The 57,671-nt window shown below is 35.6% G+C and carries 46 protein-coding genes (2 of these 46 only partly in view); 12 read left to right on the top strand and 34 right to left on the bottom strand.

What is annotated here, in order from left to right:
• From IP023_RS05840 to IP023_RS05875, 8 genes are all read right to left on the bottom strand, one after another.
• A protein-coding gene (locus IP023_RS05840; RefSeq protein ID WP_241789500.1) for a cytochrome c oxidase subunit I crosses the window boundary here: on the bottom strand, positions 1–264 show its beginning. 1,521 nt of this gene lie to the left of the window's left edge; 264 of the gene's 1,785 nt are visible here — the first part of the coding sequence; the start codon lies at positions 262–264; the stop codon falls past the left edge of the window.
• Between the two features lie 116 nt (positions 265–380).
• Positions 381–1,685, bottom strand: coding sequence for a cytochrome c oxidase subunit II (locus tag IP023_RS05845; protein ID WP_241789324.1), 1,305 nt, complete (start codon positions 1,683–1,685; stop codon positions 381–383).
• A 35-nt stretch (positions 1,686–1,720) separates the two neighbouring features.
• A complete protein-coding gene (locus tag IP023_RS05850) occupies positions 1,721–2,947 on the bottom strand; it encodes a quinol:cytochrome C oxidoreductase (RefSeq protein WP_241789325.1) in 1,227 nt (408 codons plus the stop codon).
• Positions 2,948–2,966: 19 nt separating this feature from the next.
• A complete protein-coding gene (locus tag IP023_RS05855; RefSeq protein ID WP_241789501.1) occupies positions 2,967–3,611 on the bottom strand; it encodes a c-type cytochrome in 645 nt (214 codons plus the stop codon).
• Positions 3,595–4,131, bottom strand: a complete 537-nt coding sequence (locus tag IP023_RS05860) for a DUF3341 domain-containing protein (RefSeq protein WP_241789326.1) — start codon at positions 4,129–4,131, stop codon at positions 3,595–3,597. Before IP023_RS05860 ends, IP023_RS05855 begins: the two co-directional genes overlap by 17 nt.
• Positions 4,132–4,136: 5 nt before the next feature.
• Positions 4,137–5,618, bottom strand: coding sequence for an NrfD/PsrC family molybdoenzyme membrane anchor subunit (gene nrfD / locus IP023_RS05865; protein WP_241789327.1), 1,482 nt, complete (start codon positions 5,616–5,618; stop codon positions 4,137–4,139).
• A gap of 29 nt (positions 5,619–5,647) precedes the next feature.
• On the bottom strand, positions 5,648–8,656 hold the full coding sequence (locus IP023_RS05870) for a TAT-variant-translocated molybdopterin oxidoreductase (protein WP_241789328.1): 3,009 nt from the start codon (positions 8,654–8,656) through the stop codon (positions 5,648–5,650).
• Positions 8,657–8,694: 38 nt separating this feature from the next.
• Positions 8,695–9,972, bottom strand: coding sequence for a cytochrome c3 family protein (locus IP023_RS05875; protein ID WP_241789329.1), 1,278 nt, complete (start codon positions 9,970–9,972; stop codon positions 8,695–8,697).
• Between the two features lie 400 nt (positions 9,973–10,372).
• On the opposite strand from IP023_RS05875, the gene IP023_RS05880 reads away from it, so the two are divergent.
• Positions 10,373–10,747: a methionine-R-sulfoxide reductase gene (locus IP023_RS05880; protein WP_241789330.1), complete on the top strand. Its 375-nt coding sequence runs from the start codon at positions 10,373–10,375 to the stop codon at positions 10,745–10,747.
• A 6-nt stretch (positions 10,748–10,753) separates the two neighbouring features.
• On the opposite strand, the gene IP023_RS05885 is transcribed toward IP023_RS05880, so the two are convergent.
• Entirely contained in the window at positions 10,754–11,740 is a 987-nt protein-coding gene (locus IP023_RS05885; RefSeq protein WP_241789331.1) for a LacI family DNA-binding transcriptional regulator, read from the bottom strand.
• Between the two features lie 241 nt (positions 11,741–11,981).
• On the opposite strand from IP023_RS05885, the gene IP023_RS05890 reads away from it, so the two are divergent.
• A complete protein-coding gene (locus IP023_RS05890) occupies positions 11,982–12,302 on the top strand; it encodes a DUF493 domain-containing protein (RefSeq protein WP_241789332.1) in 321 nt (106 codons plus the stop codon).
• Between the two features lie 266 nt (positions 12,303–12,568).
• Here IP023_RS05890 and IP023_RS05895 read toward each other — a convergent pair whose 3' ends face one another.
• The 7 genes from IP023_RS05895 to IP023_RS05925 all read right to left on the bottom strand — a co-directional run bounded on the left by IP023_RS05895 (position 12,569) and on the right by IP023_RS05925 (position 22,893).
• Positions 12,569–13,480, bottom strand: coding sequence for a sugar phosphate isomerase/epimerase family protein (locus IP023_RS05895; RefSeq protein ID WP_241789333.1), 912 nt, complete (start codon positions 13,478–13,480; stop codon positions 12,569–12,571).
• Positions 13,481–13,484: 4 nt separating this feature from the next.
• On the bottom strand, positions 13,485–14,807 hold the full coding sequence (locus IP023_RS05900; protein WP_241789334.1) for a Gfo/Idh/MocA family protein: 1,323 nt from the start codon (positions 14,805–14,807) through the stop codon (positions 13,485–13,487).
• A gap of 110 nt (positions 14,808–14,917) precedes the next feature.
• Positions 14,918–16,426: a RagB/SusD family nutrient uptake outer membrane protein gene (locus IP023_RS05905; RefSeq protein ID WP_241789335.1), complete on the bottom strand. Its 1,509-nt coding sequence runs from the start codon at positions 16,424–16,426 to the stop codon at positions 14,918–14,920.
• Between the two features lie 14 nt (positions 16,427–16,440).
• Positions 16,441–19,671 carry a SusC/RagA family TonB-linked outer membrane protein gene (locus IP023_RS05910; RefSeq protein ID WP_241789336.1) on the bottom strand — a complete coding sequence of 1,077 codons (3,231 nt, stop codon included), beginning with the start codon at positions 19,669–19,671 and terminating at the stop codon, positions 16,441–16,443.
• Between the two features lie 170 nt (positions 19,672–19,841).
• The gene (locus tag IP023_RS05915; RefSeq protein ID WP_241789337.1) at positions 19,842–20,987 is read right to left on the bottom strand and encodes a FecR family protein; all 1,146 of its coding nucleotides are present in this window, start codon (positions 20,985–20,987) and stop codon (positions 19,842–19,844) included.
• Positions 20,988–21,087: 100 nt separating this feature from the next.
• The gene (locus tag IP023_RS05920) at positions 21,088–21,624 is read right to left on the bottom strand and encodes an RNA polymerase sigma factor (protein ID WP_241789338.1); all 537 of its coding nucleotides are present in this window, start codon (positions 21,622–21,624) and stop codon (positions 21,088–21,090) included.
• A 441-nt stretch (positions 21,625–22,065) separates the two neighbouring features.
• Positions 22,066–22,893, bottom strand: a complete 828-nt coding sequence (locus IP023_RS05925) for a glycogen/starch synthase (RefSeq protein ID WP_241789339.1) — start codon at positions 22,891–22,893, stop codon at positions 22,066–22,068.
• Positions 22,894–23,042: 149 nt separating this feature from the next.
• Here IP023_RS05925 and panC point away from each other — a divergent pair, with 149 nt between their 5' ends.
• The 7 genes from panC to IP023_RS05960 all read left to right on the top strand — a co-directional run bounded on the left by panC (position 23,043) and on the right by IP023_RS05960 (position 28,944).
• Entirely contained in the window at positions 23,043–23,888 is an 846-nt protein-coding gene (gene panC / locus IP023_RS05930; RefSeq protein ID WP_241789340.1) for a pantoate--beta-alanine ligase, read from the top strand.
• Positions 23,889–23,945: 57 nt separating this feature from the next.
• Complete coding sequence (gene panD, locus IP023_RS05935; protein ID WP_241789341.1) at positions 23,946–24,296, top strand: aspartate 1-decarboxylase; 351 nt, start codon at positions 23,946–23,948, stop codon at positions 24,294–24,296.
• Between the two features lie 10 nt (positions 24,297–24,306).
• Positions 24,307–24,672 (top strand): hypothetical protein, encoded by a 366-nt coding sequence (locus tag IP023_RS05940; protein ID WP_241789342.1) that lies wholly within the window; start codon positions 24,307–24,309, stop codon positions 24,670–24,672.
• Between the two features lie 90 nt (positions 24,673–24,762).
• Positions 24,763–27,108: a TonB-dependent receptor gene (locus tag IP023_RS05945; protein WP_241789343.1), complete on the top strand. Its 2,346-nt coding sequence runs from the start codon at positions 24,763–24,765 to the stop codon at positions 27,106–27,108.
• Positions 27,108–27,578, top strand: a complete 471-nt coding sequence (locus IP023_RS05950; protein WP_241789344.1) for a thioredoxin family protein — start codon at positions 27,108–27,110, stop codon at positions 27,576–27,578. The genes IP023_RS05945 and IP023_RS05950 overlap by 1 nt, the downstream gene beginning before the upstream one ends.
• Before the next feature lie 75 nt (positions 27,579–27,653).
• Positions 27,654–28,298 (top strand): FKBP-type peptidyl-prolyl cis-trans isomerase, encoded by a 645-nt coding sequence (locus IP023_RS05955; protein WP_241789345.1) that lies wholly within the window; start codon positions 27,654–27,656, stop codon positions 28,296–28,298.
• A 7-nt stretch (positions 28,299–28,305) separates the two neighbouring features.
• A complete protein-coding gene (locus IP023_RS05960) occupies positions 28,306–28,944 on the top strand; it encodes an FKBP-type peptidyl-prolyl cis-trans isomerase (protein ID WP_241789346.1) in 639 nt (212 codons plus the stop codon).
• Positions 28,945–28,983: 39 nt separating this feature from the next.
• Here IP023_RS05960 and gldB read toward each other — a convergent pair whose 3' ends face one another.
• The 4 genes from gldB to IP023_RS05980 form a co-directional block, all read right to left on the bottom strand.
• A complete protein-coding gene (gene gldB / locus IP023_RS05965) occupies positions 28,984–30,015 on the bottom strand; it encodes a gliding motility lipoprotein GldB (protein ID WP_241789347.1) in 1,032 nt (343 codons plus the stop codon).
• Between the two features lie 166 nt (positions 30,016–30,181).
• Positions 30,182–31,336: a TlpA disulfide reductase family protein gene (locus IP023_RS05970; RefSeq protein WP_241789348.1), complete on the bottom strand. Its 1,155-nt coding sequence runs from the start codon at positions 31,334–31,336 to the stop codon at positions 30,182–30,184.
• 33 nt (positions 31,337–31,369) lie between these two features.
• On the bottom strand, positions 31,370–32,806 hold the full coding sequence (locus IP023_RS05975) for a RagB/SusD family nutrient uptake outer membrane protein (protein WP_241789349.1): 1,437 nt from the start codon (positions 32,804–32,806) through the stop codon (positions 31,370–31,372).
• 11 nt (positions 32,807–32,817) lie between these two features.
• Positions 32,818–36,264: a SusC/RagA family TonB-linked outer membrane protein gene (locus IP023_RS05980; protein WP_241789350.1), complete on the bottom strand. Its 3,447-nt coding sequence runs from the start codon at positions 36,262–36,264 to the stop codon at positions 32,818–32,820.
• A 486-nt stretch (positions 36,265–36,750) separates the two neighbouring features.
• Between IP023_RS05980 and IP023_RS05985 the strand changes: the two genes are divergently transcribed.
• Genes IP023_RS05985 through IP023_RS05995 form a run of 3 tightly spaced genes read left to right on the top strand, consistent with a single transcriptional unit; the run spans position 36,751 to position 39,698 of the window.
• Positions 36,751–37,413 (top strand): outer membrane beta-barrel protein, encoded by a 663-nt coding sequence (locus IP023_RS05985; RefSeq protein WP_241789351.1) that lies wholly within the window; start codon positions 36,751–36,753, stop codon positions 37,411–37,413.
• Between the two features lie 17 nt (positions 37,414–37,430).
• A complete protein-coding gene (locus IP023_RS05990) occupies positions 37,431–39,065 on the top strand; it encodes an NAD+ synthase (protein ID WP_241789352.1) in 1,635 nt (544 codons plus the stop codon).
• Between the two features lie 57 nt (positions 39,066–39,122).
• Positions 39,123–39,698, top strand: coding sequence for a DUF4136 domain-containing protein (locus tag IP023_RS05995; RefSeq protein WP_241789353.1), 576 nt, complete (start codon positions 39,123–39,125; stop codon positions 39,696–39,698).
• Positions 39,699–39,745: 47 nt separating this feature from the next.
• Here IP023_RS05995 and IP023_RS06000 read toward each other — a convergent pair whose 3' ends face one another.
• From IP023_RS06000 to IP023_RS06065, 14 genes are all read right to left on the bottom strand, one after another.
• On the bottom strand, positions 39,746–40,786 hold the full coding sequence (locus IP023_RS06000; protein WP_241789354.1) for a GntR family transcriptional regulator: 1,041 nt from the start codon (positions 40,784–40,786) through the stop codon (positions 39,746–39,748).
• A 67-nt stretch (positions 40,787–40,853) separates the two neighbouring features.
• On the bottom strand, positions 40,854–41,171 hold the full coding sequence (locus tag IP023_RS06005) for an L-rhamnose mutarotase (protein ID WP_241789355.1): 318 nt from the start codon (positions 41,169–41,171) through the stop codon (positions 40,854–40,856).
• A gap of 3 nt (positions 41,172–41,174) precedes the next feature.
• Positions 41,175–44,024: an alpha-L-rhamnosidase gene (locus IP023_RS06010; RefSeq protein ID WP_241789356.1), complete on the bottom strand. Its 2,850-nt coding sequence runs from the start codon at positions 44,022–44,024 to the stop codon at positions 41,175–41,177.
• Positions 44,025–44,026: 2 nt separating this feature from the next.
• The gene (locus tag IP023_RS06015) at positions 44,027–45,763 is read right to left on the bottom strand and encodes an alpha-L-rhamnosidase-related protein (protein WP_241789357.1); all 1,737 of its coding nucleotides are present in this window, start codon (positions 45,761–45,763) and stop codon (positions 44,027–44,029) included.
• Between the two features lie 96 nt (positions 45,764–45,859).
• On the bottom strand, positions 45,860–47,209 hold the full coding sequence (locus IP023_RS06020; protein WP_241789358.1) for an alkaline phosphatase family protein: 1,350 nt from the start codon (positions 47,207–47,209) through the stop codon (positions 45,860–45,862).
• Positions 47,206–48,426, bottom strand: a complete 1,221-nt coding sequence (eboE, locus tag IP023_RS06025) for a metabolite traffic protein EboE (RefSeq protein WP_241789359.1) — start codon at positions 48,424–48,426, stop codon at positions 47,206–47,208. The genes IP023_RS06020 and eboE overlap by 4 nt, the downstream gene beginning before the upstream one ends.
• Entirely contained in the window at positions 48,413–49,594 is a 1,182-nt protein-coding gene (locus tag IP023_RS06030) for a 3-dehydroquinate synthase (protein WP_241789360.1), read from the bottom strand. Before IP023_RS06030 ends, eboE begins: the two co-directional genes overlap by 14 nt.
• Before the next feature lie 14 nt (positions 49,595–49,608).
• Entirely contained in the window at positions 49,609–50,478 is an 870-nt protein-coding gene (eboC, locus tag IP023_RS06035) for a UbiA-like protein EboC (protein WP_241789361.1), read from the bottom strand.
• Positions 50,479–50,491: 13 nt separating this feature from the next.
• Entirely contained in the window at positions 50,492–51,472 is a 981-nt protein-coding gene (locus tag IP023_RS06040) for a TatD family hydrolase (RefSeq protein ID WP_241789362.1), read from the bottom strand.
• Positions 51,457–52,317, bottom strand: a complete 861-nt coding sequence (locus IP023_RS06045; protein ID WP_241789363.1) for an EboA domain-containing protein — start codon at positions 52,315–52,317, stop codon at positions 51,457–51,459. The genes IP023_RS06040 and IP023_RS06045 overlap by 16 nt, the downstream gene beginning before the upstream one ends.
• 1 nt (position 52,318) lies before the next feature.
• The gene (locus tag IP023_RS06050) at positions 52,319–52,684 is read right to left on the bottom strand and encodes a transmembrane 220 family protein (RefSeq protein WP_241789364.1); all 366 of its coding nucleotides are present in this window, start codon (positions 52,682–52,684) and stop codon (positions 52,319–52,321) included.
• A 137-nt stretch (positions 52,685–52,821) separates the two neighbouring features.
• Positions 52,822–53,493 carry a DUF3823 domain-containing protein gene (locus tag IP023_RS06055; protein WP_241789365.1) on the bottom strand — a complete coding sequence of 224 codons (672 nt, stop codon included), beginning with the start codon at positions 53,491–53,493 and terminating at the stop codon, positions 52,822–52,824.
• 15 nt (positions 53,494–53,508) lie between these two features.
• Positions 53,509–55,341, bottom strand: coding sequence for a RagB/SusD family nutrient uptake outer membrane protein (locus IP023_RS06060; RefSeq protein ID WP_241789366.1), 1,833 nt, complete (start codon positions 55,339–55,341; stop codon positions 53,509–53,511).
• Between the two features lie 30 nt (positions 55,342–55,371).
• On the bottom strand, positions 55,372–57,671 hold the 3' portion of the coding sequence (locus IP023_RS06065) for a SusC/RagA family TonB-linked outer membrane protein (protein ID WP_241789367.1). Its footprint extends 868 nt past the window's final position; the window shows 2,300 of its 3,168 coding nt (coding positions 869–3,168); its start codon lies beyond the right edge, outside the window; its stop codon occupies positions 55,372–55,374.

Below are 57,671 nucleotides of genomic sequence, written 5' to 3' on the forward strand. Positions count from 1 at the left end.
AAGTAAATTACTAAAAGTACCTGATAAACCCGCTGTTAAGACGAAGAATACCATCATGGTACCATGAATAGTAACTAAAGACAAAAAGAACTCCGGTTTAATACGACCACCTTCAGCCCATTTACCTAAGAAAACTTCTAAAATTGGAAAATCTGTATCCGGCCAAGCTAATTGGATACGGAACAATAAAGACAATAGCATGGCAAATACTGCCATTATGATACCAGTGATCAAGAATTGCTTCGCAATCATCTTGTGATCCATACTAAATACATATTTAGATAGGAACGTCTCATGGTGGTGACCATGTGCGTCATGATGACTTGCGTCGTGAGATATAACTGTACTTGACATATTTTATTATAAAATTCTTTCTACAATTAATTTAATGAAGCTGTTTTAGGAGCTTCTACTTTATCTTTGGTCGCAAATTCCTTTTGCAAATCCTCTGTAAAATATTTATTTTGGGTAGTTAACCATTCTAAATATTCAGCTTCTGTAACTACAACAACTTTTTTACCCATATTCCAGTGACCACTACCACAGATTTTATTACATAACATTATAAAATCAAAATTAGGATCATTTAAGCGATCACGCATCTCTTCGGTTGTGATAGTCGGCGTAAATTGGAAGTAATTCGTCATCCCCGGTACCGCATTTATTTGTACACGGAAATCAGGAATGTAAAATGAGTGGATAATATCCTTTGAAATAATATGAAAACGTACAGATTTATTTACAGGGATAACAATAAATTCACCTTGTAAATCATCCCAAGAATATTTATCTGAGAAATCTATTCCATTAGGGTTTGTAGGCGTAGTTAATTTATAATTACGTTTACCTAATACGCCGTCAACACCAGGATATCTTACATGCCATGCAAATTGTTCTCCCATTACTTCTATCTGAATAGCAGATTTCTGTAACTCTTCAGGTACATTAGTAATAGATCTCCAAGTAAAGAAACCGAATAATACTAAGACTGTTAATACAATAGCAGGAACGATCGTCCAAATACGCTCGATAGCGTCATTGTGTGGATAGTAATACGCTTGACTTTTAGCTTTAGCACGGTAGATATACGTAAATACTAATAATACGATGTGTGTAAGTATTAATACTGCCGTAGTAATAATCAACGTAATAATAAACATAGTATCGATATCTTTACCATGTTCAGTTGCTGCCTCAGACCAAGCCCATGCACCCCATACAGCATATGAGTAATATACACCTGCAAGGAATACAACTAAGAAAACTAATAATAATATAGCCTGCCAGTTATTATTAGATAATACATTGTATTTACCATTCATTTTACGCGTTAAAACGTATACTGAATGTATTTTTCCAATTACAGCAATAACTGTACAGATTACCAAAAACAACAATACATAGTAAAAGAAGTTTTTGTAAACCTGAGGATCAATAGTACTAACTTCCTCAACTTTAGCTGTATCAGTAGTTACAGTAGTTGCTGCGTCAGCTATTGTCGCGCTAGCAGCTGTATCAGAAACTACAGCCGAAGAATCTACAGCAGCAGTTGTAACAACTGCGACTGTAGTATCTACTACTGTAGAATCACTTTGTGCCGCCATTGAAGGCATAGCAAAAAACAAACTGACTAAGAGTAGTAAACCCGCTATGGATTTAAACCTGTTATTTAATTTTAAATTCATTTCTTATAAAAACGTTTGAACGTAACCTATATTTCTTAAATCTGGTGATGCAAGCTTTCATCTAAGAAAGGATGATTCTTTGGCGCTAAAGCATGCTTAGATAGATTATTTAAAACAAGGAAAGTAAATAAACCAGCAAAGCCTATTGCAGTTCCTATTTCAATAATACCAAAACCTCTATTCGTTTCGACAGTACCTGGCATAATCATGATGTAATAATCTAACCAGTGACCACATAACAATAATATCGCTACGAACAACATTACGTTTTGCTTACGTTTTGCATCTCTATCTACTAATAATAGCAACGGAGATACAAAGTTAATAATAATACTTAACCAAAACCAAGGTTTATATTCTGGTTCCCAACGTTTATAGAAATAAACAGTTTCTTCAGGGATATTTGAATACCAAATCAACATAAACTGAGCAAACCAAACGTAAGTCCAGAAGATTGAAAAACCAAACATCAACTTACCTAAGTCATGTAAATGATTTTCATTAACCCATGCCATGTAACCTGCTTTCTTCAGTAAAACTACCATTACAACGATTACAGCTATACCACTAACCCACATTGCTGCGAAGTTGTACCAGCCAAACATTGTAGAAAACCAGTGAGCTTCTAAAGACATAATGGTATCAAAAGACCATATTGGCGTAGTGAAACCAAAGACTACTAAAAATATAGCCGATAATTTAAAACTTTTTTTGTATGAATTTAAACCACCTTCTAAATCTTCTTTGTAAGATAATTTAGTTAGGATAAAAGCGAAGATGCTATAGCTACCCATAAATAATATCTGGCGAATAAAAAAACCAGGAATATTCAAGAAAGCTTCTTTGCCCGCTATTAGTTTATCATAATGAGGACTATTAGGGTCAAATAATTCTGGATTTGTCCAGTGATGATATAAAGTATGCGAGTAAATACCTCCAGCTGCTATTATTAATAATATAATAGAAGCAATAGGCAATACAGTAGCCATTGCCTGTGGAATGCGTATTAAACCTGCAGACCAGCCCGATTGCGTTACCATTTGAAGTCCAACGAAGAAAGCTCCAGCAGCACACACACAAGTGAAATAATATCCCATCAATAATAGATTGGCAAATGTGCGCATTGTTTCTCCCGTCATAAGGCCATAAGCTATGACTGCAACTCCGGCTACAATAGCAAGCAAGCTAACAATCTTTGCTGTACCAGCAAAGTTATAGCGTTCGCTAAAATTATAATCGTGATGATGATTGTGAGTTCCCATTTATTAAATTGATGTTAGATTATTTCTTTTGTAATTCTTGTACATACATTACTACTTCCCAACGCTCATCATTATTTAATTGCGATGCGTGTGATCCCATAGTGTTTAAACCGTAGAAAATAGTATGATAAATCTTTCCTGCAGATAAGTCCGCCATAGCACCGCCTCTAGAAGAGTTGGCAGCTACTGAACGTAAGTAAGCGGGAGGATTTGGGAAGTTCTCTAATTTACGAGTACCTCTAGAATCTGTTACTTCACGATCTTTGGTAATTGAACCATCACCTTTACCGTCTTTACCGTGACAAACTGCACAATTTACAAGATATAAATGCTCGCCTTTTGCTAAGTTTTCTTTTGTTACTGGTAAAGGATTCACTAATTCAGCTCCTGCTCTTTCATAATCTGCTGGAGTATTAGCATAATCAGCTCCAAACTTATCAAAACCTACCGGCGTAGTATTAGCTGGCGGAGTTTGAGCAGTTGAACCATTTTTAAAATTATTATTCGGCTGATCCGGGTTGTAAGCTATCGCATCGTACATATTAGGAGAAAATTCTAATCCTGTACTACGTGTTTTGCCATCGCCACAAGCAGTAGTCACTGCTGCGAAAGATACAGCTATACATACAGCGCTAAGAAAATTCTTCTTATTCATAACTAACATATTTTCTTTCATTGTATTTAACTTCTACTGCACCTGCCTCTGTTAATAAACTATCAATAAAGGCGTGATCAGTATTCTCTTTAGCATCGATAGCAATAATGAATCTATCATCTGAAGCTCTCAAATCCATCACGCGAGGTGCGCGACCAGGAAATAAGTGATTACGATAAAAGAAAGTTGCTACCATACCCAAAGCACATAATAAAATTGTAACCTCGAATGTAACTGGAACAAAGTTCGGTAGACCAAAAGAAGGTTTACCACCGACATTCATCGGCCAGTCATAAGCCATTGTGTAAAACAATAGACTAAATCCTAATAATGTACCCAAAGCACCAAAACAAAATGCTGCAATAGGTAAACGAGACGGCTGTACTCCTAACTTGGCTTCAATACCGTGAATAGGCATCGGAGTATAACAATCATAAATGCTGACGTTATTTGCTTGTAATTTATCAATCCCATGCATTAAATCATCAGGATCAGCAAAACTACCTAGTATATATTTTGTGTTACCCATTGCTATTATTTTTTATGTAATGCTTTAATATCCTCTTCTGATACTGAATCGTACTTTTCTAATGATTTTCTAAAGTATTCTACCTGATCTTCAGGGAATGCTCCTTCTTGAACCAATTTAGTTTTGTGTTGTAAGCTAGAAGATTTTAATAATAATTTAACCTCCGCAATAGCTATACTTGGTAAGAAACGAATAAACAATAAGAACAAGGTAAAGAACAAACCAATAGACCCTACAAAGATACCTACATCTACCCAAGTAGGATAGAACATTGCCCATGATGAAGGTAAGTAGTCACGGTGTAGTGAAGTAACGATAATTACGAAACGTTCGAACCACATACCAATGTTAACTACAATAGATAATACCCAAGAGATCGTAATACTTGTTCTAATCTTTTTGAACCAGAATAACTGTGGTGAGATAACGTTACATGTCATCATCGCCCAATATGCCCAAGCATAAGGACCAGCAATACGGTTTTCGAAAGCGTACATTTCATATTCAGAACCCGAGTACCAAGCGATAAATAACTCAGTTAAGTAAGCAATACCAACGATAGAACCTGTAGTCATAATGATTTTATTCATTGACTCAATGTGGAACATCGTGATATAATTCTCAAAGTTCAATACTTTACGAAGAATTAACAATAATGTTTGTACCATCGCAAATCCAGAGAAAATCGCACCCGCCACGAAGTACGGAGGGAAGATTGTTGTATGCCATCCAGGGATTACTGAAGTAGCAAAGTCCATAGATACGATAGTGTGTACTGAAAGTACAAGAGGTGTAGAAATACCCGCTAAGATTAAAGATACAATCTCAAAACGTTGCCAAGTTTTTACTGACCCTGACCATCCAAAAGAAAGGACGCCATAGATTTTTTGTTTTAAACCAGTAGCACGGTCACGTACAGAAGCGATATCTGGTAATAAACCACAGTACCAGAATACTAATGATACCGTGAAATAGGTAGAGATCGCGAATGCATCCCATACTAATGGTGAATTGAAGTTTACCCATAAAGATCCAAATTGATTTGGAAGAGGGAAAATCCAATATGCTAACCAAGGACGACCCATGTGAGCTACAACGTATGTAGCGGCACAAATTACGGCGAAGATAGTCATCGCCTCAGCCGAACGGTTGATGGAGTTACGCCAGTTTTGGCGGAAAAGTAATAATACAGCTGAGATTAGCGTTCCGGCGTGACCGATACCTACCCACCATACAAAGTCGGTGATATCCCAAGCCCAACCTACAGTTTTATTTAGACCCCAAGCGCCGATACCCGTCCAGAACGTGTATCCAACACTCACAACCCATAACATAGCTCCACACAAAGCTACGATAAATCCAATCCACCAAGCTTTGTTTGGTTTATTCTCAACCGGTAGTAAGATATCATCCGTAATTTTTGCATACGTAATGTCCTTACCGGTCATTAATGGTTCTCTTAATATTGATTCGTTATGCGATGACATAGTTGTTTTATTTCAGATATAGAATAAAATTATGCTTCAAATGTGTTTCTAACCTTAGTCATGTAACCAATGTTCGGCTGAACGTTGATTTCTTCTAACACATAGTATACACGTTCATTGCGGATAGCTTTAGACACTTCTGATTCAGGATCATTAGCATCACCGAAAATGATAGCATTAGCAGAACAAGCAGCTTGACATGCCATTTGCACATCACCATCTTTCAACTTGCGATCTTCCATTTTCGCTTTCAGCTTACCAGCTTGAATACGTTGAATACACATAGAACATTTTTCCATTACCCCACGAGAACGTGATGTAACATCAGGGTTCAACAATAAATGTGTAAACTCATTATTCAAGTAGTTATCAAAACGTGAATCATTCCAGTAGTTAAACCAGTTGAAACGACGTACTTTATATGGACAGTTGTTTGCACAGTAACGAGTACCGAAACAACGGTTGTAAGCCATATGATTTAGACCTTCTGAAGAGTGAACAGTTGCTAATACTGGACATACAGTCTCACAAGGAGCATGATCACAGTGTTGACACAACATAGGTTGATTAACAACAGTTACATCTTCGAAATCCTTCAAATGCTTGATTTCTTTCTCTTTGGTGTAGTCTTTACCATCTTCGATGATCGTATAGTATCTATCGATACGCAACCAGTGCATCTCACGACGACGACGAACCTCGTCACGGCCAACTACAGGGATATTATTCTCAACATTACAAGCAACAATACAAGAACCACAACCAGTACAAGCGTTCAAATCAATTGCCATAACCCATTTGTGACCTGGCTGATCAAACTTGTTCCAAAGATCATACGTTTTGTGTGAGTCCGCAAAACGGCCAGACTCTGAGTTAGGATCTTTTAAGTATTTAGCGAAAGTAGTCTCACGGATGATGTTACGACCTTCGATAGTATTGTGTGTTTGTGTTTGTGCTAATTCGTAAGTTTCAGACAACTTAGAAACAGTAGCTTTAGAAGCAAATTGTAAAGTACCATTTACTAGCGTAAGGAAAGGGTAAGCATTTTGGCCAACATTATTACCAGCTTTACCTACATTCGTACGACCATAACCCAAAGCTACAGAAACTGTACCCATCGTTTGACCTGGTTGTAATAACACTGGTAATTCGATCGCGTAACCGTTAGCTTCAATTTTAACTTTACTATTTTCACCTAAACCTAATTGCTCTGCAAATATAGGGTTGATTGCAGCGTAGTTATCCCAAGTTACTTTAGAAACAGGATCAGGCAATTCTTGTAAATAAGCGTTATTTGCATAACGACCATCACGCATTACAGTAGACTCGTATAATTTCAATTCTACATCAGCAGTTACTTTTTTAGCATCATTTACGATTGCTGCAGCTACTGCATTAACATCTACATTAGCGCTGTATGCAGAACCTGTATTTGATCCTTTATAGATATAACCTGTTTGTAAAACATCTTTCCAAGTTTTTCCTGTACCAGCTAAGATATTAGCTTCCCAATTTTCCTTAACGAAATCATAGATATCTGTTGCACTGTCACCAGACCATACTAAGAAAGATTTTTCGGGTTGTCTAGTATCAAAAACTGGATTAATCGTAGGTTGTACGATTGTAACCAAACCCTCTTTAGAAGATCCGTCACCCCAAGATTCTAAGTATGTAGGTACTGGAGCGATAGCTTTCGTCAAAATAGCAGTTTCATCATCACGATCAGATAAAGATACTGTAAAATCTATTTTCGCAATAGCCGCTTTAACATCCTCTGCTTTAAAGTAGTTGTATGCAGGGTTACTATTTAAGAAGAAAGCAACACCAACTTGACCCGCTTTAGCGTCAGTTAAGAATTTTTGGAATGCAACATCAGAACCTTGGTATTGTTTAGAGTAATTATCTAAGTCAATAATAGCACCATACGCACCCAATTGTGTATTGATTGCATTTACTAAAGATTGAATATATACATCATTAGCACCTGCTACTACTACTGCAGCACCTTTAGCATTTACTAATTCCTTAGCAACTAAAGCGATAGCAGTTTTTGCTTTTGCATTTATCGTTCCGCCAGCGATAGATTGTCCTGTAATTGCATTGTATAATGAAATTAAAACAGCACCTTCTTCAGATGGTCTGATTGCGATACGTACATCGGCATTAGCTCCAGTTAAAGATAAACCAGATTCAAACTGAATATGACGTGACATTTTACCACCTTTCAATGATTTATAGTCACGATTTTTAGTATAATCTTGTGTTTGCTCCTCACCTTCTAACCATGATCCTAAGAAGTCAGCCGCTACCGAAACTACAACTTGTGCATTTTCGAAGTTGTATGTAGGCACCACAGCTTTACCAAAGCTATTTTTGTTTGCTTCAATAAGACCGCTATAAGAGATAGGGTCTACTTGCACATGATTTGTGGCAGGATATTTCGCCGCAAATCTAGCTATAGATGCTAAAGTTGACGGAGAATTTACAGTTGTAGAAACAATAGTGATTTGTTTTCCTGCTGCTGCTGCTTTATCTAAAGCACCAATTACAGTATTATCTAATTTCGACCATTGTACATCCTTCCCTCCAATTTGAGGATTTTGTAATTTGGACATATCGTATAAATCCAATACAGAAGTAACTGCTACTGCATCTATACCTTGATTTAATCCAACACTATTAGGGTTAGGCTCTACCGAGATAGGGCGACCTTCACGTGTTCTTACTAAAATACTTTGTCCTTTGAATGATGAAGCATAAAAGTTAGGAATACCTGGAGTAATTTCCTCTGGCTTAATCACATAAGGCATAGCTTTGTGAACCGGTGTACGATTACAAGCTGCTAACGTAACAGCTCCCAAACCAAAACCTAAAGCTTTTAAGAAATCACGACGAGGTGTTCTTGTACTTAAACCTGCTTCATTTAATACATCTTCTACAGGAACAGACTCAGCAAACTCACCTTTACTTTTTTCTACAAAAGCAGGGGTTTGATTCAACTCTTCTAAGCCTTTCCAATATTTTTTATTGCTATCCATTTAAGCTGTATATAAGATTGCGTTTTCCTAATTATTTATTAATAGTGACATTTACCACACTCTAATCCACCGATCATCGCAGCTGTCAACTTCTCTCCCTTTTTCAACTTCTCGTGAGCTTCGATCAACTTGTCATAATATTTATTATCCGTGTTAACCTCTCTAGTCTGGTGACACTCAATACACCACTTCATTGTTAATGGTGAATACTGATAAACTTCTTCCATAGTTTCCACTGGACCGTGACAAGTTTGACATTCAATACCCGACACAGAAACGTGTTGAGAGTGATTGAAATACGCAAAATCAGGCAAGTTGTGAATTCTAATCCATTGAATTGGACGCTGATTATCACCATAAGTACGTGTATCTGGATCCCAGTCAACTGCACGATACAATTTCAACAACTCTGGAGATGTTTCGCCATCATAATGATCAGATGCAGTGATTGTATTGTGACAATTCATACACACATTCGCAGAAGGAATAGATGCATTTTTAGATTTAAATGCGCCACCATGACAATACTGACATTCAATTTGATTCACCCCAGCATGAACTTGATGCGAGAATTTAATTGGCTGCACCGGCTGATAACCTTGATGTACACCCACATGCCACATTGTATTCCAACCCAAAACAGCCAAGAAAGCCACAACCATTAAAGCTGTAAAACCTACCAACTTTTTGTTTTTAAGGAATTTTTGAGCAAATTTAACCTTACCCGACTCTTCATAAGCTTCATTACGAACCTGAGCAGCATCGATAGCAGCCTGATTATTCGCAATCACTTTTTCCAACGTCTTCGTAATACGACTTAAGATAAAGATAACACCAATCGCCAAGATCAAGATCGCAGCCATACCGATAATCATAAAGCTATTAGCTTCAGATTTCTCAGCACCGCCTGCAGCACCAGCAGCAGGAGCAGCAGCAGCTTTAGCTTCCTCATCTTTTACATAAGTAATGATACTTTTTATTTGGTCATCTGAAAACTGAGTAAAAGCAGGCATAGCTACTTTATTATACTCTTCAAAAACCCTAATAGCAGTTTCATCACCAGCAGCAATTAATGCACCCGAGTTCTTAATCCACTTAACTAACCATTCTTCCGAATGACGTTCTGACATTCCAGCCAAAGCCGGTCCCGTCATCTTCTTGTCAATCTTGTGACAAGAACTACAGTTCGATTTAAATAACGCAGCCCCTTCTTTCGCATCCTGCGCATTTGATGTCATCGTAACGGCAAATAACAATACCAAGCTTATTGATATTGATTTCGCAAGTCTTCCCAATACGGATGAGATATTTCTCATATTTAGCACTTTATACTATTTATTATTGAATATAAAAATTACTTTAACTACTATTTAGTGACTATACCGTCATTAAACAATGCACAAAAGTATGACTTTATAAGCAATCCCTGACAATTTAATGACGCAAAATATTAATTTAAAACCATTCTAAATAATATCATTTTATCCTTTTTTACACCCTATAGCCAATTAAGCATGGGGATTAAGCAAATTCATCCAGCGAAAAGATTCCTAAAATAACTTTACATTCTTTAAATTATAATTGCCATCATTTTACCGAAAAAAAGTTATCGATATATTTTCAATTTAACTATAAACAGTTATATATATCTTTATGTTTTTAATGACTTACATTATCTTGTTAGCATAAATAGTATCCGACAGCAAAAATCAACGTATGAACAACAATAAATTCAATCAATTAACAGCAGAAGAGCAGTATGTAATACTACACAAAGGGACAGAACCTCCGTTCTCAGGAAGCTTGTTAAACAATAAGAGAAAAGGTATATATATCTGTAAACAATGTGACGCCCCATTGTACAATTCAGATGATAAATTTGAATCACACTGTGGATGGCCTAGTTTTGATGACGAGATACCAAATGCAATTCGCAAACTAATTGATGCAGATGGTAGGCGTATCGAAATCTTGTGTGCGCAATGTGACGGACATTTAGGACACGTTTTTGAAGGTGAAAGATTCACCGCCAAAAATATCCGTCATTGTGTAAACTCCATATCTATGAAATTTAAAGCTATAGAAGAATAGTAATATTTATCTTTTAATAAATTCACACGGTATTACCACTTGTTGAAATCCTTTGCTTTTACCATTGATTTCAGTGACCAAAATTGAAACTATTTCCTCCGATATTCTTTTTACATTTTGTGCTATAGAACTTATCGGAGGATCTACTAATGAAAATACGGCATTGTCATCAAAAGAAACGATATTTCTAATCGGTAGATTGAACTTTTTAATAGCTCTCAAACCGGAAACAGCGAGGTAATTAGTTGAAAATAAAACGGCGTCCAATTTATTATCCAATATAAAATCGCGAATCTCTTCCACAATAGAGTCTTCATCCAAAGCACGGTTTATCTTTTTGATAGAAAAATCCTTACCTGCTTCATCAACAGCTCTCATATATCCCTCTAGACGACCTTTCATTTGGTTTTGGTTTGAATTTATAGTTACAAAACCAACCTTAGTAGCATCACAATCCATAAAAAGAGACTGCGTCCCTAAAAATGTACCTTCGATATTTTCAGAGATCACATAATTGGTTTCCAAATCTTCAATTGTACGATCAAATAAAACAATAGGGACATTATTCTTCAATAAATTTTGAATAACATCTTTTAATCCTTCTGTAGGTGCTATTATAAAACCATCTATTTGTCGATCATAAAACAATTGAATAAGCTCCTTTGCGCGTCCCTCATCGTTATTCATACTACAATATACAACGTGATACCCCGAATTGTAAGCGAGTTTTTCAATTTGATCAGCTATAGAGGAAAAGAAAGCATTAGAAATATCCTCAACCAATAAACCAATAGTTTTTGACTTACCAGTTCTAAGACTTTTCGCTAACTGATTAGGCTTATAACCAACTTTTTTTACGTAATCTAAAACACGACTAGTCATCGCATCACTAATTCGTTTCTCTTTTGACTTATCATTCAAAATAAAAGATACTGTAGTGACGGAGATTCCTAGATTTTTCGCGATATCACTTATTGACAACCTTTTCTTCATTAAATTTCAGGTAATAACCATTAGATAAAATCTAAACTAACAAAAAAAAGTTGACATCGTGAAAAGGATTAAATAATCATTTTATTTTTGTAATAAAATGATGATAAATATTCGATACTATAGTAAATATACTAGGTGCCAAAAACAGAAAAATATTAAACGTAACAAAACAAGAAACTGCCAAAATGACTTAGGCACACTTATTGATTAAAACCAACATTATACTAAGAAAGGATATACAATGAAAGACTTTAAAAACATCAACATTCAAGATGTTAATGATAATGACAACACTGACTTCTATACTAATTTTAAAGAAAGATTAGCCGACACAGAGCAATTCCCTACATTATATACTTTCAAATTTATTGTCCCTGCATCAGAGAAAAATAAAAAAGATATAGAAGGATTCTTTGAACACCCAAGCACCAAAATAAACATCAAAGACTCAAAAACAGGTAAATATAATTCGCTTACAGTTGAGACATTTGTCAACTCACCTGACGATGTTGTAGAATACTATAAAAAAGTATCTGCTATAGAAAAAGTGATCATGTTATAAAATAGAAAGAGGCAATCTAGAGTAGATTGCCTCTTACTATTTTATTAAAAAAGCGCTGGTTATGCCTACATTTCTTTAGAAGTGATCGCTTGATACAAAGCTGAAAATCCTTCATAGTCTTTGTCAGAGTCTAGTTATAAAACACGTAACTACTGATCCTTCACTATTTGTAAAACACCCTTCTTTAGGTTCTCATCTGCTAATACTACAATAGCAGTATATGTTAGCACACCATTGTAAATATCAGCATAACCGCCAGAAATGCCTTAATATAGTTGGACTATTTTATCCATCTGTATTGCCACTTTTTTGAGATACGCTCTATCACCTCCTCCTAATTCACTGGTCAACCAGCCTCCATTGTACCCCACATTATGTAACGTTTGCATTACTAATTTCCAATCGACATCACCTTCTAATAACTCGACATCAAATCCCTTCCAAAGGCCCTGATCATTCATTTTAGCGCGACTAAACTCTTTAGCATGTAATTTAAAAATATGTTTACCCAATATTTCGATCCATTGCTCAGGCCATCCATACCGTAAAACATTACCAATATCAAAATACCAACCTATCAAAGGATGGTCAATAGCATCTAAAAAAGCTTTTGCTTCTACCGGACTAATAAGGAAGTTATTCCACACATTCTCAATCCCAATCTTAATTCCAGTACGCTCCACATAAGGTATAAGTTTACGCATAGAATCAAGTGCATTATTATAAGCCTGCTGGTAGGACACCTTTTCATTTACTACGCCTGGAACCACCAGGACAGTATCGCCACCGAGTTCTTTGGTCTCCTGCAGTGACTTTGCGACAGATGCTATTGTAAAGTTCCTAACCGCAGAGTCAGGATCAGACAAGGGTTTGGACCAATGATCTTTATTCACTAAACTAGGGATTTCAATCCCACTTTTATTCTTAGCATTTAACAATTCATCAATACTAAAGTCTACAGGACTATTAAATTCAACACCATCAAACCCTAAGTCTTTAACTAACTTGAGCTTATCAAGAAGTGATAAATCTTCTTTAATCATGTAGTAACTTACTCCAATCTTAAGCTTGTTAGCATTTGATGAAACCATTGAAAGTGGAATTGCACTAACGGATGAACTCATGATAGCACTACCAAACAATAATGAAGATGATTTTATAAAACCTTTTCTATCCATAATATTAAATTTTAGTATCTACACCTGGTGTCGAAATTGGCAAACTATATTTCATATCCCATGAAACATTTTCAGGAAATAATACTACGTTAGAAGCTAAAGCATCATCAAGGGTTACCTTTTGCCCCGAATAACCCGCCATTCGCCCTGCTAAAGCGACTAAATTAGACTTAAACATCCAATCTCCATCGTGCTTAGGTTTATTATTGCGGATACCTGCAAATAATTCATCGTGCTCTTGCTGATACATACTTCTAGAGCTATTTTCCTTATATGCATTTTCATTTGTAAACTTAGTATCATCAGCATAGCTCCACGGCTTTTCACCTACTATTGTGTGTGCACCAGTTCTACAGTCTACTATACAACGTCCCTTGTCACCAACAAGTTCAACAGCATAAGATGGCGCTGTATCATTTTGTTGTCTACAGGAGAAGAAACTCTTTTTACCATCACCGTATTCATATACCACTGAAAAATGGTCATAAACATTACCAAACTTAGGATCCTTACGCTTTTGACGACCACCACTTGCTACAGCAGATATAGGTAGCTCATCACCAAGCGCCCATTGCATCATATCCAAGCTGTGTATAGCTTGTTCAATAATATGATCACCAGAGAGCCAATTGTAGTATAACCAATTACGCAATTGATACTCAAAGTCAGACCAATTAGGCTGTCTTTCTTTATACCATAACTCCCCTGTATTATATGAACTTTCAGCAGTTAGTACATCACCAATTTGTCCTTTTATTACTTTATCAAAAGTCTCTCTCTTGGGTTTATGATAACGCCAACAAAATCCAGACACTAAGGATAGATCATTTGCCTTAGCTACATCTGCAGCGGCCATGGCTCTACGCAAACCTGGTGCATCTACAGCAAAAGGTTTTTCACAAAAAATATGCTTACCAGCATTCACTGATGCTTCTAGATGAGCTGGTCGAAATCCTGGAGGCGCAGCTAATAATACCACATCGACATCCAGTGCTAATAATTGTCTATAAGCATCCAAACCCACGAATTTATGCTTATCAGATACCTGAACTTTATCTCCATAAGCTTTACTTAGGCTATCATAGGAATTATTTAATTGATCTGCAAAGGCATCCGCCATTGCATAAAGTATAACGTTGGGATCCGCATTTAGAGCTTCCATTGCTGCAGCTGTCCCACGTCCACCACAACCAATCAGTCCTACTTTTAATGTTTTTGAGTTCAATCTCCAATTCGGTGTAGTAGCACCTACAAAATCATTAATTACAAAACTAGCAGCAGCTGTTATTCCTGCTGTCTTTAAAAACTTTCTTCTTGAAAAACTCATAATTTATTTCTTAATTTATAAATTGATAAACGTAAAAAGTAAGTCACCTATACATGAAAAGGTATCTTTTCTGACATAGTTAATATCACTTACTTTTTGACAACAAATGGTTATGGATTCTGCTCTAATTTACTATTTCTATTAATCTCTGCTTGTGGCACAAAGAAGATAACCCTATTATCCGTAGGTAATATTTCTTGATATACATTAGTAGATGGATTATTAGACAAAGAGTGCGTTCCAGGATAATTACGGACTAAAGAACGGTTATTACGAAATAAGTCGTATGCTCTATGCCCTTCAAAAGCTAACTCCAAAAAACGTTCTTCTAATACTACATCCAAAATAGATTTATTAGATTGCCCCATACTTGCTCTAGTATACAGCTCAGCACCTTTCAAACCCGCTCTTTCACGCAGTTTATTAATATCCATTAACGCATCATCTACATTACCTAGTTTAGCATTGGCTTCAGCACGGATGAGATAAATCTCCGCCAACCGTATATACACTGGGGAGCTAAGGTTGACGACATCTTCTTGGAAAGAATATTTACTAACATAATACATTGGAACTACAGGTGCCAGCTTTAGATTATATTGCAATACGCCATCTATAGTATAAGGATTTATAAAGGAGTTACGTAAATCATGTGGGTGAAGATTCAAAAAATCATAATATTTCTGAGAAGCATATATTTCAGCCCAGCCAGTAACTCCCTGACCTACTGGTTTACCAGAGGCATCAGCACTATTATACATTGAACCAATAGCACTCATGCCACGATCTTCTACTTTTGTGTGTCGTATTCCAAATATAGTTTCTCTATTGTTCTCTGGCACCATTCGAAAATATCCGCTATAATCAGATCCTTGCAAAAGTGTATATCTCGGAGAACTTATTACTAGATCTGCATATTTTATAGCATTGGCATTATCTTCCATATAGAGATACGTACGCGCCAATAAAGCATAAGCTACCTCCTTCGAAGCAAAGGAATTGCTTTTAGATTCGGTCATTAAATCTGCTGCTTTGAGTAGGTCAGAAATAATAAAACTATAAACATCTTTAACAGAGCTTCTTGCTATTGCATCTATTTCCTCATCAGTAAGATCGTCTTTCAAAATAGGAACACCCAAATTAGCACCTTGCCCTTGAGCGTAAGGTCTACCAAAAATACGCACCAAGTTGAAATGCATTAAAGCTCTTAAAAAAAGATTCTCCCCTTTCAATTGCAATAACCCCGGGGAGGCATCATCAGGTACATAACCTATAACTTTATTTGCTGCAGCAACTACTTTATAGCTTTGCACCCAAAAATTAGTACTATGTCCAGAGGTGTTGATATGTGTATAACGATATGCTCTCGTTAAATCATCGCCTGATGATTGACCCTGTGCGACGGCGTCACCAGGATATTCCATCAAAAAATGCCCACTACGAACATAAGCTTCATTTTTCAAAACAGCATAGGTACCTATTGTTGCTGTTTCAACGTCAGCCTCATTACTCAGGGCTGATTCCTCTTCAATAAATTCAGAAGGTTGATAATATTTTTCACAAGATTGCAAAAAAAAGAAAGTCAACAAGAGTAAATTTAATATAATCGATCTTTTCATTTTCTTAAATTATCTTAAAATGTCAAATTGAAACCAAAAACAAAACGTTTTGATATCGGATATTTAAAGCTCGATTGTCCAGAAACCTGATCAACTTGCGTTAATGAAACTTCAGGATCTGGCCCAGAAAACTTTGTAATTGTCAATAAGTTATCAGCGCTTACATAAAAGTTAACCCTACTAAGGCCTATCCTTTTTAACGCACTTTGAGGTAAATCATAACCCAATCTTACATTTCTTAAACGTATATAACTACCGTCCTCCAAAAAACGAGATGAAGTCTGACTTGACTCTTTATTACCTCCAACAATAGCTTTAGGATGTGTAGCAATATCACCAGGCTTCTCCCAACGTGTCCAATCACTCTTTGGCACCATAGAATTGAAGGCTTCATATAATCCGTCACTATCAAAATATACGCGTGTATCATTATAGACGTAATTACCTGATACAAAATTAAAAAATGCAGAAAAAGAGAAGTCTCCATAACGTAGGGAATTATTCATACCTCCAGTAAATTTTGGGGCTGCAGATTTCCCAGTAAATTGGCGTGAATCTGATGTTGCAGCTTCGCTATATACATTGGTGGTTGTCTTAGTAATTACACCCGTTTGATCTTTGATTATTTTTTCCCATAGCGGATCTCCGTTCGCAGGGTCTACACCAGCCCATATAGGGAGATTAAACTCATCCATATCATATCCAACAGCTATGGGCTGTCTTGCACCTTGATTAAATACGCTTGCTCCGTCACTCAATTCTAACACCTTATTTCGGTTAAATGCCATATTGAAATTAGTTTCCCAATTAAATTTACCTTTAGTAATATTTTGGGACGTTATATTAAACTCTAATCCTCTATTTCTTACTGAGCCAGCATTTACCCACACATAACTATAACCTGTTGTTGCTGCTAATGGTTTTCTATACAATAATTCACTAGCTTTCTTTTCATAAATATCAACACTTAGTTGTATCCTATTCCATAAAGTAACATCCACCCCTAAATTAGTAGACTTAATTTTTTCCCAACTCAAATTAGAATTACCCTTTTGATAGGGTGCCGCACCAGGCAAGCCTGAGTAACTCGCTTCTTGAGTAATACTATATAAACCCAAAGAAGCAAAATTTGAAATACCATCCGCATTACCTACTGTTCCATGGCTCGCTCTTAATTTTGCGTACGTCAAAGTAGAATTATCTCGCATAAATTCTTCGTTAGTAATATTCCAAGAAGCACCTAGCTGATAAAAATTTGCTGTAGAATTATCCCTACCAAATTTTGAAGAAAATTCATTCACCAAGGAGCCTACTAAAAAATATTTATTATCATAATTATAATCAACCTGCGCTAAATATTTACGGAAAGACACCTGTTCTTTTGAACCGCCAGGGCTAAGCAATACATTTGTTGCTACTGACATTACATCTCGACCAGGAGGTAACCCTTTTCCTGATGTTGATGTCCAATCTGAAATAGTAGTTTCTGCTTCGGCAACACCTAATACAGCTATATTATTAGCACCAAAATTATCGTTATAGCGAATTCTATTTGAGGTTAAATAACGTTGTGAACTAGATGTTCCATTATACAATTCACCCTCATTGGCTCCACCTTGCTTGGTACGTCGATCATAATAACGGATCGTTTTCCCATTATAATGTTGAAGCTTATTATAGCTTGACAAAGTAAATTTTTCACTTATTGTATAATCCAGGTTCAAATCACCACTATAATTATAATTTTTCCCATTACTATAATTATACTGCAATGAATGCAAAAAATTCTCCCTTTCCCTACCATACCAAATAGAAGCATAACGACCGTCTATAGGATCTCCATCAGCATTATATGCAGGATCAAAAGGAAGATTTGTATACGCATCATAAATAGTATTACTATTCTCATAATTACCCTTATTAGTACCTCCATTGAGATAAATACCCAAATTTACTTTATTCGAAAGTTTAGCATTGAGATTAGTTCTAAAGTTATAATTAGTAACATCAGTGCCTTTCAAAGTACCTGTCTCTCGGAAAAAGACACCAGAAGTATAAAATTGTACTTTTTCACTACCACCAGATACAGCAATGTTATTATTATTTACGAATCCTTTGCGAAAGGCAAGATTCCACCAATCTGTATCATTATCTAAAACAGCAGGCGAACGATTATAAAATTTAGTTTGATAATCATATAATTGTTGAGAATTCATAAGTTTAAAATTGCCTATAGTAGGTTCACTAAAACCAAAAGAACTTCTTACGTCAATTTTTGTATCACCTTGTTGTCCACGTTTAGTATTAATAAGTATTACCCCATTTGCTGCTCGAGAGCCATAGAGCCCGGTCGCTGCCACATCTCTCAATATTGTAACTGATTCGATATCTTCAGGATTATAGTCACCTCCAATATTACCATCAACTACAATCAAAGGCGCTGTACTCGCCGTAATAGTCCCTGCACCACGTATCAAAACATTAGGTTTACTTGTCGGAGAACCAGAACCAGAGGATACAACAACGCCAGGCGCCTTTCCTTGTAGCATTGTGGCTAAATCATTTGAAGTAACATCTTTTAATTTGGATTCATTCAAAGTTGTAATCGCACTCGAAAGATATTTTACCTTTTGAGAAGAATAACCAACAACAACAACCTCATCTAAATTATCAACATTCGCTTCTAATACAACATCTATAACCGATTGACCGTTAATATCTACTTCTTTAGCACGATAGCCTACAATAGAGTATAATAACTTCTTAGATGAAGTATTCACTTGAAGAGTATAAGATCCATCATTATTGGTAGATGTACCAGATGATGTCCCAACAATAGAAATCGTAACTCCTGCCAGAGGATCACCTTCAGCATTACGTACTATACCTTTTACTTCATTATTTTGCACCAATTTGGTTAATCTATCAGAAGAAGCACTATTACCACTGACTTTCTTTGGTTTAACTAGTACTAGATTATCATTAATTTCATAATCTAGTTTTTGCTCACTAAGAACAATTTTCAATACTTCAGGTAGGCGCTTACTGCTTTCGTTGACCGATACCTTAATGTTAACATCCACTAAAGAACTATTATACAAAAAATCAATATCTGCCTGCTTCTGAATTGAATTTAGCACATCTTTCAATGGAGCTTTTGAAAAATGTAAAGAAATTTTTTGCCCATATGTGGACGCATTCACATGAAAAAATAGAACGACCATTAATATAGTAGTTATATTCATTCTTATCATGCATTTTACAATTCGGTTTTGCCAAAAACCTGTATTACTAATATAGAATTTATACATTTGCAATGATTTGGTTGATACATAATTTATAATTCGTTTAAAACATTGTCTATCACTAAACATTCATTGGAAGTGTTGGTAGCACTTCCATTTTTTATACGTCATTAAGACATAACAATCACCCTCCTTTCTACAATTTTAAACTTGAAACTAGATATTTTTTCAAGCTGCTTAAATAGATCTGATAACTTTTGCGTGCGACGTATAGTTCCTGTAAAATGATCTTTTGACACGCCATGTATTTCATAATCAGCTATTTCATACCAACTTTTAATTTTATCCAGTACAGTAGCTATATTATCTTCATTAAATCTAAAATATCCTTCTTTCCACGCCAAAACATCTTGTACTATAATCTGTCTATGAACTAATTCTCCAGACAAATTATCTGAGATAGTTTGTACACCAGGATTAATAACATCCTTAGTAACACCTGTATTTACTTCAACACTCCCAGAGACTAAGGTTGTCAAAACTTTATTACTGACTATATTAGTAGCGATATTAAATGTCGTCCCCAATACCTTGACGTTAGTTGTATTGGCAGAAACTACAAAAGGAAGTGTATCATTATGCATTACTTCAAAATACGCCTCCCCTTGAAGGCGCACACTTCGCTGATCTTGAGAAAATCTTGAGGGATAAGTTAAGTCCGTGTCAGAATTTAATAATACAATAGTTCCATCAGAAAAGATTAGCTTAGCCTGCATACCTTTTGCTGAATTAAAGGTTCGATAAACAACCTCCTTCTCCATGGTTGGATTAATCTTAAAATATAACGCACCTCCTACAGCATATACTAATTCTATCCCTTCTTTGGAAAGGATTTCCTTTTCTGTATCTATTAAAGGCAACTTCTTACCATTTGCTAATGTGATAGTAGCATTATTTTCACTAGGTAAAATAACATCCTCAACAACGACATTATCAAAGCTGTCAGTTCGTGTCAATTGAAATGCATAAATACCTACAATACACAGTAAAGTAGCAGCTATTTGTGTTATAACTTTAAAATTTACAGGTTTCTTTGTATTGAAATAAAGTTTATTTTCTATTTGCTCAAAGACTTTATCATTTTTAAACAATGGATTACAGTCATCATCAAGCATATCAGGAGTAAGGTCTAGCAACTGAGATAATTTAACCAAATCTCCATCATTAATCTCAGCGAATAATTCTAACAATTCGGACTTCGATAAAGTATTATCTATATACTTTGAAAGTAATAACTTAAGCCTCTTATCATCCATAGAATCTATTCACAAGGGGTAAAAAATTGGTTGTTTAAATATAGAACACTAAAAAACACCAAGAGGACTAGTCTATTATCAAATTTTTTAGAAAAAAAAACTAAATATATTTACGTATTCTTTTTAAAGTTTGAACAAGATGATTTCTCACGGTATTTGGTGACACACCAAGCTGATTGGCAATTTGCTTATACGTAAAACCATGATCCCGACTTAAGCAAAATATTTCTTTTTGACGAGCAGGAAGATGTTCCAAAAGAGCACCTAACTGACTGCTTAACTCTTTAGCTAGAAATACCTCATATACTGTTTCACTTGTATTGGAAATATTGGCCCATACCTTTTCAATCCCAGCTTTACTTTTGCCAACATCCCTTAACTTATTTAATGAAGTTCTCTTGGTTATTACATAAAGAAGCGTCCAAATATCACCATTGGGATCTAATCGTTTTCTACTATTCCAAAATTTAATAAATACTTCTTGAACAATATCCTCACTCCATCCTGTATCTTTTAACAAATAAAGTGACAGATTGTAAACACGTTTTGAATACCTTTTATAAATTATATTCAAAGCCGACTCTTCATCGGATATAATCCCCTGAAGCAATTCAAAATTTTCATTTGGCCTCATCATAATTTATACTTGGTTTAGTAATTAGTTATAAGCAATTTACTGAATTACTTTAATCTTAACAAATTTCATAACAGTACCTTTCACTTTATTTAAAAAGTAGAATAGACATCTTAAAAAAAAAATAAATTAAATGAAAGTTCAAAATCACAAAAGGAGCAGTAAACAAGCTATAGTTTACCGTAATAATTGAAACACAAAAATGGTGATTATTATAAAATACTATTATTAATTAATAAGAAACAACTAATTAATGAAATACTAATATATCTATTAGTAAGGAGGGAATTTAGCATTCTAAAAAGATAACCCAAGCTCAATCTCGAGATTTCCCCTCTTAAGTCTATAAATAACGAATACAGTTAGTTAATAAAAAAATGCTATAAAATAGTAAAGGCAATCTAGAGTAGATTGCCTTTACTATTTTATTAAAAGAAGCGCTAATTAGGCCTCTACTTCTTCTGAAGCGAATTCTTCATACAAAGCTGAAAATCCTTCATAGTCTTCATCAGACTCTGGTTTAAAAACACGTATCTTCTGATCCTCCACTATTTGTAAAACATCACTATCTACGTTATCATCTGCTAATACTACAATATCAGTATATGTCAGCGCGCCTTTGTAAACATCAGCATAACTTCCAGAACCGTAAACAGCAGCATCCTCTGCAGACACATCTTCTTGGGCAGCTAACTCACCATATCTCGCGGTCAAGCTATCTTTCCCGAAATCCTTATCTTCGTTAAACAAAGAATAAAAGACTTTAACATCTTTAAATGTAGGATCATCATTATACACCTTTTTAAGGTATAAAGGTATCATCGCTGTAAACCAACCGTGACAATGAACCACATCTGGTGACCATCCTAATTTCTTAACAGTCTCTAAGGCACCCTTACAGAAGAATAATGATCGCTCATTATTATCTTCGAAAAATTTTCCGCTTTCATCTCGAAAGATTTTCTTACGATGGAAGTATTCATCATTATCTAAGAAGTATACTTGCATTCGTGCAGCAGGTAAAGAGGCTACCTTAATAATCAATGGATTATCGTTATTATCCACCACTACATTCATTCCCGACAACCTTATCACTTCGTGAAGACGATTTCTGCGCTCATTAATATTACCAAAACGTGGCATAAGAATACGAATCTCGAATCCTTTTTCCTGCATTGCCTGTGGTAAATGGCGTGTTATTTCAGAAATTTTACTTATTTCAAGGAAAGGCGACATCTCGTGGGTAACAAACAATATTTTCGTTTTTGCCATCTCCAATTGCTTTTTTTTATTTTGTTTGAACAGTAAAATCGGTCCCCAAAGATACGAAAATAATCCAAATTTTACAATTCATTCAAAAATACATCTTTCTAATACCAAAATTATTATGCAATTTTGCCCCCTCTTTTAACAAGGGTTATATGAACATTTTCAAAACTCAAGAAGCGCTAAAATCATACTTAGACGAACATAGATCTTCAAACAAAAAAATTGCACTAGTTCCTACTATGGGAGCATTGCACAATGGTCATCTTTCTTTAATTGAGGCGGCCAATAAAACTGCAGACATTACTGTATGCAGTATATTTGTCAATCCTACACAGTTTAATGACCCAGCTGATTTAGAAAAATATCCAAAACCAATAGAACAAGATATTTCGCTATTAATGGCTGCACAGTGTGATGTATTGTTCCTGCCATCAGTCGCTGAAATGTATCCTCAAAATGATCCAGAATGGCACATGGAGTTAGGTCAATTGGATACTATCTGGGAGGGTGAAAAAAGACCTGGACATTTTCAAGGCGTTACACAAATTGTATACAAATTATTCACTTTGGTTCAACCAGACCTCGCCTATTTTGGACAGAAAGATTTCCAACAAGTGATGGTCATCCAAAAGATGATCGACATCAAAAAATTACCTATAACCATTGTTATTCATCCGATAGTACGTGACGGCAATGGGCTTGCGCTGAGTTCCCGCAATACCCGTCTTAGTGAGGAAGGAAAGCATAAAGCATTGATCTTATATAAAACATTAACCTGGGTAAAAGAACACATAGACAGCAAAACCATTTCAGCGTTAGAAAAAGATGCATTAGAAATCATTGGTACTGAAAAAACTGCTACGCTAGAATATTTCGCTATCTGCGAAACAAGAAGCCTTGAAAAAGTACAAAAAATAGAACCTTCTAAGAAATACGTCGCATTAATAGTAGTCTGGATAGAAGGAGTTCGTTTAATTGATAACATGATTCTCAATTAAAAGTAACAATATTAAATAGATTCAAAGTTTTAGACATTAAAAAAGTAATTTTGCATTATGATGATTGAAGTAATGAAATCAAAAATTCACCGCGCACGTGTTACACAGGCGGAGTTGAATTATGTGGGAAGCATCACAATAGATGAAGATTTATTAGATGCAGCAGAAATAATTGCAAACGAAAAAGTACAAATTGTAAATAATAATAATGGTGCTCGTTTGGAAACCTACGTGATCCCTGGGGCACGTGGAACAGGAACTATTTGTCTGAATGGTGCTGCTGCACGATTAGTACAAGTAGGTGATATAGTAATCATCATATCATATGCACTTATGAACAGAGATGAAGCAAAAGCGCATCAACCAAAACTGGTATTTCCAGATGATAATAATAGATTAATAAAATAAAAATTACCTTTTGATAAACACTATTACCATATACCGTAGGTTATTTGCTTCGCTTTTAGCGATGTGGATGAGCCTTATTGTAGTAAGTGGAATAGTGTTTATGCATAAGGAGGTAACATCAGATGGTGAAATTATTACCCACATTCACCCTTATGATTTTACGAAAAAGAAAAATAAACCGCAGCATAAAAGTGATGCTGAGATTAGATATTTAGACGTTATTTTTCAGGGTACTTTTACAGAACCTACCTTTGAATGGCCCTCTCCCCCTATTCGTCTAGAATATGAAGTAATTAATTTCTTTAATTACTTCGAATCATACATTTCCACAGATCACACACATTGCCTAAATAGAGGTCCTCCCGTAGTTGGTTAATAGTATTTTATCCCCTTTCTTATTTTAAGCTAGGGTTTTTCTTATTATATCAATTACTAAAATCATACTAAAATCATACTAAAATCATATATGTCTAAGTTATATTATGGCTTTTTATTAGCCATATCTACGTTATTGCCAAGTATTCAATTACTGGCACAAGAAATTATAGGTACCGTTCAGGACCATAAAGGATTACCTATTGAGAATGCTACTATCCTACTTGAAAACACAGCCATAGGCGCTAAAACAGATGCGCAAGGTAGTTTCCGTTTAGCAGCTACAGATGCGGCCAAATCAACACTCCTTATCCGCGCGATTGGCTACCAGCCGTTGAAGCAAATCCTATCTCAAGAGCAGTATTCATCGAATACCATATTTGTATTACAAGAAGATAACCTGAACCTCAATGAGGTAGTTGTGAGTGCTACACGCTATGGTATTGACCGTCAAAAAGCGCCTGTTATCGTTAATGTATTAAGTCCCAAATTATTTAATGCTACGCAGTCCGTTGCGATGTCTGAGACATTAAATTATCAGCCTGGTGTTCGCGTAGAAAATAATTGTCAAAACTGTGGATTTACACAAGTAAGATTAAATGGATTAGAAGGCGCCTACTCACAAATATTAATCAATAGCCGCGCGGTATTCAGTGCTTTGAACAGCGTATATGGATTGGATCAAATACCTACAAGTATGATCGACCGTATCGAAGTAGTACGTTCGGGAGGATCTGCTCTATTTGGAGCTAATGCCATAGCTGGCACCATCAATATTATTACCAAGGATCCAGTAGAAAATGATTGGTCTATTAAATCAACTAACTCATTAATAGGTGGTAAATCATGGGATAACACTTTAGATTTTAACACCTCCTATGTAGACAATGATCTAAAAACTGGTGCTACATTTTATGGTATGCATAGAGACCGCCAACCGTATGACGCTAATGATGATGGCTTTTCAGAAATAACGAAATTAAGAAATACAACTTTCGGTACTAAAGCATTCTTCAAACCATCCGAATACAACAAGATCACCTTAGATATGAGTGTTCTAGATGAATACCGTCGTGGTGGTGATCAGATGAATCTAGCACCACATTTTACAGATGTTACAGAACAATTGAGGACTAACTCATTAATAGGCGGATTGACATACGATCAATATTCTAAAGATTGGAAACAGAAAATCTCTATTTATGCATCTGCACAAAAAAGTAACCGTGAGAGCTACTACGGCGGTCTTGGCGGCAATAGAACTGCAGCAGATAGTCTTACAGCAGCAAATGCTTATGGAAACACGAAAGACATCGCATATGTCGGAGGAATACAGTACACCTACAATTGGGATACCGATGTATTGACAGGTGGAGTAGAGTTCAATGGAAACAATACAAAAGATGAAATCCCAGGCTATAATCGATTAATAGACCAAAAAACAAAAAATATAGGCACTTATGTCCAATATGAATGGAACATTATTCCTTCCTTCAAAACATTGATTGGAGCGCGATATGATTATACCCATGTTGATGGAAAATACACGTTGGGAACTTTCAATAGGTCATCAGATAAAAATTTTGGTAACTTCAGTCCTCGATTGACAGTACTATATGATATCATAGAAGGTGTCCAATTCAGAGGGGGATATGCAAGAGGTTTTCGTGCGCCACAAGCATTCAATGAAGATATGCACGTTACCTCTATCGGCGGCAAACAAGTATTCGTACTTATTGGAGAGAATTTAAAGACAGAATATTCTAATGCCTACACAGGGTCATTCAACTTTACAAAGAACTTTGGAAGTACCCAAACGAGTCTATTGATTGAAGGTTTCTTAACCAATCTAAATAATCAATTTACAACAGTACTAACGAGTGAAAATACAGATATTGTATTGGAGGAAATGCGCAATGGTGAAGGAGCAAAAGTATACGGTAGTAATATAGAGTTGAATATCGCACCATCGAGCCAATTAACAATACAAGCCGGAGGAACAATCCAACGTGCTGTATACAATAAGGAGCAACTAATCTATGAAGGCCAATCAGCTGAAGACAATGTATGGACTAAGCGCTATGTACGTACACCCAATGCCTATGGTTATCTGAATACAAACTATAGACCTACAAAAGCTTTTGCTATTGATGTAACAGGAGTATATACCGGACGAATGTTAGTACCTTATATTCCTGCTGGAGGAGATATGATCATAAAAGAAGCACCTAATTTTGTAGAATTAAATTTAAGATTAGGTTATACTATAACGACAAAAAAGGAATTTAGTATAGAATTGTTTGGAGGGGTACAAAACATCTTCAATGCATACCAAAAAGACTTTGATCGTGGCGCCCTTCGCGACTCACAATATATATACGGGCCATCTAGGCCACGTACCATTACTTTTGGTATTAAATTAGGTCATTTTCACTAATGAGAATTTACATCATTATAAGTTTATTATTCTTCAGTCTGTGTAATCCAATATTTGCACAGACTAAGGAGAATAAAAGTATCAATTGGCTCACCTTTGAACAGTTGTCAGACTCACTAAATGTACATCCCAAAAAAGTATTGCTATTCTTCCACACGGACTGGTGTAGCTATTGCAAAAAAATGATGAAAGAAACATTTATGAACCAAGCTATTGTTGATAAAATAAACCAGGAATATTATGCTGTTCATTTTGATGCAGAATCAATAGAAACGGTACAATTCGATAATACTATTTTTGAACATCCAAATAAACAAAAAATAAGAGGAAAATATCATCCTATAGCTACACTATTGATGCCTCAAAAACAGGCAATATTTCCTACAATTATGATATTAGACGGTGACTTTAAGGTGAAAAACGTAACACAAAAATACCTTAGTAGCCACAATTTTAATAAAATTCTATAATTTTAAACTAAATATTGTAGCGTAAAATGTATTTTTATCGTTCTAACCACAAAATATATATATATATCCATAGTTATGAATAAACTTTTTAAAACAGCATTAGTAATTGCATTAGGATCATTTGTGTTAAGCTCATGTAACAATAAAGACACTTTCGATTATGAAGGTGAGTACTTAAAGCAAGAGCAAACATTAGATTCACTTTTATCAGCGCAGAAAGTAAAAATCGAAGCCTATAAAAATGAATTTATGCCCAATGCAATAGAAGATACTTTAACGAATAATTTTACTTACTTAAATAAAAAAGTAAAAAGAGGTATTTGGTATGTAGTGGAGAGTCAACCAACAGACAATTCGTACTCTTATTCATTGAATGCTACGGGTACAGCGATTACCTATCCAAAGCTAAAATTAAAATATACTGCTAGACTTTTAGATGATACTATAGTAGAATCAGACGTAGTAGGTACTGATTATAACCTAGGTGTTAATTCTACAAAGATCACCTCTATTTGGTACATTTCTTTCTTCCCGTATTCTATCAAGTTCAATGCGAATGACATTATCCTTGGTGGTTTAACAAAAGATGGTCTTAAGAAAGGTAGCAAATTTAAAGTTATAACGCCATCATACTATGCATATGGCAGTTCTTCTCAAACAAATATCCCTGCCAATTCACCATTGGTATATGAATTTGAGGTATTAGAAATTACAAATTAATCATTACATGAAAAAATTACACCTATCTCTATTAACATTATTAAGTGCACTTTTCATCTTAGCATCTTGTAATAAAGATGATTTTGATTATGCTGCTTCACAAAAAGAGCAACAACGACTAGATTCAATAGAAAATGCAAGAGTTGAAGGACTTATAGCAAGCCAAGCTCCTGCATTAAAAACATTTGTAGATGCAAATATGCCGGGAGCTACGTTAGTTGATTCTCTTGGGATATGGTTTATTGTAGATGCTCCAGGGGAAGAAAACTCCTATACATATACCATCAACAGCTTTGGTCAAATACTAGCCCCTACTGTAGAGGTAAAATACAAAGGTACTTTACTAAATGGAGATGTATTTGATAAAACTGAAGAAGGTAAATTTGCAGAATTCACCTTAGGTGGAAACTTAATAAGAGCTTGGCAAATCGCATTCTTACCAAAATCTATTACTTTGAATGGTAATACATTCCCGATAACAGGGTTAACAAATACTGGATTGAAGAAAGGTTCTAAGATTCGATTTGTAACTTCATCGCCCTATGCTTATGATAGAGCAGAAGTAAAAGACCCTAAAACGAATGCCATCAAGATTCCAGCTAACTCACCATTATACTTCGAGATCGAAGTATCAGAGATAAAATAAACTGATAGAAAAAGGGATTCAAAATTTGAATCCCTTTTTTTACCCCCTAAATTTGGAGCCTTCCAGTATTTGCTGAGCATCATTATTTTCCAATAACTGCTTTAAACTTAGCTGAGGATTTCTTTTCATGTATTCACGTACAATCATCCATCCAATATAGGTACCTAACTTAGGAGAAGATGAATTATTCTCCCCTAGCTCAGGTGTAAAAGGTGCTTCGGAGAAATATTTTTGAATGCGTGGATAATCTGTATTATACAGCAGTTTCTCTTGTATAAACCAAGCCCATATATCTTTTTGATAGCGCTTGGCCCATTCCCATTGTTCTTTGGTATAACCTATCTTGTCTTCCTCCTTTGCGTCTGGCAAGATTACATCCATTGCATACATTATTTTACCATTATATATCATATGCTGTAACGTATTATTTGTAGTACTGGAGAGCGGCAATATCTCTTCCCTCAATACCGTTTCTATTAGCCGAGGGGTAATATTGGCTGGCGTGAATCTTCGTGATATATACATTGGAATAGATTTTATCAGCGCAGGATAAAATTCAGAATCTACCCCAAGGAACATATCTAGGCCTATACCAATATAATCTTCTCCCAAAGGCGTTTGAAAGGAAAAACCACCTATAAAGGCTATTATCTGAGGCACCTTATAATCGGGATAATAGTATTTGATATACTTAAAAGCCTGTGTCAGTTCTTTTTCTTGTAGTGTCAGATTTGGAAAAGTCTTTGTCACAGCATTCGCTAAATCTATAAAATCTTTCTTCTGTAACACCTGTCCCAATACATTCTCTATAAGAATACTATCTTTAGGATTTCCTATTTCAAGCATCTCAAACATATAATCGGGATAGAAATAAGGATACTCATGTTGCCAAATTGTATTATACGTCAATATTTCTTCCCTGGACACATGTTTTAATTTTTGATCAAAACGATCTATTTTGAGATCAAGATCAATTGCAGATACATCAGGCCTATTATAAGGATTATCTTCCTGACACGAAGTAATAAAAACTATTAATAAAAATAAATATCCATTTACTACTCTAGCCATGATTTACAATTAGTTACTATTAGGTTTCACTATAAATATAGCGAAATAGTAATCGTAAAGAAGATTTATACTTTGTAAAATGAACAAAAAACAAAATTCTTTTCAACCAAATAATTAAAGAGGGCTCCCCAAATTTGGAGATCCCTCTAAAGCAGAATTTATTAAACTAAAAGCCGAAAATATCTTTTAATGTACGATCTAAACCAGGATCATCACCTGACCAGCGTGCTATAATAATTCCATTTTTATCTAATAGTACTTTGGTTGGAAATGCAGAGATACCATAAGCAGTGACGATATCAACTTGGTCCATATCCGTATTGTTCAATACATTTATATACTTGAGTTTATCCTCTTCAATAGCCTTTTTCCAAGTATAATTAGCCTGTTCTATACTTTTACTCGTCTCAAATGCTATACCGACAAGTTCAAAATCATCCCCTCGATATTTATTATATAATTCTATTAAATGAGGATGGGATTGACGACATGGCATGCACCAGCTACCCCAAAAATCAAGTAACACATATTTACCTTTAAGATCATTCAAATTAAACTTCTCTCCATTGTTCGTAATTCGCTGAAAATTAATTGCCTTCTGTCCTGTTGCAGCTTTTTCCAAATTAGACATCAACTGTACAATACTAGTAGCGTAGGAATGAGATTTTAACGTATCATCTATCTTATTATAGGCAGCCTTTAATTCCTCTAGAGATAGTTCTGCATACATCATTTCAGTCAAATAGAATAAACTAACTAATGAACTAGGATTCTTCTCCAAAAACTGATTTCTCAACTCATTACTTATTTTCTGATTTTCAGTCAAAGTGGAGATTAAAGTTTTCTCTTCTTCTGCTGACATCGTATTTTTAGTGGCATAATATTTTTTCATCAACAACCAATTTGCCCCTTCAATCATAGCTTGTTCGGATTTGATCGCTGCCCATTCAGTATTTGCTTTTCCACCAATAACAGTAGCTGCATACAATGTATTTGCGTCCCCTAGTACCTCTATTATATCATTAGACAAGATTAACCGTAATGCTGGACCTGGTATCATGCCTTGATCTAAATCAATTTGTAATTTTGGATGATTACGTATGATTACATTAGCAACTACAGGCTCTTCAATATTTCCCTTAAACACCATCCATCCGTCAATTGGAACAGCACTAGAATCTATAACTAAGTCATCGCCGATATTATAAGCCAAAGTAAACTTATTAGTAGATTGGTTTTCGATTTTGAGTTTTAAGGTATATCCTTGCCCATAGAGCATTACTGAACAAAAAAGGAATAACAATAGTAGCAAATTTTTCATTTCAATTTTTAGTTTTTAAATGTGCATACGGTATTATGGATTATCTTGCATATCTGGATTTTGAAGCATAATTTTTGCAGGAATTTTCAACACTAATCGATTAGGATTCATTAAAAAAATATCTTTAACAGATCCATCTTCATTATATAATAAATGATTGTAAGTAGTAGATTCAAAAATTGGATCTCCCACCATACGGCGCATGTCATACCAACGAAATCCAAGCGTAGCAAATTCACGTAAACGTTCTTCAAATACAAAACGGACTAAATTTTCCCTTGACGACATGGCTAAAGCAGGTACTTTTATTTCTTCATCTTCTTTGATTCGTGCCGCACGAAGAGTTTCAAGGTCTGCTATTGCAGCTTGCAATTGTCCCAAACGAGCGAAACATTCCGCACGCAAAAGATACAACTCAGGTAGTGTAACACCTATTTGAATAGAGGAAGGGCTATTGCGTCGTAAAAAGCCCGGCAAATAAGGTTCTCCAAATATGGTAACACCAGTATAAGTGCCCATTCTAAAATCAGAAGTGCTATATAATGATGAAACAGCCGAGTTAACAACTAACTCATTATAAAAATCGCTAAAAGTATTATCAATTTGTTTGGCATATATGATTTCAGAATTATCTGGTGTAAGAGGGAAATCATATCCAAAAGGTTCGTCCATCTCCAAGTTTTCATAATTTATTAAACCTAAGCGAACAGGAGAATTAGGGATGCTATTCAAGGCACTATTATAATAGGGCAAGGCATCCGAATACCTACCCATATACGTATATACTTTGGCTAATAATCCCTCAGCAGCAGGCTTCGAGGCACGCAATCTACTGCTTAATACTATTGGTGCATCTTCTAAAGCCAACGTTAAATCCTCAATAATAAAATCATAAACTTCTTGTACAGTATTACGACTAAAATTAGTAGCAGCTAAATCATTTTGAATTATAATAGGAAAACCTGGATCTAGCGCAGCAGTATTTTCATTGTAATGCTTACCATAAAAATTGATTAACAAAAAATAAGTCCATGCTCTTCCTATTCGTGCCTCCGCTTGAATACTTCGTTTTTGCGCTTCGCTGCCACCTGCAGAAGACATGACTTCGTTAATAATTTTATTATAGACGTAAATATTCTGCATCGGACGTATCAATTCGTATGCGTCTTCATCTGCATTATAAATATGATCTTCAAAGCGAAATAACCGTTGATAGCGTCTAACAGAACTCATAAAATAAGGCTCTACAGAAACAATTTCATCACCAAGTACAACTGGTGCTAAGGGTTCGCCTAGAAAACTAACTGTTAATAAGGAGAGATTATTCAAGGACAAATTATAGTCATTTGTCGTTGTAGCAATTAATCTTCCTTTGGGCAAAATCTCCAAAAAATCCTTTTTACAGCCACTACTAAGTAAAGAAGTTACTAAGGCTGTGATAAGTATAAAAACTGACTTTGTAAAATTCATAAGTGCTGCTGTTAAAATTTAATAGTTGTACCAAATGTAATTGTACCTTGATTTAAAGGCATGATCCGTGTTCCGTTGATTGGAGCGTTAAACTCAGGATCAATTCCATACGTATTAGCCTTCCAAATCATGACATTAGAGAGCTGCAAACGAAAACTTATAGCGTCTGTATGTAATTTACGATTTACAGCATCCGATAGCCTATAAACCAACGTAATATCACGCAGCTTGATATAAGAAGCGCTAAGGACATTTGTATTTGCAAATACATATTTATTGATATCACGTCGTGCTAATGAAGCTGACAAACTAGGCATATAAGAAGGCACATTGGTCCTAAGCTCATCACCTGGATTCTGCCATCTATTAGCAAATTCCTCATGAATATTGCCATCAAACTCTGCCCGTGGAATGTTAACGTTAGAATGTGCAAAGCGTCCATCATAAAACATATTTACATCACGACGCATCACATGCCCCAAATTATAAGAAAGATTTGCCGCTAGGGTAAAAGATTTATATCGAAATGTATTACCGAATCCCCCAGACCATACCGGCTGATAAGTCCCCATATGGAGCATATCTTGAGGCATAGTTTCATCACCATTGACATCCTTAGTAATAGTACCATCTGCTAATCGAATCTGTGGATCACCCATATTATCTAAGCCAGCATAATCATAGGCAAATAAAGAATAAGCAGGATACTCATTTACAAAAATCAAACGTAGTAATTCGTCTCCTATTGAAATAGGGAAAGAACTTACCAAGTTTTTCACTATATTTTTATTATATGCCATTACAAAAGAGGAAGACCAGTCAAAATTGGATTTAATGATATTTCTACTAAACAATCCTATTTCTATACCTTTGTTCTCCATCTCGCCCATATTTCCTTGTATGGTATTATAACCCGTCAGGCTATTAATCGCCAAACGTCCAATCAAATCGGCAGTTTTTTTACGGTATATATCTAAAGTTCCGGAAAGTCTATTATTTTCAAATAATGAAAAGTCAACGCCAAAATTCAAGGTCTTTGTACTCTCCCAAGTTAATCTAGGATTTGCAGGACTAGATAAATTTAAACCACTCCCACCAAGGAAAAAGCTACTTCTGGATGGGCTCAATATATCAAAAGATGACGCCGTCCCAGGACTGGGTGCATTGCCGGTGACACCATAGCTGGTACGTAATGCGACATTCTTGAGCCAAAATTGTTGGTTATCCATAAATTTCTCTTTAGATATATTCCATCGGGCACCGACACTCCAAACAGGTTTATTTTGTGCCGATTTGTCACGCCCAAACAAGTTACTTTCATCTATACGCCAGCTTGCATTTAAAGTATATTTCTGTAAATAGGTATACCCAAGATTGGTATAATATGATTGGAAACGTACGATAGATTCTGACTCTGCTAATGGAGGAGCAGTAGATAATCTACTTACTCCACCAGGGTTATTAGGCCATACAGTATTTCGCAAGCCAACGCTCGAAAGTCGTTGATAATCCACTAAAGTTGTCGTTTGTAATAGTTCATTAAAACCACGGACAGTGGTAGTGTTACTAATTATAGACTGCTCTTGTGCCTCTTGCCCTACTAATACATTAATTTCATGTGTACCTTGATCCCATACATTCGTATAAGTCAATTGATTACGCAAAGTCCAATTTTTAGCATTGCTGTTACTCAAAGAGTATAGACTTCCTGTGATAGGCAGATGGTATGTCGGCGCGCCACCATTGACCCCAGACACTGTAAATTGTACATTCTCACTTCGAATAGCGTAACTCTGTCCATCGCGGAGGTTTCGAGTGGTCATCCTATTAGCTATATAACCATATACAGCATCAAAGCTTAAACCTTTCCACAATTTGACATTAATCCCAGCCAATAAGCGGGCATTCAATCCTTCGGTTCGTAATTGACCATATTTCATCTCTTCCAATGGCACGTAATCTAATCCAATACCACTACGATTTTCAAAATTAGCGCGCATTTGGTCAGAAAAATGAACTAGATAAGGCGCCGAAATAGGATTCCCACTTTCGTCTTGAAACAATTGAAAAGGATAAAAACTTCCCTGCACATTCAGATTTGATTGATTTCTATTTCTAATATGAGTAATGTCAGAAATTAAAAAAGCACGAATAGCATTATTGAAAGTAAAATCTTGTCTTAAATTAACCTTATAGGATTGATTATTTACATTAGGACGGTTGCCATTGATATTGCTATGCGACAAAGAACCGTAAAAAGAGTATTTATTAAAACCTCCAGATATGCCGAGATTTTGATTAAGGATAAACGCATTCTGATAAAGCAAATCTCTTATTTGCTGTCTGTTATCCAATCTTCCTAAGCTATCCAAACTATTACGTGCTTGTAATGGATCAATCAAACCTCTCTGCTGGTTATATAGTATCAATTCGTATGGTGCAACCCCAGTCCCATTAATATCCCTGTTTCCTGATACCCGCGACCAAGGATAAAGATCAGTATAGTCCGTATTGGCAAATATCGATTCATAAGCATCAACAAACTGCTTACTATTGAGCATTTTAAAATAATCCAAATTAGGTCGTCCTTGATGATTGTAAAAAGCATCATAACTAAATTTAATGGTTTCATTAACTGTTCCTTTCTTTGTCGTTATCACAATCACACCATTGGAGGCCCTTGATCCCCAAATAGAAGACGCTGTTGCATCTTTCAATACAGTTATCTCTGCTACGTCTTGAGGATTTATCGTTGAAATATTATCCATCTGAATACCATCTACGACATAGAGTGGATTTTGGTTGGTTTCGATCGTCGTCAAGCCACGAACCAATATAGCATTAGCACCATTAGGATTATTATTGACCGTCAACCCAGGTACCAACCCATCCAAACGCTGCAAAATATTCATACTTGTACTCCTATTAGCTATCGTATTCATATCTGGTCTAGCAAAAGATCCAGCACTACGTTCCTTTGCTATTTGTTGGTAGCCCGTATTGATGACATCAACAGCATCAATATCAATATAAGCACTTAACATAGAAACCGTTAGCGTAGCCTGATCTGTAAAAACAATCTGCTGCGTTACAAAACCAGTCATGCTAAATATTAAAACATCATTTTTCTCCAGATTAAGCAGTGAAAATAGCCCTTTTGAATTCGTACTACTCTTTATATCCCGCCCTTGAACCCGAATGGAAACACCATATAAAGGAACATCATGGCTATCTACAACCCTTCCCTCCAAAGCCTGTTGTGCGGTTGACATTTGTACCGTTGCATTTTTTACAAGGATATTAGTTGCACGATCGCTCCTATTTACATATTTACTATCAATTGCAGAGAGTTGCGAAACATTGACAATCAATAGAAATAAACAAACTGAAATTATTCTTAACAACGCATTTTCACTATAAATAATTTTCATCTTTTGGATAGGAAGAAATTCTTTCATATTACCATTTAGTTTATGTAGTTCATAAATGTATTACTGTAAATAATTCCAATAATGCTATAGTTGAAGAAAAAGATAGTTCTAGACAAAAAAACTAAATGAAATAAAAACATCTGCGTATTTAAATCAGTAGAAATTTAGCACTTACGAATTCGAGTAACTATTAGGAATTGATTATACAATTTCTTTCAAAAATAAATAATTAACTTTTATTTAACTGCATTAACTTCTGAAAATATTAAAAAACATACTAATACTACAGTCTGAAATATAATATCACATCAATAAAAAATAGACAAAACAGCTTAAAATATAAACACAGATCACTTAAAAGCAATTAAAAGGGCAAATTACCCGCTAAAAAAAGAGATTATAATATTGTAGTTTCAAGACTACAAGTCAACGTAATAATAAATATATCACGAAATAAATTTTCGTTAATTTGCATTTGTTTAAATAAAAATTTACTAAATAATCTTTAAAGAAATGATTAATCTATCGAAAAATATACTCCCCACATTAGGAGTTATTATGGTAATGATGGCACCTTATAGTAGCGTAAAAGCACAAAACTATGACAGCGCAAGAGGCTCAAACATAGAAAACAAAAATTTTAGATTAGGCTTAGCCATAAACCCAAACCTAGGCTGGTACAGGTATACAAATGAGAATTATAATAGCGGCACGAAGATGGGCTTTTCGTATGGATTATTAGCAGATTTAGGTTTTGCTAACAACTATTACTTTTCTACAGGATTCTTAATAAACAGCATAGGATCATCCCTAAATAGTGAATTGACCGAAAACAGAGATTTCATAAGATTACAATACATTGATATTCCATTAACCGTAAAATTAAAAAGTGAAGAAAATGAAATGGGTCGCTTCTATGGACAGTTTGGTTTTACTGCAGGTATAAAAGTAGCAGGAAAGGAAAAAATAACAGGTGCTAGGAACTCAACAGCAATTCAAGGGGCAGATATTTTCCGTCTAGGCTTACAAATTGGCGGAGGCGCAGAATGGAAGCTAAACAATAACTTGTCCTTGCTGACAGGATTATCTTTTAACAATGGTTTTTCTAGAGCGATTAATAATTCTGGTAAACCAAAAACTTCTTACTTAGCACTTAACATCGGGATATTATTTTAATATATTTGTAATACCTTATGAAAATAGCAATAGCCCAACTCAACTATCATATTGGCCACTTCGAATCCAATGAATCGAAGATTATAGATGCCATTAATAAAGCTAAAAATGAACATGCTGAATTGATCATTTTTGCAGAATTAGCAATAGGTGGATATCCTGCTAAGGATTTGTTACGCAATGATATTTTTATACAACAATGTGAACAATCGCTGCAGCGAATAGCTTCACAATGTGATACTATAGACTGTATAATCGGCTGCCCTACTAAGAATGTGGATCAAGAAGGTAAACCACTCTTCAACTCGGCTGCTGTCCTTTCAAAAGGTAAAATTCAAGAATATAGACATAAATCACTTCTTCCTGATTACGATGTTTTTGACGAGTACCGATATTTTGAACCCAATAAGGCGACCAACTGTGTACAGCTAAATGGCAAAAAAATAGCCTTAACTGTCTGTGAAGACCTTTGGGATGACGACAAAGACAATTCATATGTGGGCGACTTAATGGCCGAATTGGCAGCAGAGAATCCAGACATAATAATTAATATTGCGGCATCACCATTTTCATATATACAGCATGAAGAAAGGATTCAAGTACTTAGGAATAATATAAAGAAAGCGAATGCACCATTGATCTATGTGAACCAAATCGGTGCACATACAGATATCATTTTTGATGGCCGTTCGCTGGTTTTAAATAAAAATGGAGACATTGTAAAAGAACTGGCCAAATTTGCTGAAGACTTTCAATATGTAGATTTCGAAAACAGTGATTTTGCAGGAAAAGGAAGTACGACAAATGATACGGAAATCGCTTTAATACATCAAGCATTAATTTTAGGGCTACGCGATTATTTTTCAAAATCAGGATTCAAAAAAGCAGTATTAGGCTTATCTGGAGGTATTGACTCCGCTATTGTTGCTGCGCTTGCTATCGAAGCATTAGGAGCCAAAAATGTACTCGCCGTATTGATGCCATCCATATATTCAAGTGATCATTCGATCAAAGATGCTTTAGATTTGGTGACAAATACAGGCTGTGAACACCTCATTCTTCCTATAAAGGATATCGCTTCTTCCTTTGAAAATACCTTGAGTGAAGCATTTGCAGGACTTCAAGCAAATCTTACGGAAGAGAACATACAGGCACGCACACGTGGAACACTACTGATGGCAATATCCAATAAATTTGGTCACATATTGCTCAATACATCCAATAAAAGTGAGGCTGCTGTAGGTTATGGTACTTTATATGGAGATATGGCAGGTTCCTTGAGTTTGATCGGTGATGTGTATAAGACCCAAGCTTTCGAATTGGCAAAATACATCAATAGAGACCGTGAAATAATCCCGATCAATACAATTGTAAAACCACCATCTGCAGAATTAAGACCAGATCAAAAAGATTCGGATTCACTTCCGGAGTATGATGTGCTAGATTCCATTCTCTATTTATTAATCGAGAAAGAGAAATCTGGTCAAGAACTGCTGTCATTGGGCTTCGATGAATCGCTCGTTCTACGTATTGCCAAGTTGCTTCATAACGCCGAATTTAAGCGTTTCCAAGCACCACCTATTTTACGTGTTAGTCCTAAGGCTTTTGGTACCGGACGACAAATGCCATTGGTTTCTAAATTTATTTTTTAGTGGATTAAACCATGTTTATTCCAATAGGTCTAAATCAATAATATATGTTTTAATATTATGAGAAAATTTTCATTTTTTATAGTAGGAGTTGTAGCACTTTTGATTGCTTCATGTTCTTCACAAAAATTTCATACTACACGGGTTGAAAGTATAGATTTTAAACAGTTTAAAACTTATGCATGGTTACCACCTATAGATTCTCTATCAAAGGATTATTTTAATAATGATATTGCAAAAAGCAAGATCCTAACTACAGCAAACCAAGAATTGGAAGCTAGGGGTCTTACGTATACCAAGAATGATCCGGAATTATTATTTCGCTATATAGCGATAGTAAATAATAAGAGTAAAGAAATTTATAGTAACTACTCATTTGGCTTTGGAATGGGTGGACCTTGGGGTTGGTACAGACCGTGGGGCGGATACATGGGTTATTCAACATCCTTTCCGATCGGAAAAGAAAGAGTACGCTACGGTCATATCATCATCGAAGCAGTAGATCGCCAAACAAATACTGTCGTTTGGCAAGCGAGAGGTACTTCACAAGTCAACGATCCTGAAGATGCAATCAACGACATTCCCAAAATAATTAGTGGTATAATTAAAGAATACCCTATTAAAATCAAAAAATAACATCGCATAAAAAAGGGCTTTTGAGATCAAAAGCCCTTTTTTGTATATTAAATTGAATCCCGAATAATCAGATGAAAAGGGACTTCAATATGTTGAGTAGAATTAGTCAATATCAACTGAGCGGCAGCCTTACCCATAAAATCAAAATCTGTAGAAATCGTTGTAATTCCATTCAAGATATATTTTTTCAATGGCGTTTCATTATATGAGATGAGTCCAACATCAGTACCAACAAGGAGATTTTTTTTATTTATTTTCTCTATCAATACGACGAGATCTTTCTCTGCAATATTAATGTAACATGTACCAGCTTCTATCTTTTCATTTTTTAAGTTAGACACTAGAATATGCTGCATTTTATTTTCTTGACAAAATTTATAAAAGCCTTTTATTATTGCTTTTGGGTAATCACTGTGATCCGGAAAAACAAGTTTTAACGTTTTGTATTTTTTTAGATTAGCTAAAGCATTATTTAATGAAATATTGATATCAGCTTCATAATTTTCATATACTGCAGGAAATTCACCTTCTATATCAGGTATAAATTTACTTAATAACAATAATTTTCCCGTCGGGATATATTTGTTTATTATCTCAGCAGCTTTGTCAGATCCTTGCCTGAAATGAGGAAATATCACATAATAATCATATGATTTTGTGAGATTAGCGAGCAAAGATTTCAAATAGGCAATATCACTATTATACACAAATAGATCCAAAGCAGCACATTCCCCAATTTCACGTGCAAAAGAATCGTAAACAATTTTCTTATGCTCGCTTAACTTATTGAGTAAAAAAGCAATCTTCACACCGTCTTTTACCTCATTTTTAGCGATAAAATATCCTTTACCAGGAGTCGAAGAAATAATCTCTCTATTTTTAAGAAATCTATAAGCCTTTTCTACAGTATCCCTAGATATTTCTAAATAATTACTAAACTCATTGATCGAAGGCAATACATCTCCCTTTCTAAATCTTCTGTTTTGAATTCCGCTAATAACAGAATCGGCTAGTTGCTGATATTTAGGAGTAGCAGAAAAATCACTAATTTCTATAGAGTCTAAAAACTCTGAAATTGTAGTTGTCATAGGAAATAGGCATAATTGATATATTTAAATATACAATTCTTTTATATAAATACCATATCCTATACATTCAAGGCATGTAAAAAACTTCAGTAAGCGAACTTGCTACAGGCGAATTATCATCTTCTACATACATCAAATCAGCCATATAATCCCACCATTGTTTCATTATAGGATGATTTCTCAATTGTGTATCATCATAATTACCAGCACGTGTCTGAATCGCAAATAATGTTTGCTGGTCATCTGGGTCCAAAAAAATTCTATATTCCGATAGACCCATTTCTTTTAAATGTTTGACTAAGTCAGGCCAAATTGTACGATGTCTTCTTTGATACTCTTCAACCACACCCGATTTCAATTTCATTTTAAATGCTACAACAGACATATTTTATTGATTGATAAAATTAATAGTATATTTCCCAGAGCCTAATTCAATTATTAGATTTTTCGCATCATTAGAGATCGAGCGTACAAGAGGTGATTTATCTAAAGCTAGGCCATTGATTAGTATGTTAGTAGCTCCCGAAGGAATGTAAGCCTCAGCGATAACATTTACAGGGATACCAATCTCTTGTGTTATAGCAGAATTAGTATTATTCCATGAAGAACTAATTAGGCCAGCCATCGAACGATATGATCCTTTGACACTATTTATGCCATTTAATGGAATTTCAGGTTTAATTTTAACACGTTTAAACCCATTTTCTAAGGATTTGATGCCTATCATATTTTCAAAAATCCATTCATTTACAGCTCCATATGCATAATGACTAAATGAATTCATAGCAGCATTGTGCATAAAACCTTCCCCTTTTTTATAACTATCCCATCTTTCCCAAATAGAGGTAGCGCCATTCACGACTTCATAGCCTAGAGATGGATATTCAGTACTTAGAATTAATGCATAAGCTTTATCAGAAGAACCTGAAGCAGACAATGCAGGTAACAAAGGTTTGAAGCCAAGAAAACCAGTCGTCAATTTATCCCCATTTTGCTCCACCAATAGTCTCAAATAATGGGCTGCTTTAGGGATATCCTCTTCATTCAAGATTCCAGCATATAAAGCATTAGCATAAGAAGTCTGCGTATGCCCCGAGAAGCCATTTGAGCCATCCACGTAGCCTGCCCCATCTCCATAAAAGGCTTCATTAACGACTAAACGTCCATCGTCAGCCATATAATGTTTTTTGAAATTAACTTTGGTTTGATTAAGGTCACTTTTAAAGCGTTCGGCTAATGCCAAATCATCTATTGCGACTGCCATTTCATACATCAATTTATTGCAATAGAAATAATAGATTGTAGCAAGCATATCAGGACTTGCTTTTTTACCTATAGATAACCAATCCGCAAAACCTCCCTTTGGACTAACATCCTCAAAACTCCCTTCAATTAATATCCCATCTTTAGTTCTTTGCTTCAGAAAATCCATAAAACGTACCATATCATTCATAGATTCTTTCACTATTCTGCGGTCATCGTACGCTCTAAATATTTCATAGGTACATATTATGCCCGCCTCGGACCATCCCGGAGAGAAAGTGTCCGATGCTCTAATTGCGGATTCCCCTTTGCTATTGATAGGATTCGGGGCATATACAGGATAGGCACCACTAGGCCACTGTGCATCATTCAAATCTCGTATCCATTTCTTATGAAAAGGTGCTATATCAGCATTAAAAGCTGCAGATCTCATATATACCTGAGCGTCTCCCGTCCAACCAAGACGTTCGTCACGTTGCGGACAATCCGTAGGGATGTCAATATAATTGGCCCGCTGGGTCCATACGATATTACTATAAAGCTGATTCAGCATTTGATTGTTAGACTCAAAATGTCCTACGGTATTCAAATCCGAAGTTAGTACTAAACCTGTTAAAAAATCCTTAGTAGGTTTTTGTTTTAATCCTGCTACTTCGACAAATTGAAAACCGTGAAAAGTAAAACTGGGCGACCATATCTCGCCATTAGGATCACCTTTGAGAATATACGTATCCTTTGCTCTCGCTCTGCGAAGATTTTCTGTCATTAGCGAACCATCAGGGTAGCACATTTCACCATATCGAAATGTTATTGTATCCCCTTTATTTCCTTTTACCTTAAGCTTAATATTTCCTGCGAAGTTTTGTCCAAAATCAATAATATATTTTTCATCAGCAATTTTACGGATATCTTTACTTTTCAATTCTTGAAATACACGCACCGGATTGCTCGGATAAATTTGCATCTTTTGTTCTGCTTTATCGCTATATACTTGTACAGGCTTCCAACTATTATCATTGAAATTAGGCTTATTCCAACCCCTTATTTCTTTAGTAGCATCGTAAAATTCACCCTGCAAGAAATCAGCTTCACGAATAGCACCTTCTGTTGCTTTCCATGTTTTATCAGTAGCCACTACTGAAGATGTTCCATCGGTATATTTGATTTCTATTTGCGCTTTCAATAAAGGGATTTCACCATAGAAACGGTTAACTGTCTTTGTCCCCACTAACAAAGCATAGCCCAAATACCCAGCATACCAACCACTCCCGAGTACAGCAGCGAAGGCATTGTTACCAGCCTTCAACTCTTTGGTAATATCATATACGTTATAATAAACACGTTTGTTGTATTCGGTCCAACCCGAAGCAAAATAATCGTTTCCAATTTTATTTCCATTCACATAAAAGTCATGCAAGCCCAATGAACTAATATATAATCGTGCTGATTGAATAGGTTTATTGATTGTTGACTCTTTCCTCAAATATGGAGAGGGTGGTAAATCATATTCTCCTTTAGGCGCTTTATCGTTCAAATTATAACCTATCCATGCGGCTTTCCAATCCGAAGGATTCAACATCCCCATCTCCCAAAAATTGATCGTGCTCCAATCTCCGGCATTATTATTTTGATCCCAAGTACGTACTTTCCACCATAGCTTTTGCCCAGATTTAAGGGTATTCCCGGCATACTCTATTTGGTTAGTTTGATTAGACAATATTTTGCCTGAATCCCAAACATCGCCAATATTTTGTTCTAATAAATTCTCCGAACTAGCGACAAGAATATGATAAGCAGATTGAGATTGATTAAAACCATCACCTTTCAATTCCCAACTTAATCGAGGTTTAGCTTCCTCCACGAAGGGATTTATTTTGTATTCCACTCTTAAATATTCGGGTACTATAGAAGCAATGCTAGGATAGCTAACAATAGCACATAGGAATACGGCTAAAAATTTACAATAATAGATCATAATTAATTTATAATAGTTACCTCATTAGGAGCTTTGATATCCGATACAATCTTGTTTCCTTGTCGTGTATGTTTCACCTCAATTACACCATATGGTGTTGGGAACGTCCCTTCTACCCATTCAAGATTTCCAAGATTAGGTTTAACGGTATATACTTTTCCGCCTGGTTCAGCGACTTTTACACCTAATACATGAGCAGATAACCATGCTGTAGGACCAGCTGCCCAACCATGTGCTAAACTATGGCGATGCCCTATATAACAATACGCACCGAAATCGCCATGAATATCTACTTTTCCTGGAGGGACAATTTCATCAATACGTGAAGCATTGGGAATCCAATCCATATTAAAGTCTTCCCAAAAAGTAGTAGCCCCTAAGTCCAACATTCCTCCCCAATAAGAAGATATGATATCCATTGCTTCTTGATACTTTCCTGCCTTAGCCATCGCTTCCAACATATAATAGCCATAGAAGGTAGAGAAATTCTTTGCACCACCTACTGCTAATACATCCTTAAATGCCTGTTGTGTATCCATCATATTTACCAGTGACAATAGTGCTGCTGCTTGCTTAGAATTATTGTGTGGAGGCACTATTTTTCGCATTGCAGCCACCGTTTGGTCGCATAATTTTTTGGATTCTACATCACCTAATACATTAAATAAAAAAGCAGCATCTTGTAATGACATCACTGTCATCGCTTGCAATCCTGCATGTACCGCTGCTTTATCTTCACTAGAAGGCCAATCTAAAAAGCGAGCGCCATCCATTTCTTCTTTCCCATCTTTGACTTTGGAAATAATCTGCTTCACAAGATCTTGGAGGTATGGAAGCTGTACTTTCAAGTATTCTTTATCCCCATAGTGCATGTACCAATCATAATGTAATATGATCCACCACATAGAATAACTACTATGTCCACACATCCATCCTGGCAATGGTGTTGCATCTCTCGCCAGGTCCAAACTCTTAGGTACTACTTCATTGTACCCAAAAACAGCATTCACCGTAGCCACCTCAGGATGAAGATCACCTACCCAGACCAAACGATCACGTTTGATGCCATCCCATAAATAATCTTGCATATTGACATGAACAGTATAAGCACCTACATCCCATATTTTATTGAGACGCTCGTCGTTACTTTTAAAAGATCCTAAGTAAGGTATATCTCTAAATGTAGCTACTGCACGCAATTCTCGGAGATGTAACTCCGCATTGGGCTCCAAAAAATCAATACGTACAAATCGGAATCCAGATTCACCAGATTGATTTTTACCAAGCCATGGTAATGGCATAATAAAATCGCGAACAGCATGATCATTGGTGGCACCTTTTTCACCGATATCCGACATTGCTTCACTTACTGATTCCCCAAAACGTATACGTACATTTTTAGGTAAATTATTACCAGCCCACATTCCCGTCACTACTTCAATGGAAGCATTCATTTGCTTACCAAAATCTACGAGAATACTGCTGGTTTCATTTCCATTATTTTTGAGGATAATGGAATGTGGATTATATAGATTGGCTTGGCCATTCCCTTGCTTTAGTAAATACTCTTCATGCGCAACATTTCCATCTTTCCATACAATACGGGTTGGATGAACATAAGCACGCGAAAGTGCACTAATTTGTTGGTATTGATCAGATAATTTTTTCTGTGCAAACACATTAGTTTGTGCTGCAGAAACAATAGCTATGAATAAAAATAATAGGCTTATAGGTTTCATAATTTGGTTATTGATTTTTAAAGATACCCATTCTAATTAATCCCACTATCCTGCACTATCCGTTTGTAGCACAGTTATGAAAGTTTTAAAACCAGTTTAATTAAAAATCTTATCTAATAAAAATTGTTTAATTTCTATTGCCTCATAATAGTTTTCCTTCAGGCCATTGCCAATCAATATGGGATAATATTGCTCATCAATATCTATGACACCATGTGACCCCTTAGGCAGATTAGCGTCCAAAGGCGTGATATCTAATAGCGCACGAATTCCCAATTTTCGAATTAACAATTTAAAAATAGCACGGGATTTGGATGTCATAAACATTTCGACAGGATCATAACCCGGTTTCTTATGAATATCCACCATACGTGCATAGTCAGGCGCCTTCGTATCATCTAACCAAAAGTAATAGGTAAACCAAGACGATTGATCTGCCAATACAACTAGATCACCTGCTCGATTGTGCTTAATACCGTAGTTTGTTTGTTCCTGTCTATCCAGTACCTTATCAATACCATGTATATCTAGCAATATTTTTCTGACACGATTGGTAATTTCTTCGGATTTGGTATAGATATGTGCTATTTGATGATCGGCAACTGCAAATGCAGCAGAAGCACCAGCATCAAGTAATTCCAGGCCTCGCTCCACGCGAATATCCAAAAGGCCTTCTTTTCGCAATATTCTATTAATATGAATAGGGTTATTAACTGGTGAAATACCATATTCAGACAAAAGAACAACCTCTACCCCGCGGCTTTCAAAAAAAACAACCAATCTCTTTACTAGTTCATCAATCTCCAGCAATTCTTTAGCGATGGTATCTAATGCAGGGCCAAATTTTTGCAGACAATAATCAAGATGAGGCAAGTAAATTAAATTTAGTGTTGGCTGATGTTGCTCTTCGACATACATAGCTGCATTAGCAATCCATTGTGAAGATTTAATATTGGCATTGGGCCCCCAAAAATTAAACAATGGAAATTCACCAAATTTGGCTGTCAATTGATCACGCAACTCATTAGGAAATGTGTAGCAATCAGGCTTCTTGCGACCGTCAGCTAGGTAGTTGGGTCGTGGTGTAGCAGAAAAGTCAGCATCATTATACATATTATACCACCAAAACATTTGGGCGCATGTAAAATTGGGATCTATTTTTTTTGCTGTCGTCCATATACTCTCTGCGCACACCAATTTATTAGATTGCTTCCAAAATTTTATTTCAGCATCTATATGATCATACCATCCATTGCCAACAATACCATGCACCGCGGGCAATTCACCTGTCAAATATGTGGTTTGTGCAGCTGTTGTGACAGCAGGTAGGATAGGTTTTATTTTTTGCAATTTATTGCGTTGAATAAATTGATTTATAAATGGAGTATGTACACCAATTACAGAAGAAGATAGTCCTACGACATCAATAACGGCAACTCTTTTCATGATTTAACTTCTATTTGATCTAATAACCACTGCAATTCTCTACTAATAGAAGATTCTATCGATGCTTGCAATGATTTGGGTAATACGCCCCAAGTATAGGTTTCTACTTCAATATGATTAGTTCTACTGTGCTTATTATGCAATGCTAATACCTCCAGAATATCTTGTTGTGTAGATGCTACCTCAGCATACTTCGCTAAAAAAATAGGCACATGAAAATGACTACGCCATTCTACATGTTGGGGGTTATCAATGTGAGGCAATGCTTGGGGCAGGTCTCGGTATTTGACTAAAGTTCCATCCTTTTTCCGTGCGATCACTTGATGCAAATAAATAGGTTCATCAAATTCTTTGAGGACTTCTTTTTTAGCTAATCTATCTACAGTATCCTCCAAGAGATCGACCTTTAGCGCAGAACTAATTTGAAATTTCCCTATTTTAATATTCAAATCTGCTAACTGATCCATCACATGAGCGTGTTCAGCATATGCTAATGCAAAGTGACACACATCATAACACAAGCATATATACCTATTTATTAATACCTTAACATCTTCCTTATTTAATCCTAATCGATCCTTAAAATAACCTTGAGCACTTGTCAGCAATTCTTCCTGATACCAATGAATAAATTCTGCTGCATTCTCTATCACACCGTCAGGTTCAGGCTCAATATCAAGGTGCATATATCTTCCTGTGTCATGCTCCTTCAGGTATAAATATTCAGCTACCTTCACTATATTCAGCGTAGCTGCTTGTTTCATATCTTGCCAAGCAGCGGTTCCCTCTTCAAACCAAAAACGATAACTAAGTGGTGAAGTTGAAATACCTCCTTCTTCATTTTGAGGGATTAATTGTGCTAATATATCGAACAGATTTAAGGTATAATTCAAACGCTCTCCAGTTGTCCAATCTGGGAAATGCACTTTGTCCTTTACTTCCTTAAGATGAAAATCCCCATAAGGAAATCCATTCATCGTGAATATGTAAACATTATTTTCCTGCAACCAAGATTTGAAAACAGCTAAGTTGTCCGGAATAATTAATGCCTGACTTGCTTGAGCAGACAATCTCAATCCGAGACCAAAAGATTGATCAGGACATATTTCTGCTTTTATTAATGGAACATAAGTTTGAAGTTCACGGAAATGATCATCCCAAGATTCACCGCCATGAATATTTGTACAATACGATAGGTGTGTATTAGCTATTTTCATGGATAAGGTTTGGAATTTGTTGATACTTTTTTAAAAAATCAATAGCTCTACGCACGAGCGCAGGATCTATTTCATGATAATCTTTACCTCTCCCCATCTCTTCAAGTAACACGACAGTAAGACGACCACCCAGATGCTCCTGAAATTCGATGAGCCCAGCTAATAATTTATCAAGATTATCTGCTGAAGATAGAATTTCATGATAAATTGGTAATCCTAATTCTTGCATTAGGTTAATCACTAGAAAGGCTTCCTCTTCCTTAATATTGCCAATAAAATGAGAATATAACACATCAATAGCCAAACCAATAGCTACCGCTTCGCCATGCAATAAACTAAAATCTGTAAGTTGTTCTAATTTATGTGCGCTCCAATGCCCAAAATCCAAAGGCCTAGAAGATCCGTATTCAAAAGGATCACCATTGCGGATATGTTCTAGATGCAAATCAGCACAACGGAATATCAATTCCTTCATATGGATTGAATCATGTTGACGTAGTGATACAGCATGATCACAAATCCAGTTAAAGAACGGAAGGTCTTTTATCAATGCCACTTTGATGGCCTCAGAAATCCCCGCCACCCAAGAGCGACTGTCCAAAGAGGATAATAGTGAAAAATCATTGAAAACGGCTACTGGGGGCGCAAATGTTCCTAAGAAATTTTTCTTTCCTTTATAATTAACACTATTTTTCACACCTACACCAGAATCATTTTGTGACAATACAGTGGTAGGAATTCGGATGTGGCGAATTCCTCTATGTGATACCGCTGCCGCAAACCCTACTAAATCCAAAACAGCTCCACCACCAAGGCCTATCACATACGAATGCCTATCAATACCATAGTCATCGATCACTTTAATAATGGAATCCAATACTTGCGTATCATTCTTACATCGCTCTCCACCGGCTATTATCAAAGGAGCTTTAGCTAATTGAACACAATCAATAGCATCAAAATAAGTTTGTATATCGTGCGACAAATAAGGATGCGTTTTCCAAACTGCATCATCCACTACAAGCAAAACCTTTTGTTTGAAATATAGATTACGATGTTCGTAAAGGAAATCCTTTAGCTCCGTATTGGTTAATTGAAACAATTTTTCAGTAAAAACAATGGGATAGGAATATGTAATGGCAAAGTTTTGAATGAGCGTATTTTCCATAATTATAGTTAAAATTAAGTTACTGAATATTTCTTTGCTAGTAAAATAGACAAGGGTAATGTAGCACAAATAAAAATCGCTATAAGCCAGAAACCAGCAATAGCAGCCCAGCTGGCATTCATTAAGATAAGTGCCAATACACCATATTTAACGGATTTTTTAACATCCCTAGGATCTAAGGATTTTAATGCTTTAAATAATGGTGAGAGGATCATAAACACAAACAAGAAGAGAAATAGCAAGGCGGCGTAATTTTTACTCAACACAGTAAAATATATAAAAGTAATAATCACTAACGAATAGATAACTAATGACACCAATATCGCTCGCTTATTATTGCCATACACTTCACCCCTACTGATATTAGTAACCGCAGCTATATACAATATGGGTACAATCGAAATGTACCACAATGATGGTACCGCAGATAAGACAGCCACGCCTAATAATAGGTTAAGACCGCGACAGCATCCCATCACTATAGGACCGAGAATAAAATGGTGCTTGGCCTTACCATTGTATAATAGACACATCAATACAATCGCTATAGCGATATAGAATGCATGTATATTGATGGCATATGCCAATAAACAGCCGAGCATAAAAGATATTCCGCCAAGGAATGAAGCAGATAATATAGATATCCGTCCCCTAGGAATCGGTCTTTCTGGCCGTTCTATACGATCTAATTTAGCATCAAACACATCATTGTATACAATACCTCCCATATATAGACACATGCTCGATAGACTCACACAAATCAGCGTTTGTATTGTTGGTAATGCTTCATGCGTAAAGAAACATGCTATTGCTACACCAGCAAGCACATCCGAAATAGCGGTAAGTACATTCGATGGCCTTATTAATTGTAACCAAGCTTTCATAATCGAAAATCAATTATGATATAATGATCGAAGACTTATCTATACGGGGCTGTTGCCCGCCTCTCAATATGGTATTACCTTCAAATTTGCTGGTTGGATCAGCTATCAAAGTTTGCTCTAAAGTAGCCAAATCAATATGCTTGTGAACAGCAAAAGCCTCTAATGCATTTGAATACGTTACTTTTTCGACATCAGTCAATGCCACACCACGTTGTAGCATCAATGAAGCGGTCTTTGGTACAGCCAAAGGATCAGAAATCCCCCAATCGGCAGCAGAATTCACCATTATCTTATCGGCGCCATATTGCTTCACAATATCTACCATTCTTTCATTTCCCATTTTTGTGAATGGATAAATCGTAAAACCAGCCCAAAAGCCTCTATCCAAGACATCTTTGACCGTTTCTTCAGAATTGTGATCAATGATTACCATACTCGGATCCAAACCATGCTCCAGTGCGATTTCCATACTACGTAGTGTTCCACGTGTTTTGTCGCGATGCGGGGTGTGTACCTGAACAGGAATATTTGCTTCTTTAGCTAATTCTAATTGTGCTCTATAGAATTTTTCTTCCAACGGAGTCTGATCGTCAAAACCTATTTCACCAATACCTAATACACCATCTTTATGGATAAAAAAAGGAAGCATTTCCATTACTTGGTCGGCAAGGGATTCGTTGTTCGCTTCACGCGAATTTAATCCAATCGTACAGAAATGTCGTATACCAAATTGCGCAGCTCTAAATCTCTCCCAACCAATCAGACTACTATAATAGTCTTGAAAGGTACTTAATCCGGTTCTCGGTTGGCCCACCCAAAATGCAGGTTCAATTACTAGCATTACGCCAGCATCAAACAATGCTTGATAGTCGTCTGTCGTACGCGACACCATATGAATATGTGGGTCGACAAATTTCAATCCTTTAATAATCTCAAAATCTAGGGGCATTGGTTTGCCCATCTTTGCTAAATCTCTGTTTAAATCTGTACACATAATTTTCCGTTCTTATAGGCATCCAATACTTCTTCCGAGAAAGGCATAATTTCTAATTTATTGGATAGGGATTCTAAATTGATACTAAGTTTTAGCTTATCATTATTAACGAGCATAACATGAAACAAAATAGATTGAACTATTCTATCCGTTGTCGTTTCCATACTTTCGCAAAGAATATTTAAGGCTCTTTCTGGTAGGCTATTTTTGGCTAATAACCATAAAATAGGATGAATATTGCGCTTCGCAGAATGCCTTTCATAAATATAATCAACTATTGATTCGGCTAAATGTTGATTGTTACGATCAAATAAACCATAGATATGAAGGACATTTTTTTGGGTAAAGAAGCTTTTTAATACTAACTGATTCCAAGCCGCTTGATCCAAATAATTAGCGGGGTATTTATTATCCAGCATAACTGCCTTCTGAACATTCTCTATATTATTTCTAATACCTTCAGCACAACGCGCTTGCCATTTCTCCGGGAATTCAAGAATATTTAAGGAAGCATATAATGCAGACAACTCTTCTATAGAACTATACACAAATAGGCGATCCACAAAAGCATAATAAATATCCGGATTATCCTCATTGATAGCATACACAAATAACACGCGAATAACCTGTGTTATTTCCCAATCGTTAATAATCAGATCATCGTCCTTAAACATAATAGTTTTTGCTCGAGTAGCTACACTTAAGTTTCGATTTAAGGTAGAAAATACAGGAACAAAATTAGTGGAATATGATGTATTGATCTTATCAAAACAATCTTGTAAATATTTGCTCTCATCTGCGGTGACAGCAGCAAGAACTTCATTTTTAATTTCTTGGTAGCGCATATTAAATAAAGAAATAATTGACCAGCATGCAAAAAACAACTATTAATAATCCAAAAAATTCCCTAGTTATTTCGATATATGGTTTATCTGCTTGCATAGAAGCTACAATACTTGGTGTATTATAATTTTTAACCCAATCGTACACGCCGTCTTTGATGAAGAACAAACGGATAGCATATGCGGCATAGCCTATCGAAATAAGTAGATAAAATATTGGAAGATGTATATCGAATATTGTAAGCCCACAGAGTAAGGAAGGTATCAAATATAATGGTACCCAAAGCCAACTGTCATTGTCATTCAAATTAAAATATGCGAATACAATAAATGCAATGCAAAAAATAATATTAAATAGATCTAAGTACATAATTTTTCATCGGTTTATATTGGTTCTTACACTAGATTAAGAACTTAAATTTATGAAAATACTTTCAAAAAACACCGTATTAGCACAAAAAAAGACCTCTATTGAGGTCTTTTATTAATAGGATAATTTTTATTACTTTATTTAATTTTCACAACCTCTGAATATATTGGTTGTTCCGACAAATTAGATCGTACACCTACACGTGCGAATAATGGACCATTAGTATTTATCTGATTCAAACTGGATAAATCTTCGGATAAAGAAACAGATAAATTTGGGTCTGTATATTCTTTACGCCAAATATTAATAGCATCATCCACAAAAGCTGTTTTATTCACTATTAACGAATAATATCTTACCGTAGCCGACTGTACAACCTTATTGATGGTAAAATTAGCGGAAATATTCTTATCCGCATTCAACGCAATCGCTACATTATCAATTGTAAAATAAGGTGTTACTTCGTAGTTCACTTCAGTATTCCCTTTGAGATTAATGATAACTGTATCTTGCGAAGCGTTGACCCATGGGCCATTGTTGCTACGTGCTACTAATTTGTATTGGCCATCAAATACTTTCGCTGAAAAGCTGCCGTCTTGCCCAACATAAACCGGAATATGATCTTTTAATTGGTAGCCATCTTGGTAAAGTTGAAGCTGTATAACTTCAGCGGTTCCACGAACGCCAATAGCCTTTCCGTTGTAGGTTACTTTACCACGTATAACAGAAGTCGGTTCATCATAATTATCTTTACCACAACCCACTAGCAACACGGACAAAAGTGTCGTAATAATTAATATTTTTTTCATAACTTTTATATTAAATTATTGAAAAGGATTTCTAACTATTTTAGGATTATTATTAATCCATCCTTGATCGATAAAATTGTAGTAATTTTTCATTTGGAAAAAACGAGCGTTTGGTGAATTCACAAACAACTGCTTATCAAATACCCATTTACCATTATTCGGGTTTCCGGGAGCTACAACTTTATAAGGAAACAAAGCATATTGCATAGCTTTAGGATTTTGGGAGATACCATCCCATACCGTATGTGCTAAGCGCCATCTTTTCAAATCCCAGTACCGGTGATCTTCAAAAGCGAATTCAACTCTTCTTTCCTGCACAATGTCACTCAATGTCATTGTTATCAGATCATTTAAACCAGCTCTATTACGAACTTTATTAATATGCTCTAATGCCTTCGTTAGATTTGATAATTCTAATGCTGCTTCACTCGCTATCAAATAAGCTTCAGCAATCCTAAATCGTGGAAACCACATTGCACTATTCTTACCCCTAGTTGAAGCTCCAGCATTTTCATCTAAAAATTTACGAAAGAAAAAACCTGTTTTATTTACATACTGAACATTTGATGTGACAGGACCATTGGCAGAAGTTATTAAATTATTATCATCATCTACTTTACCTAAGTCACTGATATTATTGACCCAATTCCCATTCTGAAGAATCTTTTGTCCAGCTTGTAATACGACAGGATTTCCTTTAAAATCTGCTCCTGGAAGGATTACAGATCCAGCTAATCTAGCGTCTTTATTATTGAAAATATCTAATGGATTATCATAAAAAACATAATTATCATTTGCATCCTTCGTTTTTAAAGAACCATCACGATTATTAATATATTCAAAATCTTCAACTAAATTTAAGATCGGTCCAGCATACGCTCTATCAATATCTTCGGCATGAGAAGGAGGAATATTTTCTCTTGTAAAACCAACTGTCTGCCCAGGATAGATATAATCCCTAGCCCAAATAACCTCCGCATTATTTTCTTTGAAGTTGATAGCTTCATAAAAATTACGACTAAGATCATCGCTTTTCTTGATAGCAATAGAATATTTACCACTTGCTATCACTTGTTCAGCAGCATTCAATGCAATTTCATAAAAACGCTGTGCTTCAGAAGCAGGAATTCCAACCTCACCATTATCCGTTTTTATGGGAGTCGTCATTTTATTGTTATAATTAGCTAAAGATCCCGCATAAATTGCAGCCCTAGCTTTCAACATTAACGCGCCCCATTTATTTATTCTGCTGGCATTTATGGTTGGTTCTACACTTAGATATCCGTTAATCTCATCTATCTCACTAATGATATAGTCATAGATACCTACTTCCGTAGACCGAGGTATTTGAAGAGCCGTTATATCATCCCCTGGTGAATACGAAAAGACGTCGTCACCAACAATAGGCATTCCCCCCATACTACGTGCCATATTAAAATATATCCATGCTCTAAGAAATCTAGCTTCCGCTTCGTAACTAAGCTTCTTTTCAGCACTTAAAATTTCTGTAGTTCTTAATCCTACTAGAAATTCATTAATATGCCTAATCAATGTATAGTCATATACCCTAAATAAGGCATCACCATAACTATTGATATTATCAGGTCCACCATCCGACTTGCCTGCTTCATCCAGGATAGTATAATTATAAGAACTTGTTGTATTTTGCCCCCAATGTACGCGTCCATAATAATTAGCGAGTACGGATTTAATCATAATCTCATCTCCAAAGATTTGATCATTATTCAAAATTTTATCAGGTTCTTGATCAAGTAAGTCGTTACAACTTGTGAATAAACCACAAACTAACGTGAACAATATCAATTTTCTATTAAATAACTTTTTCATATTTACAATTTTAGAAATCAAACAACATCACTAAAAAGTTAATTTTAAACCAAAATTAAAGATTCTGGTAGTTGGATAAACCAAACCATTTTCCGATTGAATTTCAGGATCAATTCCCTTCACATTGGTGAATGTCAATAAATTTTGCCCAGAAAAAGAGACTCTAGCCCGTTTAATACTGATCTTAGATAAAATATTCTCAGGCAATGAATAGCCAAATTCTAAATTCCTTAGTTTTAGATATTTAACATTATACTTCCAAAAATCACTATTCCAATAATTACTGTGGTTGGAATTTCCGATCAACAACATAGGGTATTTACCAGGGATCAATTCGCTATTTGGATCATGTATATCCGATAAACTCCAGCTGTCCTCCATATAATATTGCGCATTGTTACCTCCGTCATGGAAAGGCATTCTTTGTTCCCAGTTTTGATACCAAGAATTCAGTCCTCCCCCCGTCAAATCGAAAGCTAGATCGAAGTTTTTATAGGTAAAAGCAAAGTTTAATCCGAAGTTTAAAATCGGTGTAGCATCCTGACGATAACCAATCGGGCGTTCATCAAGCCCATTTATAACACCATCTCCATTTTGATCCACATATTTAATATCCCCCGGGCGTAGTGTACGATTCCCTTGACGATCATTATCAACTTGCCAATTAGCAATTTCATCCCAAGATTGGAATTGCCCATCACTTTCTAAACCCCAATTAATATAACCGAATCGCTCATTGATAGAGTTCCTATACACATTCCAAGAATTACTAAATCTAGGTTTGTATTGATTCCAATCATAAAATCTAGCATAAGTAACATTAGCACCAATGCTATATCCTAATTCCCCTGCTTTATCGGACCATCTAATCATTGCATCAATACCCTTGTGTACGTCGGAGTTCAAATTCTCTGCAGGCAATCCAAATCCAACTTCAGATGGCAATAATATATCATAACGTGAAGCTGGTAATCCATTTCTAATACGTCTGAAGTAATCAAAACTACCCGTCAACTTGGAATTTAATAAAGCAAAGTCAAATCCAACATCAAAGATCTTAGCTCTAATCCAAGATAAAGTTTTAACCGGAAGACCTCTGGGCTGAGAACCTAATACATATTTGCCATCGATTACCGAACCACCAGATTTATAATTATAACCCGACAAATAATCAAAAGCAGCATATCCACCAACGTTATCATCCCCCAATAAACCATATGAAGCTCTCAGTTTAAAGTCATTTATTTTGCTTAAGAAACTATTTTCTTTCCAGAAATTTTCTGCGGAAGCACGCCAGCCAGCAGATGCAGAAGGGAAAAATCCCCATCGCTGTCCTGGAGGGAATTTCCAAGAACCATCGTATCTACCTGATAATTCGATTAAATATTTACTCTCGAAGTCATAATTTACACGGGCAATATAGCCTATTCTTCCTTGCGTTCTATTCCCATCATCAGTATACGTATCCATTGTCTCATAATCAATCAGTGTCAATGAATTTGCAGTAGGGATAGAGTGAACCCAAGTAGTAGGCTCATCGCGTTTTATCGTTTCAAAACCACCAATTACATTCAGATTATGTTTCTCATTAAATAACTTATTATATGATAATTGGAAATTAGAAGTCATCTCTTCGATATGCCCCATTCTTCTTTCACGCCAAGGATTATTATTTTCAAAAATCACAGGATACGTGTCATTAGCCTCGTTATAACCATACAATTTATAAGTAAACTCATGATTATCTAAGCGTTGATTAGCATAATAATAACCAACCAAAGCGCGCGCCTTTAATCCTTCAATAATATCATACTCAGCATTAAAATTTAACTGACCCACACGCCATGTGTCTGTATATTTTCCTGACAAATCATAATTAAGCCAAGCAAAGTTTGTCCCCGGATCTGTCGAAGTTAGTGTAGGATAATTGGGATTATCATTCGCGAAAGGACGAACAGTAGGTAGATTACGATAGGTTGCAAAAATAGGCAACCAATAGTCATCAACACCTGGAACACCAGGGTTAGTACGATTTTCAATTCTACCATTGAGTGAGGCACCGACTTTCAATTTTTTAGAAATCTGCGATTCAATATTCATTTGAACATTAGTTCGCTTAAAACCACCATAATTCACAATCATGGATTCTTGGTTCATTTGTCCTGCACTAAAATAATAGTTGATATTTTCGGATCCGCCTGAAGCATTTACCGAATAATATTGTTGTGGTGCAGTATGCCATATATAATCATGCCAGTCAAAAGGCATATATCCTTTTTCCGTTCCTGCCGTCCATTTATCAAGATCTTCTTGAGTATATCTCTTATTAG

It is taken from the genome of Sphingobacterium rhinopitheci (assembly GCF_022627575.1).
GTDB classification, from domain to species: Bacteria; Bacteroidota; Bacteroidia; order Sphingobacteriales; family Sphingobacteriaceae; genus Sphingobacterium; species Sphingobacterium rhinopitheci.

Coding starts and splice junctions, on each gene's coding strand:
- IP023_RS06055 (WP_241789365.1), bottom strand. CDS start 53,493: ATGAAAAAAATATTAATTATTACGACACTTTTGTCCGTGTTGCTAGTG.
- IP023_RS06000 (WP_241789354.1), bottom strand. CDS start 40,786: ATGACAACTACAATTTCAGAGTTTTTAGACTCTATAGAAATTAGTGAT.
- gldB (WP_241789347.1), bottom strand. CDS start 30,015: ATGGCTAGAGTAGTAAATGGATATTTATTTTTATTAATAGTTTTTATT.
- IP023_RS05845 (WP_241789324.1), bottom strand. CDS start 1,685: ATGAATTTAAAATTAAATAACAGGTTTAAATCCATAGCGGGTTTACTA.
- IP023_RS05855 (WP_241789501.1), bottom strand. CDS start 3,611: ATGTTAGTTATGAATAAGAAGAATTTTCTTAGCGCTGTATGTATAGCT.
- IP023_RS05975 (WP_241789349.1), bottom strand. CDS start 32,806: ATGAATTTTACAAAGTCAGTTTTTATACTTATCACAGCCTTAGTAACT.
- IP023_RS05970 (WP_241789348.1), bottom strand. CDS start 31,336: ATGAAAAATTTGCTACTATTGTTATTCCTTTTTTGTTCAGTAATGCTC.
- IP023_RS05920 (WP_241789338.1), bottom strand. CDS start 21,624: ATGATGAGGCCAAATGAAAATTTTGAATTGCTTCAGGGGATTATATCC.
- eboE (WP_241789359.1), bottom strand. CDS start 48,426: ATGAAAATAGCTAATACACACCTATCGTATTGTACAAATATTCATGGC.
- panC (WP_241789340.1), top strand. CDS start 23,043: ATGAACATTTTCAAAACTCAAGAAGCGCTAAAATCATACTTAGACGAA.
- eboC (WP_241789361.1), bottom strand. CDS start 50,478: ATGAAAGCTTGGTTACAATTAATAAGGCCATCGAATGTACTTACCGCT.
- IP023_RS05880 (WP_241789330.1), top strand. CDS start 10,373: ATGAACAACAATAAATTCAATCAATTAACAGCAGAAGAGCAGTATGTA.
- panD (WP_241789341.1), top strand. CDS start 23,946: ATGATGATTGAAGTAATGAAATCAAAAATTCACCGCGCACGTGTTACA.
- IP023_RS05950 (WP_241789344.1), top strand. CDS start 27,108: ATGAGAATTTACATCATTATAAGTTTATTATTCTTCAGTCTGTGTAAT.
- IP023_RS06005 (WP_241789355.1), bottom strand. CDS start 41,171: ATGTCTGTTGTAGCATTTAAAATGAAATTGAAATCGGGTGTGGTTGAA.
- IP023_RS06030 (WP_241789360.1), bottom strand. CDS start 49,594: ATGGAAAATACGCTCATTCAAAACTTTGCCATTACATATTCCTATCCC.
- IP023_RS06015 (WP_241789357.1), bottom strand. CDS start 45,763: ATGAAACCTATAAGCCTATTATTTTTATTCATAGCTATTGTTTCTGCA.
- IP023_RS05980 (WP_241789350.1), bottom strand. CDS start 36,264: ATGAAAGAATTTCTTCCTATCCAAAAGATGAAAATTATTTATAGTGAA.
- IP023_RS05885 (WP_241789331.1), bottom strand. CDS start 11,740: ATGAAGAAAAGGTTGTCAATAAGTGATATCGCGAAAAATCTAGGAATC.
- IP023_RS05990 (WP_241789352.1), top strand. CDS start 37,431: ATGAAAATAGCAATAGCCCAACTCAACTATCATATTGGCCACTTCGAA.
- IP023_RS06050 (WP_241789364.1), bottom strand. CDS start 52,684: ATGTACTTAGATCTATTTAATATTATTTTTTGCATTGCATTTATTGTA.
- IP023_RS05945 (WP_241789343.1), top strand. CDS start 24,763: ATGTCTAAGTTATATTATGGCTTTTTATTAGCCATATCTACGTTATTG.
- nrfD (WP_241789327.1), bottom strand. CDS start 5,618: ATGTCATCGCATAACGAATCAATATTAAGAGAACCATTAATGACCGGT.
- IP023_RS06060 (WP_241789366.1), bottom strand. CDS start 55,341: ATGAAAAAGTTATTTAATAGAAAATTGATATTGTTCACGTTAGTTTGT.
- IP023_RS05985 (WP_241789351.1), top strand. CDS start 36,751: ATGATTAATCTATCGAAAAATATACTCCCCACATTAGGAGTTATTATG.
- IP023_RS05925 (WP_241789339.1), bottom strand. CDS start 22,893: ATGGCAAAAACGAAAATATTGTTTGTTACCCACGAGATGTCGCCTTTC.
- IP023_RS06010 (WP_241789356.1), bottom strand. CDS start 44,024: ATGATCTATTATTGTAAATTTTTAGCCGTATTCCTATGTGCTATTGTT.
- IP023_RS05895 (WP_241789333.1), bottom strand. CDS start 13,480: ATGGATAGAAAAGGTTTTATAAAATCATCTTCATTATTGTTTGGTAGT.
- IP023_RS06045 (WP_241789363.1), bottom strand. CDS start 52,317: ATGCGCTACCAAGAAATTAAAAATGAAGTTCTTGCTGCTGTCACCGCA.
- IP023_RS05900 (WP_241789334.1), bottom strand. CDS start 14,807: ATGAGTTTTTCAAGAAGAAAGTTTTTAAAGACAGCAGGAATAACAGCT.
- IP023_RS06020 (WP_241789358.1), bottom strand. CDS start 47,209: ATGAAAAGAGTTGCCGTTATTGATGTCGTAGGACTATCTTCTTCTGTA.
- IP023_RS05915 (WP_241789337.1), bottom strand. CDS start 20,987: ATGGATGATAAGAGGCTTAAGTTATTACTTTCAAAGTATATAGATAAT.
- IP023_RS05910 (WP_241789336.1), bottom strand. CDS start 19,671: ATGAATATAACTACTATATTAATGGTCGTTCTATTTTTTCATGTGAAT.
- IP023_RS05890 (WP_241789332.1), top strand. CDS start 11,982: ATGAAAGACTTTAAAAACATCAACATTCAAGATGTTAATGATAATGAC.
- IP023_RS05995 (WP_241789353.1), top strand. CDS start 39,123: ATGAGAAAATTTTCATTTTTTATAGTAGGAGTTGTAGCACTTTTGATT.
- IP023_RS05875 (WP_241789329.1), bottom strand. CDS start 9,972: ATGAGAAATATCTCATCCGTATTGGGAAGACTTGCGAAATCAATATCA.
- IP023_RS05960 (WP_241789346.1), top strand. CDS start 28,306: ATGAAAAAATTACACCTATCTCTATTAACATTATTAAGTGCACTTTTC.
- IP023_RS05860 (WP_241789326.1), bottom strand. CDS start 4,131: ATGGGTAACACAAAATATATACTAGGTAGTTTTGCTGATCCTGATGAT.
- IP023_RS05850 (WP_241789325.1), bottom strand. CDS start 2,947: ATGGGAACTCACAATCATCATCACGATTATAATTTTAGCGAACGCTAT.
- IP023_RS05955 (WP_241789345.1), top strand. CDS start 27,654: ATGAATAAACTTTTTAAAACAGCATTAGTAATTGCATTAGGATCATTT.
- IP023_RS05870 (WP_241789328.1), bottom strand. CDS start 8,656: ATGGATAGCAATAAAAAATATTGGAAAGGCTTAGAAGAGTTGAATCAA.
- IP023_RS06040 (WP_241789362.1), bottom strand. CDS start 51,472: ATGTGTACAGATTTAAACAGAGATTTAGCAAAGATGGGCAAACCAATG.
- IP023_RS05905 (WP_241789335.1), bottom strand. CDS start 16,426: ATGAAAAGATCGATTATATTAAATTTACTCTTGTTGACTTTCTTTTTT.